The following is a 57,671-nucleotide window of genomic DNA, read 5'->3' on the forward strand; positions in this document are numbered from 1 at the left end:
AGAGTTACGGCGGTTATAGCGGTGGGGAAACGCCCGGTCCCATTCCGAACCCGGAAGCTAAGCTCACCTGCGCCGATGGTACTGCACTCGACAGGGTGTGGGAGAGTAGGACACCGCCGGAACATACTTCCCGAAAAGGGGGCCCCACCGTGGGTCCCCTTTTCGTCGTTCTACGGCCTGTGCCGCATGGCGGCGGGTCCCTCGGCACGTGGTTGAATTCGAGTAGGCGGGAGCAGCCCGCACGGCTACGAGCGCCCTCGGCCGGGCAACGAAGCACGAACAGAGAAAGGGAACACCGTGTCGGAGCAGAACGACGGTCGGAAGCCCTTCCGCCGCAGCAGCGGGTCCGGCCAGGATTCTGGTTCCGGACGGCCCCCACGCGAGCGGTCGGGCGATGACCGATCGGGCGAGGGACGGTCCTATCCGCCCCGGTCCGATCGCGGCGACGAGCGGCGCACCGGCGGCGGTGGTTTCCGGCGCAGCGGCGGCCAGCCCGACGGCGGCCGCGACTCGGGGCGCGACGGCGACAACCGCGGCGGCTTCAAGCGCAGCGGCGGCTCGGACCGCGGCTACGGCGAAGGCCGGCGCGGCAGTTCCGACCGTCCCTACGGCGAGAACCGAGGCGGCTCGGACCGCGGCCGCCAGGGCGGCTCCGACCGTCCTTACGGCGGCAGCCGCGGCGGCTTCGATCGCGGCGAGGGCCGTCGCGGCGACTCGGACCGCTCCTCCGGCGGCAATCGCGGAGGATTCAACCGGGGTGAAGGCCGTCGCGAGGACTCGGACCGTCCGTACGGCGGCAACCGCGGCGGATTCAACCGTGGCGAGGGCCGTCGTGGCGACTCGGACCGTCCCTACGGCGAGGGCCGTGGTGGCTTCGATCGTGGCGAGGGTCGTCGTGGCGACTCGGACCGCTCCTCCGGCGGTAACCGTGGTTTCGATCGCGGCGCGGGCCGTCGTGGGGATTCGGACCGCTCCTTCGGCGAGAAGCGCGGCGGATTCGACCGTCGGGAAGGCTCCGACCGTTCCGGTGGCGAGAACCGTGGCGGTTTCCACCGTGGCGGAGATCGCCGCGGCGGCTCGGACCGCTCGTACGGCGAGAACCGTGGTGGCTTCGATCGAGGCGAAGGCCGTCGCGGTGGCTCGGACCGTCCGGGCTCGGGCGGGTTCTCCCGCGGCGAAAGCGGTGGGCGTGGCGGGTTTTCGCGCGGCGCGGGTCGCGGTGGTTCCGAGCGTTCGTTCGGTGACCGGCGCGAGGGTGGCGGTCGTGGCGGCTTCGGGCAGTCAGGCGACCGGCGTTTCGGACGCGACGACGACCGCGGCGGCTTCCGGCGCGACGACGACCGCGGTGGTTTCCGGCGTGGCAACGATCGCCGGTCCGACGCGGCACGCGATGCCGAGCACGACCGCGGTGACCTGAACGACGACAACGCCACGATCGACCGGACGGGTGGCGAGGGCGACCGTGGTCCGGAGCGCCGGCGCGGCGGAGAAGGCGCGCAGGTGTCGGGTGGACGCGGTGCGGACCGGCGCGACGCCCGTCCGGACGAACCGCCGCTGCCCGAGGACGTGCAGGCCGCCGAACTCGATTCCGCGGTCCGTCGCGATCTGCTCAGCCTGGACAAGAACAACGCCGAGACCGTGGCCCGCCACCTCGTGATGGCGACCCGGCTGCTCGAGGACGACCCGGAGCAGGCACTGGCACACGCCCGCGCCGCCCGGCAGCGCGCGGGGCGCATCGCGGTGGTGCGCGAAACCGCCGGAGTCATCGCCTATCACGCGGGCGAGTGGGCCGAGGCGCTGTCGGAACTGCGGACCGCGCGGCGAATGTCCGGCGGATCCGGGCTGCTCGCCGTGATGGCGGACTGCGAGCGCGGCCTGGGCCGCCCCGAACGCGCGATCGAACTCGGACGCAGCGACGAAGCGCGCCGGCTGACGGGCGACGAGGTCACCGAGCTGCGCATCGTCGTCGCGGGCGCGCGCATGGACCTGGGGCAGTACGACCAGGCCGTCGTGACACTGCAGACCTCCGAACTGGACCCCGCGCGCACCGGCTCCGCCGCCGCCCGCCTGTTCTACGCCTACGCGGAGGCCCTGCTCGCCGCCGACCGCACCGACGAGGCCCTCACCTGGTTCCTCAACGCCGCCTCCGCCGACGTCGACGCCGAAACCGACGCCGAGGAACGCGCCGACGAACTCGCCTCCGGCGGAACGGATTTCGCCGAGGATGACGACGCGTGGGACCGCGAGGCCGAGGAAAGCGCCGACCGGGACCCGGAGGATACGGATGACGACGACCGGCACTCGCGAGACACGGAAAGCGACAACCAGGACTCGGGAGACGCCGAAACCGGAGGCCGGGAGCCGGGAGATCCGGAAAACGGGCAGCGGGATACGGAGAACGGCGACCGGAACCTGTAGGGAACGGAAGGCAACGACCGGAACGCGAGGGGCCGGTGTCGCCGGGTTCGCGCACCGCGTGCAGGGGTGAGGCCGAGATGGGAAGCGGCGACCGGGACACGGAGCGGAGGCCGACGTCCCAAGCGAGCGGGGGGCCGGATCGGGTCTCTCCCTTTGTCGTTCAGCGATTGCCGGAACCGTTCGCAAGTACGCGCGTGGGAAACCCGAGACGATGAACCCGGCGAGTGACAGCGAGTGGGTGTTCGACGCCCGGAGAAGGTGGAGCAAGTGACGCGGTTGCGGGACCCGTTCGGTGCGGTGCTGCTGGACCTCGACGGCACGCTGTATCGCGGGAGCGCGGTGATTCCCGGTGCGCCGGAAGCGCTTTCGCCGGCGCTGTCCCAGGCGCTGATGTACGTCACCAACAACGCCAGCCGGTCGGCGGCCGCCGTCGCCGCTCACCTGGCGGAGCTGGGCTTCGCGGCGACGCCCGACGACGTGGTGACCAGTGCGCAGGCGGCGGCGCGGGTGCTGGCCGGGCGGCTGCGGCCGGGCGAGACCGTCCTGATCGTCGGCACCGATGATCTGGCCGCCGAGATCGAGCGGGTCGGCCTGCGGCCGGTGCGGCGTTTCGACGAGGTGCCGCCCGACGCTGTGGTACAAGGACATTCACCGCAGACCGCCTGGCCCGACCTCGCGGAAGCGGCCTACGCGTTGCGCGCGGGGGCGCTGTGGGTCGCGGCCAACACCGACGCCACCCTGCCGAACGAGCGCGGTCTCGCGCCCGGCAACGGCTCCATGGTCGCCGCCCTGCGCGCCGCCACGGACCGGGAGCCGATCGTCGCCGGGAAACCGTACGCGCCGCTGCTGGAGGACGCGCTGGAGCGGGCCGGCACCCGCGCCGCCCTGGTCGTCGGCGACCGCCTGGATACCGACATCGACGGCGCCCACCGCGTCGGCCTGCCCTCCCTGATGGTGCTCACCGGGGTCAGCACGCTGGCCGACCTGCGCCGCCAGCCGTCCGACCGCCTCCCCACCTATATCTCCGACTCCCTCGACGCCCTCAATCACCCGGTAGCGGAAGCGGACCCGATCGACCCCGAAGCCGACCTCGCCGACCAACTGACGGAACTCCTCCGCCACCACCCCGGCCGCGCGATCCCCCTCACGCCCTGACGTACTCCCACAATCGTCCGGCGAGTGCTCCTGCTCGGCGCCGGGCGATGGCGGCGAGTTCGTGGGCGGCGGTGGGGAGTTTGAGCCACCACTGTTCGCCGAAGCGGTAGTCGGCGGCCGGGGCCAGGCGGGCCGCCAGGTCGGGGCGTTGCGACCGGAGGTAGCGGCGGGCTCGGGCGGCGTGCATGGGGTCCGAGGCGATCTTGACGCGGTCCGCGTGCTCGAGCAACGGAATCGTGAATTCGATGTTCTGCCAAGTGCTTTCGGCCGCGGTCTCGGTGCGGATGCGGGCCGCCGGTACGCCGAGGACGTCGCGGGTGTAGCGCGCCATGACCTCGGCCTCGGGCCAGTCCCGCGCGACCGCACCGCCGGTGAACACCAGCGTGCTCTCGGCACCGGGGTCCATGGATCGCACGGCGATCCGGCAGCGCCAGCGTTGCAGGGGATGCGTACTGCCGTCCCGCTCGGACGGGTACCCCAGGACCACAACGGCTTCCGTCGCCCCCGGCACGGACTTCCCGCCCTGAGCCAGATACTGCCGCGACGCCCGCCAACTCAGAAACTCCGCCACACCCACGGCCGCGGCGAGACACATCGCCGCCACAGTAGGTTGCCACAAGTTCGCTCGGAGCCGATCGCCGCGCACGGCCACATTGTGCCAACCGCACAGCCCCTCCCGAAACCGGGCCACCTCCTCCCCACCCACCCACCACAACCACCCCCACGCCGATTTCCTCCACTCTCCGCAACCGAACGCCCGCACCATGCCCCCGCTCCACCCACCGCCACCATGATGTCCGCGCCACCGTGCTCTATCCACCGCCACCGTGGTGTTCGCGCCACCATGCTTTATCCACCGGCACCGTGGTGTTCGCGCCACCATGCTTTATCCACCGGCACCGTGGTGTTCGTGCCACCATGCTTTATCCACCGCCACCGAGGTGTTCGCGTCGGCGTGTTCTCTACCCCGCTGCCGTGGTGTTCGCGCGGGCGTGCGCTTACCCATCGCCACTGTGGTGTTCGCGCGGGCGTGTTCTCTACCCGCCGCCATAGTGTTCGCGTGGGCGTGTTCGCTAATAAGCACCGTCATGTTCGTGCGGGCGTGTGCTCTCTCCACCGCCGTGGTGTTCGTGCAGGCGTAGTCCTTGTCCATTCGCCACTGTGGTGTTCGTGTTCTCTGCTCGCCACCGTGATGTCCGCGCCGCCGTGCTCTCTCCCCACCGCACCCCGCAGCGTGCGCGCCGTGACCGGGAGCGCGCGCCGACCATCCCGCGCTCGACGCGCGCCTCCGATCGCCGGGCGGAACCTGTGTTCGAATGCGAACTCCGGTAGCGTTGTCGGCACCATGACTACCCCGATGTCTCGTCCGCACGAATCCGGATCGCAGGGGCCCCGGCCGGGGGTTCCGTTGCCCGGGCGGCATCTGGCGGGAACGGATCCCGCCGGGTTCGCCGATCCGGAGCAGGTGCGTGCGGAGGTGGATGCCCTGCTGTCGGAACTTTCTGCGGGAGCGCGCGGTTCGGAGTCGGCGGGGCTCGCGGCCACCCTGCCGACCGGCTCGGCCACCGCCGGCACCGACATCACCCGGCGGGCCCGGATCCTGGAGCAGGCGCACGAGGTGCTGGTCCAGGCGCTGGCGACGGTGGACAAGATCTGAGTTGGCCAGGCGCGCGCGGGTGGACGCCGAACTGGTTCGCCGCGGATTGGCGCGGTCGCGGGAGCACGCGGTCGAGCTGATCGGCGCGGGCCGCGTCCTGATCAACGGCACGGTCGCGTCGAAACCGGCGACGGCCGTCGGACCGGGCATCCCGCTGCTGGTGCGGGAGGAGCCCGACGAGGTGCAGTGGGCGTCGCGGGGCGCGCACAAACTGCTGGGCGCGCTGGCCGCTTTCGAACCGCAGGGCGTGACGGTCGCCGGCAAACGCTGCCTCGACGCCGGGGCCTCGACCGGCGGCTTCACCGATGTGCTGCTCGCCCGCGGCGCCCGCGAGGTGGTGGCGGTCGACGTCGGCTACGGCCAGCTGGTGTGGCGGCTGCAGAGCGACGACCGGGTGCGCATCCACGACCGCACCAACGTGCGGGCATTGACGCCCGACACGATCGGCGGGACCGTCGATCTCGTGGTCGCCGATCTGTCGTTCATCTCGCTCGGCCTGGTGCTGCCGGCCCTGGCGCAGTGCACCGCGCCGGGAGCGGACTTGCTGCCCATGGTGAAACCGCAGTTCGAGGTGGGGAAGCAGCGGGTAGGCTCCGGCGGCGTGGTGCGTGATCCGCAGTTGCGGGCGGAGGCGGTGCGCGAGGTGGCCGCCGCGGCGGCCGGTCTCGGGCTGCGCACGCGGGGCGTGGTGGCCAGCCCGCTGCCAGGGCCCTCGGGCAATGTCGAATATTTCCTGTGGCTGCGCAAGGAGCAGGACGACGCGGCCGCGGACGTCGCGGCGCTGGTGTGGCAGGCGGTCGAGGAGGGTCCACAGTGAAGCGGGAGATCCTGCTCGTCGCGCATCCCGGCCGGCCGGAGCTGACCGAGACCGCGCACCGGGTCGCGAAGATCTTCGAGGACGCCGGAATCGGCCTGCGCCTGCTCGAGGACGAGGCCTACAGCACCCGCCTGGACTGCGACGAGACCGGCCGGCCCGACGGCTATCCGGTCCAGGTCGTCGCGCACGGCCCGCGCGCCGCGGCGGGGTGCGAGATGGTGCTGGCGCTCGGCGGGGACGGCACGTTCCTGCGCGCCGCGGAGATGGCCCGCGCGGCGCGGGTGCCGGTGCTCGGAATCAATCTGGGCCGCATCGGATTTCTCACCGAGGCCGAGGCCGAACATCTCGACGACGCGTTGGCGCAGGTGGTGCACGGCGATTACCGCATCGAGCGGCGGATGACGATAGATGTCAGTGTCCGCGTCGATGATGTAGTCGTGGAACGCGGATGGGCCCTGAACGAGGCCAGTATCGAGAACGCCGCCCGGATGGGCGTGCTGGAGGTGGTGCTGGAGGTCGACGGCCGCCCCGTGTCCCAATTCGGTTGCGACGGCGTGCTGATCGCGACCCCCACCGGTTCCACCGCCTACGCGTTCTCCGCGGGCGGCCCGGTGGTGTGGCCGGAACTGGAGGCGCTGCTGGTCATCCCGAGCAACGCCCACGCCTTGTTCGCGCGCCCGCTGGTGACCAGCCCGGAGTCGCGGATCGCGGTGGAAACCGTTGCCACGGGCCATGATGCGATAGTTTTCCTGGACGGCCGCCGGACCCTCGCGCTGCCCAAGGGCGGGCGGTTCGAGGCGGTCCGCGGGACCGAGCCGGTGCTGTGGGTGCGGCTGGATTCCGCGCCGTTCGCCGATCGGATGGTGCGCAAATTCCAACTGCCCGTGACAGGCTGGCGAGGTCGATCGCCGGAGCCGCCGGGCGTGACGGAGGCCCGCGCGGCCCCGGAGCGCCCCTGCTCAGGCGACATCGAAGACCGCCGAACGGAGAGCACGAGTGCTGACAGAGATCAGGATTGACGGCCTGGGCGTCATCTCCACCGCCACAGCGCAATTCCACGCGGGGTTGACCTGTCTGACCGGTGAGACCGGCGCGGGCAAGACGATGGTGGTGACGAGCCTGCATCTGCTCGGCGGGGCGCGCGCCGACGCGGGCCGGGTGCGGCAGGGCGCCGCCCGCGCGGTGGTGGAGGGCCGGTTCACCGTCGACGAGGTGCACGACGGCGCCCGCGACGAGGTCGAGAAGGTGCTGGAATCGGCTGGGGCGCAACGCGACGACGACGGCAGCATCATCGCGGTGCGCACCGTCGGCAGCGACGGGCGGTCCCGCGCGCACCTGGGCGGGCGCAGCGTGCCGGCGGCGGTGCTGAACGATTTCACCGCCCCGCTGCTGACCGTGCACGGGCAGAACGACCAGCTGCGGTTGCAACGCCCCGAACAGCAACTGCGCGCCCTCGACCAGTTCGCGGGCGCGGCGATCGACGGGCTGCTGCGCAAGTACCAGCTGGCCCGCCGTACCTGGCTGCAGGCGCGCGCGGAACTGCTGGAGCGCACCGCCCGCAGTCGTGAGCTGGCGCTCGAGGCCGACCGGCTGAAGTACTCGCTCGACGAGATCGACGCCATCGCACCGGAACCCGGCGAGGACGAGCGCATCGTCGCCGAGGTGCGGCGGCTGTCGGATCTGGATTCGCTGCGCGAGTCGGCGACCGCGTCGCACGACGCGCTGGCCGGTCCGGGCGACGCGCCGGGCGAGGGCGCGGGTGTGCTGGATCTGCTCGGCGCCGCGCGCGCCCGGCTGGAATCGGCCGAGGACCGCGCGCTGGCCGAGCTCGCGCCGCGGCTGGGCGAGGCGATCTCGGTGGTGGTGGACGTGACCACGGAACTGAGCACCTACCTGTCGGATCTGCCGTCCGATCCCGGCGCCCTGGATTCGCTGCTGAACCGGCAGGCCGAATTGAAGACGCTCACCAGGAAATACGCGCCCGACATCGACGGCGTGATCGCCTGGGCCGACGAGGCGCGCGGCCGCCTGGATTCGCTCGACGTGTCCGACGAGGCGCTGGCCGCGCTGGCCGCCGAGGTCGAGACGGCGGCCGAGCAGGTGCGCGAGACGGCGCGCAAGCTGTCGGCGGCGCGCGCCAAGGCCGCCAAGAAGCTGGCCGCCGCGGTGAGCGCCGAGCTGTCGGGGCTGGCGATGGGCCGCGCCAAGCTCGAGGTGGTGGTGCGCCCGATGCCCGCCTCGGCCCAGGACTCCGCCCCGATCACCGTGGACGGCAAGGAATTACACGCCGGTTCGGCCGGTGTCGACGAGGTGGAGTTCCGGCTGTCGGCGCATTCGGGCGCGCAGTCGCTGCCGCTGAGCAAGAGCGCGTCGGGCGGTGAGCTGTCGCGGGTGATGCTGGCGCTGGAGGTGGTGCTGGCCAGCTCCGAGCACGGCGCCACCATGGTGTTCGACGAGGTCGACGCGGGTGTGGGCGGTCGCGCCGCGGTCGAGATCGGCCGCCGCCTGGCCCGCCTGGCCCGCACCCACCAGGTGATCGTGGTGACCCACCTCCCGCAGGTCGCCGCCTTCGCCGACACCCACCTGGTGGTCGACAAGGTCGACGACGGCAAGGGCGTCAACAGCGGCGTCCACGCCCTCACCAACGACGAGCGAGTAAAGGAACTGGCCCGCATGCTGGCAGGCCTGGACGACACCGAAACCGGCCGGGCCCACGCCGAAGAACTCCTGGAAACCGCCCGCACCGAAAAGGACAGCACCCCCGCCGCCAGCTGAGCGGCCGCGCGTCGAGGTGCACGCCTCGGCGTGCACCTCGGGTCACGCTCTATTTGGTGGCGGCCTTGCGGGCTGCGCTGAGGAACGGGCTGATCAGGCCCTTGAGGAGGAGTTCGGTGAGGGCGGCGGGGACGGGGACCTTGGGCTCGGAGTCCATGCGGTAGGTGACCAGGGTGCCGCCGGGGGCGTCGGCGAAGGTGATGGTGCCGGTGTGGCTGCGGACGGGGGCGCCGGCGATGATCTTGTATGCCATGCGCTCGTTGGGGACCAGCTCGGTGGTCTCCTCGGTGATGCCGACGCCGCCGACACCGACCCGGTAGCGGGCGCCCACGCCGGCGGGCTCGGGCGAGCCGGGCTGCTTGAGCGTGAACTTGACCGGCAGATAGCCGTTGAGGCTGTCGCGCTCGGTGAACATCTTGTACACCACCTCGCGCGGGGCGGGCACGACGGTGTCGAGGGTGGTGCTTGCCATAACTGTCTCCTTCGAAATCCGTTGCGCCACGCGGTTGTAGTCGGTCCGCGCGGCGGCGGCGCGCGAAGCCCCGCGGGGCCCGCAGAGGTGCCGTGCGCCACAGCATATCGGTAACCTACCGGCGCGTAGCTGACGCGTCGCTGGCATCACTGTGACGAATCAACCGGCGGCCGTCGGCGCGCCTCCACCGATGGTTGAGGGTTCGGGCTCATCATCGGCGTCATGAAGATGCCAGCGCTGCTGTCGAGGAGCACCGAAACGCTACCCGGTTTATCCGGGATAGCCCGGGTCGACCGCAACACCCGGCGTCTGCTCAGGCGGGTCGGACCGGGCGACGTCGTGGTGCTCGACGAGATGGACCTGGACCGGGTCACCGCCGACCGGCTCGTCGAGGCGGGCGTGGTGGCCGTGGTGAACGCCTCCCCGTCGATCTCCGGGCGATATCCCAATCTCGGCCCGGAAGTGCTGGTGGCCAACGGAATCCTGCTGCTGGACGCGGTGTCCTCGGACGTCTTCACCAAGATCAAGGACGGCGTCAAGGTCCGTGTCGACGAGGGCGTCGTCTACGCCGACCGGCTCACCAAGAAGGTGCCCGAGGCGCTGGTCGAGGGCATCGAACTCACCGAGTCGGCGATCGCCGAGCGCATGATCGCCGCCCGCAACGGCCTGGCCGACCACCTGGAGGCGTTCGCGGGCAACACGATCGAGTTCGTGCGCACCGAGAGCGCCCTGCTGATCGACGGCCTCGGGGTGCCGGACCTGCAGCTGTCCATGCGCAAGCGGCATGTCGTGGTGGTCGCCGACGGGCCCGACCACCGCGAGGACCTGAAGTCGCTCAAGCCGTTCGTCAAGGAGTACGCGCCGATCCTGGTCGGCGTGGGCCGCGGCGCCGACACCCTGATGCGCTGCGGCTACCGGCCCGACCTGATCGTCGGCGACCCGGAGGAGATCACGGCGACGACGCTGAAATGCGGTGCCGAGGTGATCCTGCCCGCCGACACCGACGGGCACGCCAAGGGACTCGAGCGCATCCAGGATCTCGGCATCGGCGCGACCACCTTCCCGTCCTCGGGATCGGCGACCGACCTGGCGCTGCTGCTCGCCGACCATCACGGCGCGGCGCTGATCGTCACCTGCGGCGCAGCCGCCTCGCTGGACGACTTCTTCGACCGCAGCCGGCGCGAATCGAACCCGGCGACCTTCCTGACCCGGCTCAAGACCGGTTCCAAGCTGATGGACGCCAAGGCCGTGGCCACGCTGTACCGGCACCGCACCTCCGGCTGGGCGGCGGCGCTGTTGGTGCTGGCCGCGCTGGTCGCGTTGATCGTGGCGCTGCTGGTCTCCCGGCATTCGGGCGGCGACGTGCTGGACTGGGCGCGCGACACCTGGCAGCACACCGAAGCCTGGGCGCGGGGCCTACTCGACCGCAAAGTCTGAGGGGGACAGGTGTTCTCGATTCGCCGGTATGCCGTCCCGATCGCGGCGATCCTGCTGGCGCTGGCCGTCGGCGTCCTGCTCGGCGCGCAGTCGCGCGGCGGTCCGCTGCGCACCGACAGCGCCGCGGCGCGCGCCGACGAACTGGCCGCCGCGAACGACGCGCTGAACGCGCAGGTGCGGGCCGCGGACGCGTTCGTGGCGCGCTCGGCGGGCAGACTGCTCGGCGGGACGCTCACCGACCGCACGGTGCTGGTGTTCACCACACCCGACGCCGACGGCGGCGACGTCGAGGCGGTGACCAAGTCGCTGACCACGGCCGGCGCGGTGGTGAGCGGCACGGTCGCGCTGACCGACGCCTTCGTGGACTCCGGGCAGGGCGACCGGCTGCGCACGGCGGTGACCAACATGATCCCGGCCGGCGCGCAGCTGCCGACCGGCGCGGTGGACCAGGGCAGTCTGGCCGGGGACCTGCTCGGCGTGGCGCTGCTCACCGATCCCGCGAACGGGCAGCCGCGCGCCACCGACCAGGAACGCGGACTCATCCTGGACACCTTGCGCGGCGGCGGTTTCCTTACCGCGGACACCGTGCACCCGGCGCAGCTGGCCGTGGTGGTCACCGGTGACGGCGCCCGGGCCGACGAGAACAATCGCGGCTCCATCGCCGCCCGGTTCGCCGGTGGGCTGAAGGGGCGCGGCGCGGGCGTGGTGCTGGCCGGGCGGCCCGGCGCCGCCGCGGGTTCGGGGCCGATCGCGGTGGTGCGCGAGGATGCCCGGCTCGGCGGCGCGGTCAGCACCGTCGACAATGTCGACCGCGAGATCGGCCGCGTGACAACGGCTCTCGCCCTCGGCGAACAGCTCGGCGGGGTCAGCGGCCGTTACGGAACCGGGGACCGGGCGGGTTCGCTGACCGTGACCGCGTCGCCGCGCTGAGGTCCGGCACACATCCGGAGAATCGTGTCGCGGCCCTTCGACGCGCGGAACGCGCGGCCCGTGCCGGGGCAACAGGGGTGGATGTGCCTCGCGCGTCGGATGGGGCGCAAGTGACGAAAGAACTTCAGCCATCTCGCGGCTACCTCGCGTGGCGTCGATCGGCTACCGTTTTTCGTGTTAACGTGAAGTCCCGTGGGTCAATCACGGATTCCGGCGCTTTCTCCGCATCAGACAGCCACCAAGTTCCTCTTCGTGAGCGGTGGTGTCGCCTCCTCCCTCGGCAAGGGACTGACGGCCTCGAGCCTCGGGCAACTGCTCACCGCGCGCGGCCTGCGCGTGACGATGCAGAAGCTCGATCCCTATCTCAACGTCGATCCCGGCACCATGAACCCCTTCCAGCACGGTGAGGTGTTCGTGACCGAGGACGGCGCGGAGACCGACCTCGACGTCGGCCACTACGAGCGCTTCCTCGACCGGGACCTGTCGCGGGACGCCAACGTCACCACCGGACAGGTCTATTCGTCGGTCATCGCCAAGGAACGCCGCGGCGAGTACCTCGGCGACACCGTCCAGGTGATCCCGCACATCACCGACGAGATCAAGAGCCGCATCCTCGCGACCGCCGGCCCCGACCTCTACGGCCAGGTGCCCGACGTGGTGATCACCGAGATCGGCGGCACCGTCGGCGACATCGAGTCGCAGCCGTTCCTGGAGGCGGCTCGGCAGATCCGGCACGAGGTCGGGCGCGAGAACGTCTTCTTCCTGCACGTGACCCTGGTGCCGTACCTGGCGCCCTCCGGCGAGCTCAAGACCAAGCCGACCCAGCACTCCGTGGCCGCCCTGCGCAACATCGGCATCCAGCCCGACGCGCTGATCCTGCGCTGCGACCGCGAGGTGCCGCCGGGCCTGAAGAACAAGATCGCGCTGATGTGCGACGTCGACGTCGACGCCTGCATCTCGACCCCGGACGCGCCGTCGATCTACGACATCCCGCGCGTGCTGCACCGCGAGGGCCTGGACGCCTACGTGGTCCGCAAGCTGGGCATGCCGTTCCGGGACGTGGACTGGACGGTGTGGGGCGATCTGCTCGACCGCGTGCACAACCCGCGCGAGCACGTCACCGTGGCGCTGGTCGGCAAGTACGTCGATCTGCCGGACGCCTACCTGTCGGTGACCGAGGCGCTGCGCGCGGGCGGCTTCGCGGCCAAGGCGAAGGTCAACATCCGCTGGGTGCAGTCCGACGAATGCGAGACCCCGGCCGGCGCCCAGCAGCATCTGCACGACGTCGACGCCGTGCTCATCCCGGGCGGTTTCGGCATCCGCGGCATCGAGGGCAAGGTCGGCGCCATCCACTACGCCCGCACCCGCGGCATCCCGCTGCTCGGGCTGTGCCTGGGCCTGCAGTGCATGGTGATCGAGGCGGCGCGCTCGGTGGGGCTCACGGACGCCAACTCCGCGGAGTTCGAGCCCGAGACCGAGCATCCCGTGATCTCGACCATGGCCGACCAGAAGGACGCCGTGGCGGGGGAGGCCGACCTCGGCGGCACCATGCGGCTGGGCGCGTATCCGGCTGTGCTGCAACCGGGTTCGGTGGTCGCGCAGGCATACGGCACCACCGAGGTGTCCGAGCGGCACCGGCACCGCTTCGAGGTGAACAACGCCTACCGCGACCGGATCGCCCAGAGCGGCTTGCGATTCAGCGGCACCTCGCCCGACGGGCACCTGGTCGAATTCGTCGAGCTGCCCGCCGACCGGCACCCGTATTTCGTTGCCACCCAGGCGCATCCGGAGCTGAAGAGCCGGCCCACCCGGCCGCATCCGCTGTTCGCCGGTCTGGTCAACGCGGCGCTGAAATACAAAGCGGCCGAACGGCTTCCGGTCGACATCGAGGGTGAGATCGCCATCGACGAGGGGGAGCGGGTCGCGCAGTGACCGGCATCCCGGGCAGTCACGATTTCGAGACGGTCGCCAGCACCACGGTGTATTCGGGCGCGATCCTGGCGCTGCGGCTGGACCAGGTGGCGATGCCGGGCGGGCGGGTCGTCGAACGCGAGGTGATCGAGCACCACGGCGCGGTGGCGGTCGCCGCGCTGGACGACGCGGGTGACGTCGTACTGATCAACCAGTACCGGCACCCGCTCGGGCGGCGACTGCTCGAACTGCCCGCCGGGCTGCTCGACCAGCCCGGCGAGGACCCGCTCACGGCCGCGCGGCGCGAACTCGCCGAGGAGACCGGCCTGGCCGCGCGCGAGTGGTCGGTGCTGGTGGACGTCGCGCTCTCACCCGGCTTCACCGACGAGTCGCTGCGCATCTACCTGGCGACCGGGCTGTACGACACCGATCGCCCCGAGCCCGAATTCGAGGAGGCCGACCTCGAGATCGTGCGGTTGCCGCTCGACGACGCCGTGCGGGCCGCGCTCGGCGGCGAGATCGTGAACGCGACCGCCGTGGCGGGCGTGCTGGCGCTGGCCACGGCGCGCAGTCGCGAGATCGCGCTGCGGCCCGCCGACGCCCCGTGGCCGGGGATGCCCACGGCGTTCCTGGAACGTAAGGCCCGGCGGACGCCGGTGGGTGAGGCGAAGTAACCGAACCGGTCGGTGTACCGCCACGGGGCGAAAAAGCATGCGACTCATGCATTCCGAATCCCGCAGATCCGAGTTGCCGCCGGGTTTCTGGTGCCGCGCCGCTCTGGTATGCATGAGGGTATGCGCGAGGCGGAACCGGTGACAGTCGTCCAGACGTCGCGGGTGGCCGCCCGGCCGCGCGAGGCCGCATGAGACGCGGCGAAGTCTGGCGGTACGCGCCGGTGCTGCCCGACGGCACGCCGGCGCCCCGGCGCACCACGGTCGTGGTGGTGTCGGACCCGGCGGTGATCACCTCGCCGTACCGCTGGCTGCACGTCGTGCCGTTCGCCGAGGACGACCCGGGCCACGTGCTCACCATCCACACCTGCCACGGCTGGGCCGACGCCCTCGAATTCCACCGCGTCTACCGGGTGTGGCTCGCCGAGCTGGCCGGCGAGCTGACCGCCGACGAGATGGACGCCCTCGACACCCGACTACGCGCGGCCCTGAGTTTGTAGGCCCGCCACCCGCCCGCGCGGCTGGGGGCTCGTGTTTCGTTCTGCGGATTGTCGGATGGGGCTGCCATGATGTGTGCCGTGAGCCCCGTACGGTCGACCCGCGCCCCCGCGGTCGGCCGCGTGCGGGCGCGGCGATAGGGGCCGCCGGTGCTGGAGCGGCAGATTCAGGCGTATCTCGACCATCTGACGGTCGAGCGGGGCGCGGCGCGCAACACCTTCAGCGCGTATCGGCGCGATCTGGAGCGGTACCGGGAGTTCTTGGCGCAGCGCGGCATCGACGGGTTGGAGCGGGTCACCGAGAGTGATATCGCCGACTTCGTGGTGGCGTTGCGCGCCGGGAGCGAGGGTTATCCGCCGCTGGCCGCCAGCTCGGCCGCCCGGGGCCTGGTCGCGGTGCGCGGACTGCACCGCTTCGCCGCGGCCGAGGGCATCACCGCGGGTGATGTCGCGCACGCGGTCAAACCGCCGACGCCCGCCCGCCGGCTCCCGAAAGCCCTGCCCTACGACCAGATTTCGCGATTACTGGAGGCGGCCGGCGGCACCGGGCCGGCCGACGGCGGCCCGCGCGGGCTGCGCGACCGGGCACTGCTGGAACTGCTGTACTCGACCGGCGCCCGCATCTCCGAGGTGGTCGGGCTCGACGTCGACGACATCGACACCGGCGAGCGCGCGGTGGTCCTGCACGGCAAGGGCGGTAAACAGCGCATGGTCCCGATCGGCCGCCCGGCGCTGGCCGCCCTGGACGCCTACCTGGTCCGCGGCCGCCCCGCACTCGCCGTGCGCGGCAAGGGAAATCCCGCGCTGTTCTGCAATGCGCGCGGCGGTCGGCTGTCCCGGCAGAGCGCCTGGCAGGTGCTGCAGGACGCCGCCGAACGCGCGGGCATCGGCGCCGCGGTCTCCCCGCACACCCTGCGGCACTCGTTCGCGACGCATCTGCTGGACGGCGGCGCGGATGTCCGGGTGGTGCAGGAACTGCTGGGCCACGCGTCGGTGACGACCACCCAGATCTACACCCTGGTGACGGTGAACACCCTGCACGAGGTGTGGGCGACGGCGCATCCGCGCGCCCGGTAACGCGGCCCCGATCGCGTTCCGGGCCTGTGGCATATTGTCTTCGGGTTGGCTGCGCGGTAAATCAGGAGGCGGAATCATTTCGGGCTACAGGCTGCCGGACGGGCGGATTCCCGTCGTACTCTCCGCCGAGAATCCCGACCTGCTGGTACGCGAGGCCGTCGCGGTCCGCGACTATCTCGACGAGCATCCCGAAGCCGGCGCGGACGAGATTTCCGCCGCGCTGCTGCGCACCCGCACGGTGCGGCCGCATCGGGCGCTCGCCATGGTCTCCGATCGCGAGGATCTGCGGCGGGCGCTGTGCGCGGTCGTGTCGGGTGAGGCCGATCCGGCGCTCGTGCGCGGCGACGGACCCGCGACGACGCAGCGCACCGCGTTCGTCTTCCCCGGGCAGGGCAGCCAGCGACCCGGCATGGGCAAGCTGTACTACGACCGCTCGGCGGCCTACCGCGCCCGCGTCGACGAGTGCGCGGTCGTCCTCGGCGAGGAACTGGACGCGCCCGAGCCGCTGCACTACCTGCTGGTCGACGACGAGCAGTACATCGACGACATCGGCGTGCTGCAACCCGCCCTGTACATGCACACCCTCGGCCTCGCCGAGATGTGGCTGGCGGCCGGCGTCACCCCCGCGGTGACGATCGGGCACAGCCAGGGCGAACTGGCCGCGGCGGCGGTGTGCGGCATGGCGACGGTGCGCGACACGCTGGTGGCGACCAAGGTGCGCGCCGACCTCATCGCCGAGCACGCGCCGCGCGGCTACACCATGGCGGTGCTCGGCGTCGACATCGACGAGTGCGAAGCGCTCATCGCCCGCAACATCGGCTGGCTGAAGCTCTCGGTGGTGAACTCGCCCAATATCGTCGCGATCTCCGGGCAGCGCCCGGCGGTCCTGGAGATCATCGAAACGGTGCGTGGCCGTGGGCGTTTCGCCAAGGAGATCCGCGTCGACTACCCGGCGCACACCGACCTCGTCGCGCCCTACCGGCGACTGGCCGCCGAGGGCGTGCGAGAGCACCTGTACGAGTGGACCTTCGACGAGTCCGAGATTCCGTTGTTCGCCGCGACGATCGGCGGCCCGGTGCCGCCCGGCCTGCCGCAGGCGGAGTTCTGGTTCCTGAACCTGCGCAACCGGGTGCGCTTCGACCGGGCGACCATGGCCGCCGCCGACAGCGCCGACCTGTTCGTCGAACTGGCCGACAATCCGCTGCTCGCGCTCGCGGTGCAGGAGAATCTGTACACCGCCCGGACTCGCGCCCAGGCGGACACCGATTTCCGGCTCGTCGCCACCTCCCGCCGCGACGCCGGGGATCTCGGCGAGTTCACCCGCAACCTCGCCAGCGTCGCGGTACGTGACCTGCGCTTCCGCTGGGAGCTGCTGACGGACGGGGCGATGGCCAAGCCCGGTCCGGCCACGCCGCCGCGCTTCCCGCGCCGCGCCCTCTCGGAGATTCGCGACGCCGCCGTGCCCGACTGGATCGTGCCTCCGGCCGACGTCGCGGACTGACGGAGAACCACCGGCGCGGCGGGGACCGCGATTAGTGTTGACGGGGATGCGGTACTCATGTTCACACTCGACATCGGCACCTGCTGCGGGGATGTTCACAGCGCGTGTCCGAGCCTAGGTCTTGCGCTCCGAGGCGGTAGCGTCTATGGAGTCCGAATGCGACCCTGGGTGATGTCGGGTGGGAACTGTCCCGCAGCGCCTGGCGGGGCATTGGGCAGAAAACTGAAGGAGCAGCGGATATGACGACAGCCGACGCGGCCGAACCGCCGATCAGAGCTGCGGCAGAACCGCTTTCACAGACCCCTGGCACGCGCATAGAGCGGGCGGCCCAAACGTTGTGGGAGGCGAACGATATCGTGGCGGACGGCACGGAACTCGGCCCGACCGGACGCCCGCTGCGCGAAATTCCGGAACCCCCGCCCGTGACGAGCGACGGGCCCGCGCTGATCGTCGCCATGTGCAATCAGAAGGGTGGCGTCGGCAAGACCACCTCCACCATCAATCTCGGTGCCGCGCTGGCCGAATACGGTCGCCGCGTGCTGCTGGTCGACCTGGATCCGCAGGGCGCGTTATCGGCCGGGCTCGGCGTCGCCCATCACGACCTCGATCTCACCGTGCACAACCTGCTGGTCGGCGGCCGCGCGGCCGCGAACGACGTGCTGCTGAAGACCAAGGTCGACAACATGGACCTGCTACCCAGCAACATCGACCTGTCGGCCGCGGAGATCCAGCTGGTCAACGAGGTCGGCCGGGAACAGACACTGGGCCGGGCGCTGGCCCCGCTGCGCGACAGCTACGACTACATCCTCATCGACTGCCAGCCGTCGCTGGGCCTGCTCACCGTCAACGCGCTGGCCTGCGCCGATGGCGTCGTCATTCCGATGGAGTGCGAATACTTCTCGCTGCGCGGGCTGGCGCTGCTCACCGACACCGTGGAGAAGGTGCGGGACCGGCTGAACCCCCGGCTGAGCCTGTCCGGCATCGTGGTCACCATGTTCGACGCGCGATTGCTGCACTCGCGGCAGGTGATGTCCCGAGTGGTCGAGGTCTTCGGAGACCTGGTGTACGACACGGTGATCAACCGCACCGTGCGCTTCCCCGACGCCAGCGTGGCCGGCGAGCCGATCACCACGTGGGCGCCGAAATCCGCGGGCGCGGAGGCCTATCGGGCGATGGCACGGGAAGTCATCCACCGGTCGGGCCGGTGACCGGGACGCCGCCACCAGCAGTTCGGGACGCACCCGCCCTCGTGCCGGATCCGCCGGGTCCCGCCGCGCCCGCCGACGACTCCGCCGCACCGGACACCGCGGACAGATCGGCGAAGTTCCATCTGCGGCTGAGTAATTTCGAGGGTCCGTTCGACCTGCTGCTGCAATTGATCAGTCAGCGCCGCCTCGATGTCACCGAGGTGGCGCTGCATCAGGTCACCGACGAATTCATCGCCTACACCAAGGTGCTGACGGCGAGCCTGGACGCCGATCCGACGCTGCGCGCGGACAAGATCCTCGACCAGACCACCGAGTTCCTGGTGGTCGCCGCGACCCTGCTGGATTTGAAGGCGGCGCGGCTGCTGCCCTCGGGCGAGGTGACCGACGAGGACGACCTCGAACTGCTGGAGGCGCGCGACCTGCTGTTCGCGCGGCTGCTGCAGTACCGGGCGTTCAAGCAGGTCGCCGAGCTGCTGGGGGAGCTGGAACAGGCGGCGCTGCGGCGGTATCCGCGGGCGGTGTCGCTCGAGGAGCGGTTCCTCGACCTGCTGCCGGAGGTTACGCTGGGGGTCGACGCCGCCGGTTTCGCCGAGATCGCCGCGACCGCGTTCCGGCCTCGCCCGACGCCGAAGGTGGGCCTGGACCATCTGCACGCCCACGCCATCTCGGTGGCCGAGCAGGCGGCGCTGGTGCTGGACATGCTGAAGAACCGCGGGGCGGGCGAGTGGACCACCTTCCCCGAGCTGTGCGCCGACTGCGAGGTGCCGATCCAGATCGTGGCTCGCTTCCTGGCGCTGCTGGAGCTGTACCGGGGCAAGACGATCGAATTCGACCAGCCCGACCCGCTCGGCCCGCTGGCGATCAGCTGGATCGGCGAACCCCGGGACGAACCTTCCGAGCCGCTGACAATCGACGAGGACTACGGGTGACGATGGAGGACAGCGCGGGCCCCGGCCGGGAGCCGGAGCACACCGAGGCTGAGGCGGCGGCCGCGGCCGACCAGGTGAACAAGGCCGAGGAGGCTTCGAGCTCCACGGACGCCGGGATCGAGTCGGCGGAGCCTTCCGCCCCCAGGCAGTCCGCCGCGGAAATCGTCGCCGAACTCCTGCACGCCGCGGGAGGTGGCGAGAAGGCCAATTCGGAGACGCTTGCCGAGTCCGCGGCGATCCCCGGCGCAGATGAGTTCGGGCGTGCGGTGGCCGGTGTCGACGCGGCCGACGGCGCGGGAGCGGTTGCCGGTGTCGACGCGGCGGGTGCTGCCGTGGCCAGTTCCGGTGCGGACGCGGCGGGTGACGAGGATCTCGCACCGGATTCGGGTGGTATCCGTCACGGCGGGGCTGCCGAGGCCGTGAACGGCGCGGCGAAGCAGGCGCGGAACGGGAGTGCGGTCGGGCTCGCCGAGGCCGATGCCGTCGACGAGCGCGATGTGCCGGAAAGGCTGGACGACGAGGAGTTTCGGGCCGCGCTGGAGGCGATGTTGCTGATCGTCGACGCGCCCGCGCCGGTGGAGTTGCTGGCGTCCGCGGTGGACGACAGCGAGGCGCGGGTGGAGCAGGCGCTGCGTGCGATGTCGGCCGAGCTGACGGCCCGGCGCAGCGGCATCGACCTGCGGTTCGTGGGCGACGGGTGGCGCTACTACACCCGCACCGACTTCGCGCCGTACGTCGAGCGGATGCTGCTCGACGGCGCGCGCTCCAAGTTGACCAGGGCCGCTTTGGAAACTCTGGCGGTGATCGCCTATCGTCAACCGGTTACGCGAGCACGGGTCAGCGCCGTGCGTGGAGTGAACGTCGACGGCGTGATCCGGACCCTGGTGGCACGCGGCCTCATCGCCGAGGCGGGGACCGACCCGGAGACCAACGGCACCCTGTATGTCACGACCGAACTGTTCCTCGAACGGATCGGGCTCGCGTCGCTGACGGAACTGCCGTCGCTGGCGCCCCTGCTGCCGGGCGTCGACCTGATCGATGAGATCAACGAGAGCCTGGAGACCGATCCGCGGTACGCCAAGCTGAAGAAACCCGCCGAGGCCGACATCGATCTCGGCGCCGAGGATTGACAGGACAACGTGAATACACCCGCTCGCCGAGATGGCACACCGGATCGCAGAAAAGGTAGCGCGGAGTCACCGCGCGGTGGTTCCCGAGGACGCGGCGCCCCCGCCCGCGGCGGCCGAGGCCGCGGCGACGACGGCTACTCCGCCCGCGGCGGGTACTCGTCGCGCGAGGGTGACAAAGGTAGCGGCTACTCGAAGCGTGGCAACGACACCCGTGGCGGTTATTCGTCTCGCGGTGGGGACGGCGGCTACTCCGGGCGGGGCGGTTCCGGCGGCCAGGACGATCGCGGCGGTTTCGGGGCTCGTCGTGGCTCCGATCGCGACGACTACTCGCGCGGCACGGGGTCGGGAGGCGGACGCACGCCGGGCCGCGGTGGTTACGGCCAGGGTGGCAGCGGGCAGGGTCGCGGCGGCTATTCGTCCGAGCGCGGTGGCAATTACCAAGGGCGAGGCGGATATTCGTCCGAGCGCGGTGGTGGCTCGCAGGGCTGGGGCGGTTACTCGCGGGATCGTGGCGGCTTCACGCAGGATCGTGGGGGATACTCCGGCGGGCGTGGGGAGTCCTTCCGCGGAGGCCGTGACGAGCGGGGCGCCGGGCGTGGACGTCCCACTCGCGCAAGCGGTTTCGGGGCGGATCGCGGTGGCAGTGGTGGGTCCGGGCGGGGTTATCGCGCGGACCAGGGGGCACAGCCGGGGCGGGGCGAGAGCCGGTCGCTGGCGGGTAAGCCGAGCATCGGCGGCGGGCGGCCGCTGACTCCGAAACCGGCGCCCAGCCGCAAACCGAAGCCGCAGCGCAAGCCGCCGACCGTGCTCAGCTTCGCCAAGCCCGCGCGCCACCAGCACGTCGAGGAACCTCAGAACGGGCCCACGAAACTCCCCTGGGGCGAGGGCGAGCGCCTGCAGAAGGTCCTGGCCAAGGCCGGGGTCGCCTCCCGCCGCGCCGCCGAGGAGCTGATCGAACAGGGCCGCGTCGAGGTCGACGGCGCGGTGGTGCGCGAGCAGGGCCTGCGCATCGATCCCGACACCGCGGTGGTCCGGGTCGACGGCGTGCGCGTCGTCGTGCGCGACGAGCAGGTGTACCTCGCGCTGAACAAGCCGAAGGGCTACCAGTCGACCATGTCCGACGAACTCGGCCGCCCCTGCGTCGGCGATATCGTCGCCGAGCGGGTGATGGCCGGACAGCGGCTGTTCCACGTCGGCCGCCTGGACGCCGAGACCGAGGGCCTGCTGCTGCTCACCAACGACGGCGATCTGGCGCATCGGCTGATGCATCCGTCGTTCGAGGTCAGCAAGACCTATCTGGCGTCGGTGAACGGCGAGGTGCAGCGCGGCGTCGGCAAGCGGCTGCGCGAGGGCGTCGAACTCGACGACGGCCCGGCCAAGGTCGACAAGTTCCAGGTGCTCGAGGTCGGCGAGGGCAAGTCCCTCGTTCGAATCGTGCTGCACGAGGGCCGCAAGCACATCGTGCGCCGGCTGCTGGCCGAGGTCGGCCATCCGGTCGACGCGCTGGTGCGCACCAACATCGGCCCGGTCGCGCTCGGCGACCAGCGGCCCGGCACGCTGCGCGTGCTCGGCCGTGACGAAATCGGGAAGCTCTACGAGGCGGTGGCGTTGTGAACGGTGTGCAAGCAGGAGGAATCGTCGTGGCGGGTACGGAGATTCCCGACGAGTTGTCCCGGGCGACGCTGGTCGTGGCGATGGACGGCCCGTCGGGCACCGGCAAGTCGAGCGTGTCGCGCAAGCTGGCCACCCGGCTGGGCGCGCGCTATCTCGACACCGGCGCCATGTACCGGGTGGCGACCCTGCGCGTGCTGCGCGCCGACGTCGACCTGGACGACCCGGCGGCCATCGCCGTCGCCGTGAAGGACCTGCCGCTGACCATCGGCACCGACCCCGCGCGCGAGGTGATCGAGCTGGACGGCGAGGACGTCTCCGACGAGATCCGCGGCAACGCGGTGACCAAGGCGGTGTCCGCGGTGTCGGCCGTGCCCGAGGTGCGCGAGCAGCTGGTCGCGTTGCAGCGCGAGATCGCCGTCGCCGCAGGGCGTGTCGTGGTGGAGGGCCGCGACATCGGTACGGTCGTGCTGCCCGACGCCGACGCCAAGATCTACCTGACCGCCTCCGCGCAGGCCCGCGCGTTCCGGCGCAATCAGCAGAACATCGCGGAGGGTCGCGGCGACGACTACGAGGCGGTGCTCGCCGACGTGCAGCGGCGCGACAACCTGGACTCCACCCGCGCGGTCTCGCCGCTGCGGCCGGCCGCCGACGCAGTGCTGGTCGACACCAGCGAACTCACCCGCGACGAGGTCATCGACGAGCTGTATCGCGTGGTGGCCGACCATGTTTCGACAGGAGGCGGGCGATGACGCCGGAGACCTTCGCGACCGACGGCGTCTGGGCCGACGAAACCGAGTGGGAGATCGCCGATCTCGACGGCGACGTGGCGGCGCACGAGCACGTCCCGATGCCGACGGTGGCCGTGGTCGGCCGCCCGAATGTCGGCAAATCCACACTGGTGAACCGGATTCTGGGTCGCCGCGAGGCCGTGGTGGAGGACGTGCCCGGGGTGACCCGTGACCGCATCTCCTACGAGGCGTCCTGGGCCGGGCGCAAGTTCCTGGTGCAGGACACCGGCGGCTGGGAGCCCGACGCCAAGGGACTGCAGCAGTCGGTGGCGCGGCAGGCCGAGCAGGCGATGCGGACCGCCGACGCCATCCTGCTGGTGGTCGACGCGACCGTGGGCGCGACGGCGACCGACGAGGCGGCGGTGAAGGTGTTGCGCCGCTCCAAGACTCCGGTCATCCTCGTCGCCAACAAGGTCGACGGCGCGAAGCTGGAGGCGGAGGCGGCCGTGCTCTGGTCGCTGGGGCTGGGTGAGCCGCGGCTGGTGTCCGCGGCGCACGGCCGGGGCACCGGCGACCTGCTCGACGACCTGCTCGCCGTGCTGCCGGAGACGCCGCGCGAGGACGCCGTGGCGCTGGGCGGGCCGCGCCGGGTGGCGCTGGTCGGCAAGCCGAACGTCGGCAAGTCGAGCCTGTTGAACAAGCTGTCGGGCGACGAGCGCTCGGTGGTGCACGACGTGGCCGGCACCACCGTCGACCCGGTCGACACGGTGGTCGAATTGGGCGGCAAGCCTTGGCGTTTCGTCGACACCGCGGGATTGCGCCGCAAGGTCGCCAATGCCAGCGGCACCGAGTTCTACGCCTCGCTGCGCACCAAGGCCGCCATCGAGGCCGCCGAGGTCGCGGTGATGCTGATCGACGCCTCGCAGCCGATCACCGAACAGGACCTGCGGGTGATCAGCATGGTCGCCGACGCCGGTCGCGCGCTGGTGATCGCCTACAACAAGTGGGATCTGGTCGACGAGGACCGCCGCTACCAGCTCGAGCGCGAGGTGGACCGGGAGATGGTCCAGGTGCCGTGGGCGCAGCGGGTCAACATCTCCGCCCAGACCGGGCGCGCGGTCCAGAAGCTCGTTCCCGCAATGGAAACCGCGCTGGAGTCCTGGGACAAGCGCATCCCCACCGGCCGTCTGAACACCTGGCTCAAGGAGGTGATCGCGGCCACCCCGCCGCCGATGCGCGGCGGCCGGTTGCCGCGCGTGCTGTTCGCCACCCAGGCGACCACGCGACCGCCGACCTTCGTGCTGTTCACGACGGGCTTCCTGGAGGCCGGCTACCGCCGTTTCCTGGAGCGGCGGCTGCGTGAGGAATTCGGTTTCGACGGTTCCCCGGTACGCATCTCGGTCCGGGTGCGCGAAAAGCGCGACCGCCGCAAGCGTTAGGGGAGACCCGGTTCAGCGGTCGGCGGCGGCCAGCGCCTTGACCACCTCGGCCGCCACCACCGCGTGACCGGAGATGTTGAAGTGGATGTTGTCGGCCGACATCACGGTGGGGCGGTGGCCGACCGGATGCCACCACAGGTCGACCAGGATGGCGTCGTAGCGCTCGGCGACGCGGCGGATCACCTTGTTGAGCTCGTCCAGCCGGGCGTGGAACGGCCGCAGCGCGGGGATGTGCTCGGGGACGGCGTCGGCGATCGTCATGGTCGCCAGGCGGGCGCCGATCGCCTGCCCTGCGGCGCAGATGCGGTTCAAATTGTCTTCCGCCGCAGCGTAATCGGGATTGTCGGTCCACAGATCGTTGCCGCCGCAGGCGATGTAGAGCAGGTCGGGGCCGAAGGCCAGCGCGGCGTCCAGCTGCTCGTCGAGCACCTGCCGGGTGGTGGCGTTGATGCGGCCGGTGTTGAGGAACTCGACCTCGCCCACCGCCTGCCGCAGCACCTGGAGAACCCGAGGGGCCCAATACATTTCGCGGTAGCCCGGGCTGGGGTCGCCCGCGCCGTGCGCGGTGCTGTCGCCGATGAGCGCGATCCGCCGCCAGGGCGCGGCGCGCAGCATGTCCGCGGCCACCTCGTCGGGCAGGCAGTCCGGGTCGGTGTCCTCGGTGTAGCCCTGCGCCGGGAACGCGCCGAGCGGGCGCTCCGCCGCCGCGGTGCTGGGCCCGCTTGCCTCCGCCATGGGTTCTCCTTGATTGCTGAGCTGAACATGTCGAGTAGTGCGCCGCGTTGACCGAACGAACGTGCGTGCTTTTCACGCTACCGGGCGAGTAGTCTACGGGTCAAGGTACCTGCCGGCCCGGCCGATGAGCGGCGGATAGGGGCAGGGATAGGGGTTTACCTGCCCGATTGCCGAGCGGCAGGCTGGGCGACATCGGCGAACGGTCGTGCGGTGTCGGCTGCGGGTCGGTGCCTTCCGCATTCGGACTCCAGGAGGAGCAGTGAAGGATCTGAAGGAACGCACGGTGCTGCTGACCGGCGCGTCGGGCGGTATCGGGAAGCGGGTGGCGCGCCGGCTGGCGGCGGCCGGGGCCCACGTGGCCTTGGCCGGGCGGCAGGCCGACGTGCTCGGCGCGCTGGCGGAGGAACTGCGCGAGAGCGGGGCCAAGGCCGAGCCGGTGCTCGGCGACCTGGCCGATCCGGCCGGGCTCGACGAACTGGTCGACCGCGCCGAAGGGGCGCTCGGCCCGATCGATGTCCTGATCAACAATGCCGGTGTCGAATTGGCCGCGGCGTTCACGCAGTACAGCGACAGCGAACTCGAGTGGATCGTCGACGTCAATCTGATGGCGCCGATGCGGCTCACCCGGCGGGTGCTGCCCGGCATGGCCGAACGCGGCCGGGGGCACGTGGTGTTCGTCTCGACCGGCGCGGCCAAGGTGGCGCCGGCGTTCCAGGCGCCCTACGCCGCGACGAAGGCCGGGCTGGTCTCGCTCGCGCAGTCGCTGCGCGCGGAGTACCACGGCACCCCGATCGGCTTCTCGGTCGTGCTGCCGGGCTTCGTGAAGGGCGACGGCATGTATCAGGTGTGGGTCGACCAGGGCGTGCAGGCCAGTGCGCTGCTGGGCTCCACGAACGTCGACCGGATCGCGGGCAAGATCGTCGGTGCGGTGCGGCGCAACAAGTCCGAGGTGCTGGACATGGGCATGCCGGTGCGGTCGATGTTCGCCACCACCCAGCTGTCGCCGGGCTTCGCGGATCGGATGGCGCGGCGGATGTCGCCGGTGTTCCGCAAGCAGGCCGCGGTGCGCGACCGGCTGTAGCGGAAAGCCCGGAACCGCAAGCGTTTTCGGTGACGGCCCGGACGGCGATGTCCGGGCCGTCGGCGCGCGAGCGGCCTCGGTGCGAGGCCGCCCGCGCGGGTCAGCGGCAGCGCGAGCCCTGCAGGGCGTCGATATCGATCGCGTCGGCCAGCGCTCGGTGCCCCTGCGGATTCGGGTGCACCAGGGTGGGGGAGACCAGATCGGGGCGCTGCGCCGCGGGGTCGGCCGGGTCGCGCAGCACGGCGTCGAAGTCGATCACGGTGTCGGAGAGCTGTTGGCCGCGGATCCAGTCGTTGACCCGCTGCCGGACCGCGTCGGCGTCGGGGGCCAGGCCGCCGGCGATGAACGAGCGCACCGACGGTGGAATCGTGGCCAGGTGCACCCGAATTCCGGCCGCGTGCAGGCGGCCGATGATTTCGGTGTAGGCGGCCGCCAGCTGTTCGGGGTTCTGGGTCGGCGGGAATGCGAGATCATTGGTGCCCGAGGCGATTATCACATCGCTGATTCCGGCGGTGTCGATGACGTCGTGCTGCAACCTTGCCGACGCGCCCGGCCCGGTTTGCGGAATTGTTTGATTTCGCACCACGCGGTTGCCCCAGATACTCGAATTCAACACCGTGATCGGAATTCCCGCGGCGTCCAGGCGGTGTTGCAGGAAATCGGTGTAACGCAGGTTGCGGTCGACGATCGAAGGGTCCTGCGGCCCTTCGTAATACGTCGCGCCCGCATATCCGGTGCTGATCGAATCGCCGAGTGCCACCACGCTCGACTGCCGCGGCGCGGCCAGCACATCGATGCCGCCGGCGAACAGGACGCTGGTGGTGCGCATGGTGAGGGCCGCGCCGCCGGGGTCGGCGGCGTGGTCGCCCGAGCCGGGCGGGCCGTAGTAGCTGGTGGCCAGGCCGACGATGTTCTCGGTGGCCGGGGCGGACAGGCCGGGCACGTAGACGCTGACGGCCAGCGGCTCGAAGGCGTCGAACCGCAGCGGGATCGGGTCGCTGATCAGCTCCGCGCCGGGTGCCACGGTCGCCGACGGCTGACCGCCGAAGGTGACCGCGCGCAGCGTCTCCGGGTCGATCGCGGCCCCGGCGGTCTGCGCGGCGACGGTGACGGTGCCGAAGGTGACCGGCAGCGGGCTCAGCCGGTTGGTCAGGTGCACGCGCAGCGTGTCGCCGCCCAGATGCGGGGTGACCACGATGCGGTAGGTCTGGTCGAACAGCGACACGGTCGGCGTGAGCGCCATATCCGACACCGGGGTGGCGTCGGAGGCGGCCATCAGCCAGCTGCCCACCCACCGCGGGCTCGCGCAGTCGGACGGCGGCTCGGCGAGGGCGGGGGCGGTTGCGGCAGCGACGCCGAATGCCACCGCGAGCGCGGACATCGCGACGCGGGCATTGCTGGAAACTGCACGGCGGCGCGGATTTCCGAGGGGATTCATGAAGGCGACCTATCTGTGTTCTCCGGCGTTGCCGAACACGAATGACGTTGTGCCGGAGTATAAGCAGACGTTTGTCGCGGTGTCCGCCCCGCTGCGCGGGGATAGGGGCAGGCTAGGGGTTACCGCCGATCGCGGTTCGCCGCAACCATGGAAGTCGTTCGCGGGCCGAGTATTTCGTGCGGTCGCCGCGGCGATCTTATGCCGAAATTCGGGAGACGGGTATGGCGACAGAAGAAAAACTCCGCACCTATCTCAAGCGGGCGGCCATCGATCTGCACAGGACCCGGCAGCGGCTGGCCGAGCTGGAGTCCAGGTCGAGCGAGCCGATCGCGATCGTCGGGATGGCGTGCCGCTATCCCGGCGGGGTGCGGTCGCCGGAGGAGCTGTGGGGCATGGTGTCCGCGGGGCGCGATGTCATCTCGGGTTTCCCCGACGACCGCGGGTGGGATGTGGACGGGCTGTATCACCCGGACCCCGACCACGAGGGCACCTCCTATGCGCGCGAGGGCGGATTCCTCGGCGGCGCCGCCGATTTCGACGCGGCGTTCTTCGGGATCAGCCCGAAGGAGGCGCTGGCGATGGAGCCGCAGCAGCGGCAGCTGCTGGAGGTCTCGTGGGAGGCCCTGGAGCGCGCGGGCATCGATCCGACCACGCTGCGCGGCACGGCGACGGGCGTGTTCGCCGGGATCATCGAGGTGCAGTACGGCCCGAACATCTCCGAAGACCAGAGCGGGCTGGCCGGGCTGTTGCTCACCGGCCGCACCACCAGCGTGGCCTCGGGCCGGGTGGCGTACGTGCTGGGCCTGGAGGGCCCGGCGGTGTCGATCGATACCGCCTGTTCGTCGTCGCTGGTCGCGATGCACGACGCGGCGCGTTCGCTGCGGGCCGGGGAGTGCGCGCTGGCGCTGGCGGGCGGTGTGACGGTGATGCCGACGCCCGAGGCGTTCATCGCGTTCTCCCGCCAGCGGGTGATCTCGCCGGACGGCCGCGCGAAGGCGTTCGCCGCCGCGGCCAACGGCACCGCGTGGTCGGAAGGCGCGGGAATGCTGGTGCTGGAACGGCTTTCGGACGCGCAGCGCAACGGCCACGAGGTGCTGGCGGTGCTGCGCTCCTCCGCGGTGAACTCCGACGGCGCCTCCAACGGGCTGACCGCGCCCAACGGCCCGTCGCAGCGGCGGGTGATCGAGGCGGCGCTGGCCGGCGCCCGGCTGAGCGCGGCCGAGGTGGACGTGGTCGAGGCGCACGGCACCGGCACCTCGCTGGGCGACCCGATCGAGGCGCAGGCGTTGCTGGCCACCTACGGGCAGCACCGCGAGACGCCGCTGTGGCTGGGGTCGATCAAGTCGAACATGGGTCACACCAGCGCCGCCGCGGGCGTCGCCGGGGTGATCAAGATGGTGATGGCGATGCGGCACGCCTCCGTGCCGCCGACGCTGCACGTGGACGAGCCGTCCCCGCACGTGGACTGGACCGCCGGGGAGGTCCGGCTGGCGACCGAGGCCCAGCCCTGGCCGCGCAACGGGCGGCCGCGGCGGGCGGGAGTGTCGGCGTTCGGGATCAGCGGCACCAATGCCCACGTGATCCTGGAGGAGCCCGAAGCGGAACCCGCGGCCGAGGAAGCCGAACAGGCGGCCGAACCCATTGTCCCCCCGGTGATTCCGTGGGTCGTCTCCGGCGGCACCGAGGCGGCGCTGACCGCGCAGGCGCGGCGGCTGGCCGACCACCTCGCCGACCGCCCGGAGCTCGCGGCCGTCGATGTGGCGTACACCCTGGCCACCGGGCGGGCCCGGCTGACGCAGCGCGCGGTGCTGCTGGGCGCGGACCGCGCCGAGCTGACCGACGCGCTGGCGGCGCTGGCCGACGCTCGGCCGTCGCCGAAAGTGCTGCGCGGGCAGGCTGTTCCGGGTGCCAAGACCGCGCTGCTGTTCCCCGGTCAGGGTGCCCAGCGGGTCGGGATGGGCGCCACCCTGTACGCGCGGTTCCCGGTGTACGCGGCCGCGTTCGACGAGGCGTGCGCGCAGTTCGACAAGCAGTTCGATCCGCCGCTGCGCGCCGTGGTGTTCGCCGAGCCGCAGACGCCCGCCGCGGAGCTGCTGAGCCAGACCTCCTACACCCAGGCCGCGCTGTTCTGCGTGGAGGTCGCGGTGTTCCGGCTGCTCGAATCCTTCGGCGTGCGACCGGATCTGCTGATGGGCCATTCCATCGGCGAGGTCACCGCCGCCTATCTCGCCGGGGTCTGGTCGCTGGCCGACGCGGCGAAGCTCGTCGCGGCGCGCGGGCTGCTGATGCAGGCGCTGCCCGAGGGCGGCGCGATGCTGTCGGTGCCGGCGGGGGAGAGCGAGGTGGCGCCGCTGCTGGCCGGATACGCCGACCGGGTCGCGATCGCCGCGGTGAACGGGCCCGCGACCGTGGTGGTCTCCGGCGACGAGGACGTCGTCGACGAGGTGGCCGCCGCGCTGGGCCGCGACGGGTACGAGACGCGGCGACTGCGGGTCAGCCACGCCTTCCACTCGCCGCGCATGGACCCGATCCTGAGCGATTTCGCCGGTGTCTGCGCGGGTCTGACCTATCACCCGCCGACCGTGCCGATCGTCTCGAACGTGACCGGTGAATTGGCGGATCCCGAGCAGCTGTGTGACCCCGCCTACTGGGTGCGGCACGTGCGCGAGCCGGTCCGGTACCTGGCCGGGACACAGGCGGCGCGGCGGTACGGGGCGACGGTGTTCGTGGAGGCCGGTCCCGGCACGACGCTCACGGCGCTGACCCGCGACGGTCTCGCCGACGACGAGCTGGGCGAGGTGACCGCGGTCCCCACGCTGGATCCGAAGCGGGACGAGGCCGAGTCGCTGTACGCCGCGCTCGGTGCGGCCTTCGTGTCGGGCACCGCGGTCGACTGGTCGGCGACGCTGGCCGGGGCGCGGGCGCGACGGGTGGAGCTGCCGACGTACGCGTTCCAGCACAGGCGGTTCTGGCTCGACAAGCCGGTCGGCTCCGCGGATCTGGGCGCGGCGGGGCTGGGTGCGGCCGGGCATCCGCTGCTCGCCGCGGCGGTGCCGCTCGCGGACGGGGGCGGCGTGATGTTCACGGGGCGGCTGTCGGTGGCGGCGCAGCCCTGGCTGGCCGATCACGTCGTCGCCGGGAACATTCTGGTGCCCGGTACCGGCTTCGTCGAAATCGCTTTGCACGCGGGCGATCTGGTGGGCGCGCCGCACGTCGGCGAGCTGGTCCTGCAGGCGCCGCTGACGCTGACCGGTCCCGGCGGGGCGGACCTGCAGGTGATCGTCGGCGCGGAGGAGGGCGGCGACCGGAGCATCGCGGTGTACTCGCGTCCGCACGGCACCGACGAGCCGGTGTGGACCTGTCACGCCACGGGAACCCTGTCGGCCGCCGGAACACCCTCCGACGCCGCGGAATTCGCGACCTGGCCGCCGGCCGGGGCGACCGCGGTCGAGGTGGACGGCGTCTACGACACCCTCGCCGAGGGCGGCTACGGCTACGGCCCGGCCTTCCGCGGCCTGACCGCGATGTGGCGGCGGGGAGAGGAGCTGTTCGCCGAGGTCGAACTGCCCGAGCCGCTGCGTGCCGACGCGGCCGGTTTCGGCATCCACCCCGCTCTGCTCGACGCCGCGCTGCACGCGATGGCGGTCGCCGCGCTCACCGACGGCACCGAAACCGTGAAACTGCCCTTCGCCTGGGAAGGGGTGTCGCTGGCCGCGGTCGGCGCGACCGCGCTGCGAGTGCGCCTGGCCCCCACTGGAACCGATCGGCTGTCGGTCACCGTCGCCGACACCGCGGGCGCGCTCGTGGCCGACGTCTCCGCGCTCTCGGTACGCGCTCTCACCACCGACCAGCTCACCACCACCGCCCCGGCCGCGGCGGACCTGTACGCCCTGAATTGGGTCGCGGTCCAGCAGTCCGGTGCGCCGGGTACCTGGGAAACGGTGGAAGCCGTTGTGCCCCAGGGTAAAACAGTCGAGCTGTACACCCGCGACGGCGAGCAGGTGGTGGTGCTTCGCTGCCTCACCGACGACTCCGCCGATGTGGCGGCGCGTGCGCTGAGCACGGTGGCGGGGGTGCTGGCCGAGGTTCGGGCGCTGTGGGCGGACGAGCGGTTCGCCGCCGCGACGGTCGTGGTGGTGACCAGCGGTGCGATAGCGGCCGAGGGCGGGGAGGACATCACCGACCTAGCGGCCGCGCCGGTGTGGGGACTGCTGCGCAGTGCGCAGGCGGAGAATCCCGAACGGCTCGTGCTGGTCGACGTCGACGAGCTCGCGCGGTACCGCGAGGCCGTGGCGGCGGCGCTGGCGCTGGAGGCCGAACCGCAGGTGGTGGTGCGGCGCGGGACCGCGCACGTGCCGCGGCTGGGGCGCGCCGGCGCCGAGACGGTCGGCGGCGCGGAACTCATCGGCCGCGGCCCGTGGCGGCTGGGCGCACTGGGCAAGGGCACCCTCAACGGCGACAACATCGTGCTGCGCGCCGACGAGAACGCCGGGGCCGCACTGCGTTCCGGTGAGGTGCGGGTCGAGCTGCGCGCCACCGGCATGAACTTCCGCGACGTCCTGATCGTGCTCGGCATGTACCCCGACCCGGACGCGCCGATCGGCGGCGAGGGCGCGGGCGTGGTCGTCGACGTGGCCGCCGACGTCACCGAGTTCGCTCCCGGCGACCGCGTGATGGGCCTGTTCGCGGGCATCGGCGACACGGTGGTCTCGGACCGCTCGATGGTGGTGCCGATGCCGGAGGGCTGGACGTTCGCGCAGGCCGCGGCGGTGCCCGCGGTGTTCGCCACCGCCTACTACGCGCTGGTCGATCTGGCCGCGGTCACCGAGGGTGAGACCCTGCTGGTGCACGCGGCCACCGGCGGCGTCGGCATGGCGGCGGTGCAGCTGGCCCGCTACCTCGGCCTCGAGGTGTACGCGACGGCGAGCCTGCCGAAGTGGGACACGTTGCGCGCCATGGGTTTCGACGACGAGCACATCGCCAATTCGCGCACCCTGGAGTTCGAGCCGGAGTTCCTGGCGGCGACCGGCGGCCGCGGCATGGACGTGGTGCTGGACTCGCTGGCCGGGGAATTCGTGGACGCGTCGCTGCGGCTGCTGCCGCGCGGCGGGCGGTTCGTGGAGATGGGCCAGACCGACGTGCGCGACCCCGGCGAGGTCGCCGCCGCGCACCCCGGGGTGACCTATCGCGGCTTCGTGCTGATGGAGGCCGGTCCCCAGCGCCTGCACGACATCCTGGTGGAACTGCTGAAACTGTTCGAAGCCGGTGCGCTGCAACCGCTTCCGGTGACGCCGTGGGACCTGAGGCGCACGCCCGAGGCGTTCCGCTACCTGAGCCAGGCCCGGCACGTCGGCAAGAACGTGCTGACCGTGCCCGCACCGCTGGATCCCGCGGGCACCGTCCTGATCACCGGCGGCACCGGCGTGCTCGGCGCGGCGGCGGCGCGGCACTTGGTCGCGGCGCACGGCGCCCGGAATCTGTTGCTGCTCAGCCGCAGCGGGCGCAATGCCGCCGGGGCCGACGCGCTCGCCGCCGAACTGGCCGAACTCGGTGCGCGCGTGGACATCACCGCCTGCGACGCCGCCGACGCCGACGCGCTGCGCGCCGTCCTCGGCGCGATCCCGGCCGAGCATCCGCTCACCGCGGTCGTGCACGCGGCGGGCATCGTCGACGACGGGCTGTTCACCGAACTCACCCCCGAGCAACTGGCGACGGTGTTCCGGGCGAAGGCGCAGGCGGCGTGGAACCTGCACGCGGCCACGGCTTCCCGGGAACTGTCGGCGTTCGTGCTGTACTCCTCGGTCGCCGGTGTGCTCGGCGGTCCCGGCCAGGCCAACTACGCCGCGGCCAACGTGTTCCTCGACGCCCTGGCCGCGCACCGGCAGCGACTGGGTCTGCCCGCGTCGTCGCTGGCGTGGGGTGTGTGGGAGCAGGCCAGCGGCATCACCGGGCACCTCGGCGAGCAGGACTTCGCCCGCATGCGCCGCGACGGGTTGCTGCCCATCGGGACCGCGGACGGCCTGGCGATGCTCGACACGGCGCTGGTGCTGGGCCAGTCGCTCACCGTCGCCGCCCGCCTGGACCTGCCGACCGTGCGGGCCGCCGGGGCGCAGGCGCCCGAGGTGCTGCCGCCGGCGCTGCGCGGGCTGCTGCGCGGCACCCGCCGGGCCGCCGAGTCCGAGACGGCCGGTGAGTCGTCGAAACTGGCCACCGCCTTGGCCGGGCGCGCCCGCGCCGATCAGGAAGCGTTGGTGCTCACCACGATTCGCACGCACGCCGCCGCGGTGCTCGGGCACGAGTCCCCGGAGGCGATCGGCGCGGACCAGGCGTTCACCGACCTCGGCTTCGACTCGCTGGGCGCGGTCGAGTTCCGCAACCGCCTGAAGTCGGCGACCGGGCTGAAGCTCACCACCACGGTGGTGTTCGACTATCCGACGCCGCTGGCGCTGGCCCGCCACATCCGCGACGAGATCGTGCCCACCGAGGATCCCGCCGCCGTCATCCGCACCCAGATCGCCGCCCTCACCGACGCCTGCGGCAGCGCCGATCTGGACCCGAACGCGGTCGCCGACATCGCCGGCCGGCTCGACGACCTGCTGCGGCAGCTGCGCGGCGGCGAACTCGACGAGATCCTCGACGACCTCGACACCGCGGGGGACGACGAGCTGTTTGAGTTCATCGACCAGCCGGCGTCGCCGACCAACTGAACGGAGATCACCGATGGCTCTTCGGTTTTCGCTGCTGCTCGCCGTGGCGCTGACCACGGCCGCGGCGCTGGCCCCGGTGGCCGCCGCCGACGGCGACATCCTGCAACCCGACCGGGTCCCGGCCGCGGATCGGCAGTGCGACGCCGGGCAGCGCGCCGCCTCGCTGGCCGCCGACCAGCGCCGGGTGCTCGACCGGCTCGGCGCGCTGCGGGTCCTGACGGGGCCGCAGGACGTGGTCGCGCTGGCCGCCCGCGGCGGCTGGGGCCCGGATTCGCACGGCTGGGTGCAGTACCGCGGCATCGGGGTGGGGCTGCTGGACCTGCCGCGCTCGCTGGACATCATCGCCAAGGGCATCGACGGCGTCACCGCCGGGACGATCGCGCGCGACGCGGTGACCAGCGGCCAGCCGACGGGCCTGTTCTACCGCTCGCTGAACCCGAACCCGGTCTACGACGACCCGTATACGCCGTCGTTCCCCTACGAGCTGGTGGGCTGGTTCTACGGGGCGGTGTACACCCCCGGAATCACGCCGATCGAGAACGGGCTGTGCGTGTATCCGACCGACTGGGGCTTCCACGAGCGCGGCGTGCACGCCTTCCCGAGCTTCGACATGGTGACCCAGCCGCCCGCCGAGGAGTGGGTCGGCCAGGACCCGGGCACCATCCCGGCGGCGGCCCCGAATCCGCCCGGCCTGGTGCACCCGCGCGCCTGGGATCTGCACATCTGGATGGTGCCCGGTAGCGACACCCCGATCACCGGCGCGGTGAACACCGCGCAGGCGGTCGCCGGGCACGACGGCGGCATCCCCGCCTCGTTCCCGTACCCGGACGGCCCGACCGCGGTCGGGCCGGATCTGCCCGAGCACCACGGACATTGACGGCGGAGCGCAGATGGAGACAACCGTACTCATCGTGGGCGCCGGCGGCTGCGGGCTCACGGCGTCGATCTTCCTGTCCGAGTTGGGCATCGACCACCTGCTCGTCGAGCAGCGCCCGGAACCGGCGCGACTTCCCAAGGCGCACTACCTCAATCACCGCACCATGGAGATCTTCCGGCAGTACGGCCTGGCCGCGGAGCTCGAGACCGTCGGCGCACCGCTGGAGAAGTTCGGCGCGGTGTGCTGGCAGACCACCCTGGCCGGCAAGGGCCCGTTCGACGGCCGGGTGATCTACGAGATGGACGCCTTCGGCGGCGGCGAGCTGCGCGAGACCTGGTCGGCGGCGAGCCCGGTGGCCGCGACGAACGTGCCGCAGATCCGCTCGGAACCGTTGCTGCGCAAGGCCGCCGAGCAGCGGGCGCCCGGCCGGATCCGGTACGGGCACGAGCTGGTCGACTGGGTCGAGCACGACGACCGGATCGTGGCCACCATGCGCGACGCCGCGGGCGAGACCAGCACCGTCGCCGCGAGATATCTCATCGCCGGGGACGGCGGGCGCACCGTCGGGCCGCGCGTCGGGGTGCGTTTCGACGGCTGGCCGCGCTTCCACCACGTCACCACGGTGCATTTCACCGCCGACCTGTCGCGCTGGCAGCGCGACGGCGCGCTGCTCACCTACTTCGTCAACCCCAAGCGCCCGGACCTGTCGGGGGCCACGCTCGTCGAAATGGGGCCCACCTGGGGCAGATTCAGTGAGGAGTGGGGCCTGCACTTCACCACCGCGGCCGACGACCCCGCCCGCTCGCAGCGCGACGCCGTACTGGCCCGCATCCGCGACACGCTGGGCATCGCGGATTTGCGGATCCGGCTGCACAAGGTGAGCAACTGGACCGTCGATGCCGTCAACGCCCAGCGTTACCGGCACGGCCGGGTGTTCCTGGCCGGGGACGCCGCGCACAAGCTGCCGCCCGCGGCCGGGCTGGGCCTCAACACCGCCATCCAGGACGCCCACAACCTGACCTGGAAGATCGCCGCGGTCGAGCGCGGGCACGCGGGTCCGGGACTGCTCGACACCTACGAGGCCGAGCGCCGCCCGATCGGCCGCCGCAATCTCGACTGGGCGGTGGGCATCATCGCCAACGCCGAACTGGTGAGCGAGGCCGCGCTGGGACTGGGACCTCATGTGCCGGAATGGATGCGGCCCACCTTCTTCAACACCTACTTCGAGGACTCCGCGCGCGGGCGCACCGCCCGCGCCCGCGCCGCCGAGGTGCTGCGCACCCACCGGATCGACTGCCAGGCACTGGATATCGAGATCGGCGCGGCCTACGAACAGGGCGCGCTGGTGCCCGACGGCACGGTCGCGCCGGTGCCGGACCCCATGGGGGACAAGCACATTCCCACCACCCGGCCCGGCCACCGGCTCCCGCACGCGTGGGTCGAGCAGGACGGCGCCCGGCGATCCAGCCTGGACCTGGTGGCGCCCGGCGAGTTCACGCTCGTCACCGGCGCGGCCGGGCGGCCGTGGGCGGCGGCCGCGCACCGGGTGCGCGAGAGCACGGGGCTGCCGCTGCGCGTAGCGGAACTGACGGCCGCCGACAGCGACTGGGCGCGGGTGCGCGAGATCTACGACGACGGCGCCGTGCTCGTGCGGCCCGACCAGCACGTGGCCTGGCGCAGCACCGGCGCCGGGCCCGAGACCGAACTGATCCGAGCAGTCGACCGAATTACGTTCCGCTGAAACGAAAATGGAGTGATCATGGCCGAAACCACGACCTACGACACGATTGTCATCGGCGGCGGGCCCGCCGGCTGCGCGTACGCGCTCACCATGCTGCGGGCCGGATACCGCGTGCTGCTGCTGGAGAAGGTGCCGTTCCCGCGGTTCCACATCGGTGAATCGTTCCTGCCCTACACCGTCGAGATCCTCGACCAGCTCGGGCTGCTGGACGCGGTCATGGCCAAGCCGTACGCCTTCAAACCCGGCGTGGAGCTGACCGGCATCGCCGGCAACGCCCGCCGCATCGACTTCGGCGAGATCGGCGACGGCCGCCGCACCTGGGCCATCCAGGTGGAGCGGGCCGAATTCGACAAGACCCTGCTCGACGAGACCGCCAAGGCCGGGGTCACCGTGCTCGAGGAGGCCGCGGTCACCGAGGTGGACGTGACCGGCGACGGCCGCGTCACCGGCGTCGTCTACACCTACGGCGGCGAAACCCACCACGCCACAGCGCCGATCGTGGCCGACGCGTCCGGCCGCGCCGGGGTGATCGCGAAGAAGCTCGGCCTGCGGGTGTCCGACAGCCGGCTGAAGATGGCGGCGGTGTTCAAGCACTACGGCGATCTGGACGAGAGCCAGAACCCCGGCGTGGAGGGCGACACCCAGCTCGGCATCCACCAGGACGGGTGGATGTGGGCGATCCCGCTGCGCGCGGACGCGATCAGCATCGGCGCGGTCGCGCCCATGTCGATTCTGCAGTCCGACAAGCCCGAAGCGGTGTTCGACGAGCACCTCGCCCGCGTCCCGCGCATCCAGCAGCGGCTGCGCGGCGCGACCGTGCTGCGGGAACTCAAGGGCGAGCGCAACTTCGAGTACCACGCCGAAAGCCTCACCGGCCCCGGCTATTTCCTCGTCGGCGACGCGGGCAGCTTCACCGACCCGGTGTTCTCCGGCGGGGTGCTGCTGGCGCTGGCGACCGGTCGCCGGGCGGGCGAGCTGGCGGCGGAGCGGTTGGCGGGCAGCGTGTCCGACGCGGAGGTGAAGACCGACTACGAGTCGTTCTTCAAGACCGCCTACGGCACCTACTACCGCCTGATCTGCGCGGTCTACGACAACCGGCAGCCGGTGATGGGGCAGGTCATCCTGGACATGGCCGCCGACCTCGACCCGAAATGGCATGTGCGACTGGTCAGCGGCGACTTCTGGACCCAGGAGAGCCCGCTGGTGAACCGGCTGCGCGCGGAGCCGAACTGGACGCTGTTCCCGTCGTTCGACCTCTACCCCGACTGCCCGATCTATCCGCGTTCCGCGCGGACCGGCTCGGTAATCCCGGCCTAGGCCGTCCGCGTCCGCGACCGCGGCCACCCCGCGGTCGCGGACGTAGCGAAAGGTGTTGACCCATGCCGTCGTTTCTCGAACTCACGCTGCACTTCTTCCTGCAGCTGGCGGTGATCCTCGCCGCCTACCGGCTGGTGTGGCCGGTGTTCAAGCGGCTCGGGCAGATGCAGGTGGTCGCCATCATGGCCGCCGGTTTCCTGCTCGGGCCCTCGGTGTTCGGCGCGCTGTGGCCGAGCGCCCAGAAGTGGCTGTTCCCCGCCACTCTCGGGATCGGCGGGCAGACGATTCCGCATCCCTCGCTCACGGTGATCTACGTGGTCGGGCAGCTGGGGCTGGTGCTCTACATGTTCCTGGTCGGGTCGTCGTTCCAGACCAAGATCCTCACCGAGCACTTCCGGGTCGCGGGCGCCACCGCGACCGCCGGGCTGACGGTGCCGCTGGCGTTCGGCGCGATCACCGGGTACGTGCTGTTCACCCACGGCGACTACTTCACCGGCAAGGTGGTGGCGTGGCAGGCCGCGCTGTTCCTCGCCGCCGCGGTCGGCATCACCGCGTTTCCGGTGCTGGCGTGGATCATTCACGACTCCGGGCTGCACAAGACGCGGGTGGGCACCATGACGCTGGCGTGCGCCGCGTTCGACGACGCCTGGTCGTGGATCCTGCTCGCGGTCGTCGTCGCCAGCGCCAAGGGCAATATGAACAGCGCCGTGCTGGCCTTCGTCGGCGGCGGCGCGTTCGTGCTGGTGATGCTGGTCGCCGGGCGGCGGCTGCTGCGCTCGCTGAACACCTGGGCGGACAAGGAGTTACGCGCCAAGCCCGACGGCGGCCTGCCGCTCGGGCCGTTCACGGTGATGCTGCTGGTGGTGCTGGTGAGCGCCTGGTTCACCGACTGGACCGGCATCTACTCGGTGTTCGGCGCGTTCCTGGCGGGCGTGGTGATGCCGCGCGGCCGGCTGCTGGACATGGTGCGGGAGCGGACCGAGCCGCTGGTGGCGTATCTGCTGCTGCCCGCGTTCTTCGTCTACGCCGGGCTGAATACCCAGCTGAGCCTGCTGCTGCACCCGGCGGCGCTGGTCGCGCTCGCGGTGGTGCTGGTGGTGTCGTTCGCCGGGAAGTTCGGCGCGGTCTCGCTCACCTCGCGCTGGCAGGGACTGAGCTGGCGCGAGGCGGGCGCCATGGGCGCGCTGGCGAACGCGCGCGGCCTGATGGAGCTGGTGCTGATCAACATCGGTCTCACCCAGGGCCTGATCACCCCGACGCTGTTCACGATCCTGGCCATCATGACCATCGTGACCACCTTCGTCGCCAGTCCGCTGTTCCGGATGTTCGAACGCAACGCCTGGAAGAACGGCCTGGTCTTCGGAGCGGGCGGCGAAACCGCCGCGGCGGCACCGAGATCCGCGGTCACCGCGGGTTAGGTGCGGGCCCGGCCGGCTCCTGCTCGCCGGCCGGGCCGTCCCGCTCGGGTAGCGCTGTGAGCCAGCTCACGCTAGGTTGAATCCGCTTGGCACCCAATCGAAGAGGGTTCTCATGTGGAGCATCGCCGTCATATCCGTGATCAGCGCCGCGCTGATCGGTTTCGCCTTCAAGATCTCGTTCCCCGATCGCTGAACGTCCTGATCGCTCAGGCGGCGTCGGGGAGCTCCAAATAGGCCTGCTGGCGCAGCAGTTCGCGCTGCACCGCGCACACGCCGGGGTCGGTGACGCCCGCGTGCAGGGCCGCGCCGACACCCGCGGCGTGGCCGGTGGCGAAGGCGGTGCCCATCACGCGCAGCGAGGCGCCGGCGTAGCGGTCGGCGTCGACGGTGCGCCCGGCGGCGAACAGGTTGTCGGTGTCCTTGCTGCGCAGCACATCCCAGGGGATGTGGTAGTGGGCGTCGTCGCTGATGAACCGCCACTGCGGGCGCACGCCCGGCGCGGGGTGGTACTCGATGGGCCACGCGCCCAGGGCGATCACCTCGTCGTGGCGGGCCGCGCCGAGCACCTCGTCGGTGGTGAGCCGGTAGCGGCCCAGGATGTGGCGGGATTCGCGGGTGCCGATCTCGGGGCCGGTGCCGACGATGTAGGCGTTCGCGCAGCCGGGCAGGGTGCGCAGCACCGCCAGGTAGTCCTGCGCCTGGACGCGCGCGTGCATCTCCGCCCGGGTGAGGTCGCGGGCATCGCGGGCGTCGTAGCCCTCGTCGACCACGTAGGTGACGATGTCGCCGGAAATGGGCAGGCGCGCAACGAGTCCGCGTTCGGCGAGCAGCGGGGCGCCGCGCAGTTTGGCGGCGGCCACGGCGTCGGCAAGGGCGTCGCGGGTGACTTCCGCCGTGGCGGGGATGCCGCCGAAGCGCACACCGAGCGTGCCGTTCTGCACGTGTCCGCCGTTGCCGTAGCGGACCGCGGCCCCGCCGAAGGCCGCCAGGTCCGCCTCGCCGGTGGCGTCGACGAAGGCGGCGGCCCGAAGAGTGTGCAGGCCTTGGTGATCGGCGACGCGCACCGCGTCCACCACGCTGCCGAAACGGTCCGCGCCGACCAGCTGGCTGCCCAGCCGCACCTCCACACCGGCGTCGCGGCACAGCCGGTCCAGCACCAGTTTCACCGACTCGGGGTCGAAAACCACGGCGACGGAGGTGAATCGGGTCGGCTCGCTCACCGCGCCGAGCCGGCGCAGCGCCCGCAGCACCTCCTCGGCGACGCCGAACACGACCTGGCGCGGCGGGTCGGCGCGGGTGTAGAGCCCGCAGTAGGTGAGTACGTTGCGCAGGGTCGCGGCCCCGCCCAGACACGGGCCGCGTTCGAGCAGCAGGGTGCGGGCGCCGGTGCGGGCCGCGCCGACCGCGGCGGCCACCCCCGCCGACCCGCCGCCGGCCACCACGACGTCGTACCGGTCGTCGTTCACCATGGCGACACTCCTTCCGCGACGGTCTGTTCCGATCGAAGCACGGTCACGTTCGGTGCGCACGCCCGGCAGCGGGTCATGCTGGCAGCCCGTCGGAGCGGCGGTCGATGAGCTCGAATATCTCGTCGTCCCCGGCGATCTCGATGAGGTCCACGGTGGTGTCGGGACGGTGCCGGTGCAGGGCGGCGGCGAGTTTGGCGGCGAGCCGTTCGAGGTCGGCGCGGGCGACGTCGGTGTCGGCCAGCCGGTCCAGGCCGCGTTCGAGGTCGGCGACGAGGCTGCCCCCGGCGGCGGTCGGCGGATCGATCCGGTCGCGCAGGTACTCGGCCAGCGCGTCGGGCGTCGGGTAGTCGAAAACCGCTGTGGGAGAGATCGTCACGCCGGTCGAACGGCGCAGGTGGTTGCGCAGTTCCACGGTGGTGAGCGAGTCGAAGCCGAGGTCGGCGAACCGCTGCCGGCCGTCGAACGCGCGGCCGGTGTCGTGTTCGAGTACCGCCGCGACGTGCTGGGCCAGCAGGTCCACCAGCAGGCGGTGCTGTTCCTCGGCGGTGTGCCCGGCCAGGCGGGCGGCGAAATCGGCGGGCTCGGCGGCCGCCGCGGCGGCGGTGCGACGGCGGCGGATCAGGCCGCGCAGCAAGGGCGGCGGATCGGTGATCGCGGCGGGGTCGAGGCGGATCGGGACGGTGGCCGGCAGGCCGGTGCGCAGCGCGGCGTCGAACAGCGCCAGCGCCGGTGCGGTGCCGAGGGTGCGGAATCCGGCGCGCTCCATCCGAGCGAGGTCGCGGTCGCCCAGGTGCGCGCTCACCGCGCTCTGCTGCGCCCACAGTCCCCAGGCCAGGGCGGCGGCCGGGCGGCCGCGGCGGTGGCGGACGGCGGCGAGGGCGTCGAGGAAGGCGTTGGCCGCCGCGTAATTGGCCTGGCCGGGGGTGCCGAGCACGCCCGCCGCCGAGGAGAAGACGACGAACGCGGCGAGCTCCCGGTCGAGGGTGAGTTCGTGCAGGTGCCAGGCGGCGTCGACCTTGGCGGGCAGCACGCGGTCCAGCCGGGCGGGGGTCTGGGCGGCGAACAGCGCGTCGTCGACGGTTCCGGCGGCATGGATCACCATGGTGAGCGGATGCGCGGCAGGCACCGCGCGCAGCAGTTCGGCGACGGCGCCGCGGTCGGTGAGGTCGCACGCCGCGATCCGGACCCGCGCGCCCGCCGCGGTGAGCTCGGCGGCCAGTTCCGCTGCGCCCGGGGCGGATTCGCCGGATCGACTGGCGAGCAGCAGGTGCCGCACGCCGTAGCCGGTGACGAGGTGGCGGGCGACGGCCGCGCCGATCATGCCGGTGCCGCCGGTGACGAGCACGGTGCCCGCCGGGTCCAGGGCCGGCGGGCAGGTCAGCACGACCTTGCCGATGTGGCGGGCCTGCCCGACGTGGCGTAGTGCGGGGACGGCGTCCCGCACGTCCCAGGTGGTGATCGGCGGCGGGGTGAGCACGCGCGCCTCGAACAGGGTCACCAGGTCCGTGAGCATGCGCCGGATGCGGTCGGGGTCGACGTCGGTGATCAGGAACGACCGGTAGGTGACGCCGGGGTGGGCGGCGGCGACCGCGGCCGGGTCGCGGACGTCGGTGACGCCCATTTCGACGAATCGGCCGCCGCGCGGCAGCAGCCGCAGCGAGGCGTCGACGAAATCGCCTGCGAGGGAATCGAGCACGACGTCCACGCCGCGTCCGGCCGTGACGGTGCGGAAGTGGTCCTCGAATGCCAGGGTGCGGGAGTCGGCGATGTGGTCGTCGTCCAGGCCGCGGTCGCGCAGGACGTGCTGTTTGCCCGTGCTCGCGGTCGCGAAAACCGTTGCGCCCCAGTGCCGTGCCAGTTGCAGGGCGGCGGTGCCGACGCCGCCGGTGCCAGCGTGCACGAGCACCGATTCCCCGGCCCGCAGCCCGGCGAGATCGGCGAGCGCGTAGTAGGCGGTGAGGAAGACGACCGGGACGGCGGCCGCCTGCGCGAACGACCAGCCTTCCGGAATGCGTGCCGCGAGGCGGTGATCGGTCGTGACCGTCGTGCCGATGCCGTCGAACAGGCCCATCACGCGGTCGCCGGGCACGAAATCCGTGACCTGCGAACCTACTTCGAGCACCACGCCCGCGCCCTCGCCGCCGAGCACCGCGGCGGGATTCGGGTACATGCCGAGGCCGATCAGGATGTCGCGGAAGTTGACTCCGGCCGCGCGCATCGTCACGCGAATCTCGCGGGGCCCCAGCGGTGTCGGTGCTTGCTCGGCAGGGCGCAAGGCCACCGAGTCCAGGGTGCCGGGCTCGGTGACGACGAGTTGCCAAGCCTCGCCGCGCAACAGGTCAGGGCCCGATTCCGGTGTGCTGCGGGTGAGCCGGGGGACCAGCAGGTCGCCGCCGCGTGCGGCGATTTGCGGTTCCCGGGTGGCGAGCGCCCGCGGGATCAGCGTGTGGAGGTGTTCGTCGACGGAGGAGTCGAGGTCCAGCAGGACGATGCGATCCGGGTACTCGGCTTGGGCGCTGCGGATCAGGCCCCACGCGGCGGCTCCGGCGAGATCGGGCTGTTCGCGGGACGGGTCGGTGGTGACGGCGCCGTGGGTGAGGACGACGATCGGTGTGTCCGGGTCGGTGGTGAGCAGGTCCTGCATGCGGCTCAGGAGGTGGGTGACGTGGTGGCGGACGAGCGCGGGTTGGTCCGCCACGCCGGTGGTCGGCTCCGCGTCGGCGCGGAGGACGATCACCTCGCGGCCGGGTGCTTCCGATGCCGTTGTGCTGTGGCCGTTGGTGTCGGATCCGTTGGCCTGGAACGTCTTCGGGTGATCGCCGATTTGTGTGGCCGAATCGAGTCCGGCTTCCCCGGCGGGCGCGAAGTGGATGTCGTAGCGGCCGGGATCTCCCGCCGGTTCGGCGGCGGAGACCCACTCCACCGAGTACAGGGGATCGCTGAGCGGTGTGCCGGAAACCACCGGGGCCGAACGCAATTCGAGGGAGTCGACCGTGACCACCGGCGCGCCCGCCGGATCGGTGAGCACCACGGTGGCGTTGTCGGCGGCCGTGCCTGACAACCGGACGCGCAGTTCGGTCGCGCCCTGGGCGGACAGCTCCACGCCGCGCCAGGCGAACGGCAGCCGCGTTCCCTCGTGCTCGGACAGGGCGATCAGCCCGTGCAGCGCCGCGTCGAGCAGAGTGGGATGCAGGTGGTAGCCCTCCGCGTCGACCTCCTCGGAAAGCGCCACGCGCGCAACGAGATCCGGGCCGTCGCGCCACACCTCGCGCAGGCCGCGGAACGTGGGACCGTAACGCAGGCCCGCCGCCTCCAACTGCCGGTACAGCTCCTCGACATCGAGTTCCACCGCGCCCGGCGGCGGCCAGGCGGGGGAACGCTCGGTGCCGTCGGAAGCGGGTGCGTCCGGGGCATCGGTCTCGAGTGCGCCCTCGGCGTGCGCGGACCACGCTCCCGCGCCGGTCCTGGCGTATACGGTGAACGCGCGCTTGCCATCCGGCCCGGCCGGTTCGACGCGGACCTGCAACTGCGCGGGCTCGTCGCTGAGTACCAGAGGCGTCGTGACCACCAGGTCCGCGATGCCGCGCCCGCCCACCTCGTCCGCGGCCCGCAATGCCAGCTCCACGAAGACCGTGGCGGGCACCAGGATCCGGTCGCCGACGCGGTGATCCGCCAGCCACGGATGGTCTCGCACGGACAGCGCGCCGGTGAGGACCGTGGCCGTGTCGCCGGGTCCGGCGACGACCGCGCCGAGCAGGGGATGGCCGGCCGGTGACAGCCCGGCCGCGCGGACGTCGGCGGGCGGTGTGTACGGCAACCAGAAGCGCTGGTGCGCAAACGCATACGTCGGCAGGTCGACGATCTCGGCCCCGGGCGTCAACGCGCTCCAGTCCACCGACGCACCGGCGACATAGGCTTCCGCCACCCCGGTGACGACCGCCTCCGCCTCCGGCCGCCCGGGCCGCAACAGCGCGGCCACGGCCCCGCCGTCCACGGCCACCAGCGACGACAGCGCCGCCCCCGGACCTACCTCGGCGAAGACGGCGACCCGTCCCGATTCCCGCAACCACCGCACGCCGTCGGCGAAACGCACCGGTTCGGCGACGTGCCGCACCCAGTACTCCGGGGTGCGCAGCGCGGCGGGATCGGCCGGTCGGCCGGTGAGGTCGGAGACGATCGGGATCGTCGGCGGGTGGTAGGTGAGCGCCGCGCACACCGCGGCGAAATCGTCGAGCATGGGGCGCATGCGCGGGGAGTGGAAGGCGTGGCTCACCCGCAGTCGTCTCGTGGTGAATCCGCGGGCCGCGGCCTGCGCCGCGATCTCGTCCACCGCGGGCTCGTCACCGGAAACCACCACTGCGGCAGGCCCGTTCACGGCCGCGATCGCCACCCGGTCGCCGTGCGGCGCGAGCAGCGCCTGCACGGCGGCCTCCGCCGCGGCGACCGCCAGCATCGCCCCGCCCGGCGGCAGGCCCTGCATCAGCCGGCCGCGCGCGGCGACCAAGGCGGTGGCATCGGCCAGCGACCACACCCCGGCCAGATACGCGGCGCTCACTTCGCCGATCGAATGTCCGAGCAGGAAATCCGGTGTCACACCCCAGGATTCGAGCAGCCGGTACAGCGCGACCTCGACGGTGAACAGTGCCGCCTGCGTGAAATCGGTGCGATCGAGCAGCGCGGCGTCCGGGTTACCCGCTGCGGCCCACATGATCTCGCGCAACGGCCGCTCGAGATGCCGATCCAGTAGCCCCGCGACCTCGTCGAACGTCGCCGCGAACACCGGATACCGGGCATACAGCTCGCGGCCCGCCCCGACCCGCTGCGACCCTTGGCCGGGGAACAAGAACGCGGTCTTGACCCGCGGTGCCGCGGCGCCGCGCACGACACCGGGCCCTGTTGCCCCTTCGGCGAACGCGATCAAGCGCTCCGTGAGTTCGGCGCGGTCGCGCCCGACCACCACCGCCCGATGCGGAAACCGCGAACGCGTTGCCGCCGAGGACAATCCGACATCCGCCGCCGACAACTCCGGCCGCGCCCCGACGTACTCCGCCAGCCGCCCGGCCTGCCCGGTCAGCGCGCCCTCGGAACGCGCCGACAACAACCACACCATCGGATTCGGCCCGACCGCAGAAACCTCGGTGCCAGGACCGGTGGCCTCGCCTGTGGCCTGTGTCGACTGCGGCCGAACCTTCGAGTCCGGCTGTGCTGCGGGCGAATCGGTCGCTGGGATCTGCTCGTCGGCAGGGGCCTGTTCGAGGATCACGTGGGCATTGGTGCCGCTGATGCCGAAGGACGAGACCGCCGCGCGGCGCGGGCGGCCGGTGTCGGGCCACGCCTGGGTTTCGGTGACCAGCCGGACCGGGCCCGCGTCCCATTCCACATGGGGCGAGGGTGCTTCCGCGTGCAGGGTGGGCGGAACGGTGCCGTGGCGCATCGCGAGAATCGACTTGATCACGCCCGCCACTCCGGCCGCGGCCTGGGTGTGGCCGACGTTCGATTTCACCGAACCCAGCCACAGCGGCCGGGTGCGGCCCGGGCCGTAAGTGTCCAGGAGCGCCTGGATTTCGACGGGGTCGCCGAGTTTGGTGCCGGTGCCGTGGCCCTCCACCACGTCGATGTCGTCGGGTCGCAGCCCCGCGGCCGCCAGCGCCTGCCGGATGACGCGCTGCTGGGCGGGACCGCTGGGCGCGGTGAGCCCGTTGGAGGCGCCGTCGGAGTTGACCGCCGAACCGCGCACCACGGCGAGGACGCGGTGCCCGAGCCGCCGCGCGTCCGACAGCCGCTCCAGCACGAGCACGCCGACACCCTCCGACCAGCCGGTGCCGTCGGCGCCCGCCCCGAACGCCTTGCAGCGGCCGTCCGGCGCCAGCCCGCCCTGCCGGGCGAACTCGGCGAACACCTTCGGCGTCGACATCACCGTCACGCCGCCGGCCAGCGCCAGCGTGCATTCCCGTTGCCGCAGTGCGTGTCCGGCCAGATGCATCGCCACCAGCGACGAGGAGCAGGCCGTGTCGATCGTCACCGCCGGGCCCTGCAAACCGAGCGCGAAGGCCACCCGCCCGGACACCACGCTGCCGAGGCTGCCCGTGCGCAGATGCCCCTCGACCCGTTCGGGCACCGTCCCGAGCCGGTCGGCGTAGTCGTGGTACATCACGCCCGCGAACACCGCGGTCGGCGAGCCCCGCAGCGTCGTCGGATCGATGCGGGCGTGCTCCAAGGCCTCCCACGACGCCTCCAGCAGCAGCCGCTGCTGCGGGTCGGTGGCCAGCGCCTCGCGCGGCGAGACGCCGAACATCTCGGGATCGAAATCCAGTGCGTCGTCGAGGAATCCGCCGACCCGGGGGTAGTCGCCGCGTTCGGCGCGGTCGTCGTCGCGCCAGCCGCGATCGGCGGGGAAGGCGGTGATCCCGTCGCGCCCGGCGGCCACGAAATCCCACCACTGGTCCGGGGTCCGCACGCCGCCGGGGAACCGGCAGCTCATGCCGATGACGGCGATCGGTTCGTCGAGGCGGGCGGTGAGCCGGGAATTCTCGCGCCGCAACCGGTCTCGCTCCACCAGGGCGGTGCGCAGGGCCTCGATCAGTTCGGCGTTCGGATCCGTCATGCCGTCCCCTGGTCGTCGTCGAAGAAGTCGTTGCCGTCGGTCCAGAAGTCCGTGGAGCCCGACCCGGCGGCACCACGGCCCGCGTCGCCGCCGTGCGCCATGCGGATCAGGTCGGCGGCGTCCATGTGCAGGATCGACGCCGACTCCGCGCCGGTGTCCTCGCCCGGCGTGGGCTCGGTCTCGTGCAGCCGCCGCACCGGCGCGGGCTCGGTCGCCTCCTCGGTGGTCGCGACCAGTTCGGCGTGCAGGTGCGCGGCGAGCGCGTCCGGCGTGGGGTGGTCGAAGACCAGGGTCGCGGGCAGCCGCAGCCCCGTCGCGGCCGTCAGCCGGGTGCGCAACTCCATGCCGGTGAGCGAGTCGAAGCCCAGTTCGGTGAAGGTGCGATCGGTGGTCGGCAGGTCGACGGTGTGCCCGAGGACCGCGGCGACGAGTTCGTGCACCAGATCGTGCACGAGGTCGCGCCGCTCGGTGGCCGCCAGCGCGGCGAAACGCGCCGGGAACGCCGGTGTGTCGAGCGCCGGGCGGTCGGTGCGCGGGCGCGGTTCGCGGCGCGGCCGGGCCAGCCCGCGCAGGGCCGGTGGTGCGCTCGCGGGATCGAGGCGGCCGCGGTCGAGTGCCGCCAGGACCGGCACGGCGTCGCCACCGCCACCCGCGGCGTCGAACAGGGCCAGGCCTTCGGCATCCGACAGCGGCAGAATTCCGGTGCGGGCCAACCGCGCTCGATCCGCCTCGCCCAGGCCCGCGGACACTCCGGTCGTGCGCGCCCACAGTCCCCAGGCGGGGGCGGTGGCCGGCAGTCCCTGGGCGTGGCGTTGCCAGGCCAGCGCCTCCAGGTAGGCGTTGGCGGCCGCGTAGTTGCCCTGCCCGGGCGCGCCGATCAGCCCCGCCACCGACGAGAACAGCACGAACGCGGACAGTTTCGCGTCGGCGGTGAGTTCGTGCAGATTCCACGCGCCGTCGACCTTCGCCCGCAGCACCCGGTCGAACTGCTCGGGCGTCAGCGAGTCGACGAGCCCGTCGTCGGCGACGCCCGCGGCGTGCACCACGGCCGTCAGCGGATGCTCGGCGGGAATGCGCGACAGTACTTTCGCGAGCGAATCCCGGTCGGCGACATCGCATTCGGCGGTCGTCACGGCGACCTCGCCGCCCAGGCCGAGGCCGCGCGGATCGATCGGCCCGCGCCCGAGCAGCAGCAGGTGCCGCACGCCGTGGCGGGTGGCCAGATGCCGTGCCACCAGGCCGCCGAGCCCGCCGCCCGCACCCGTGATCAACACGGTGCCCTCGGTGGGCCACGGCGTGGCGCTGGGCGGCTCGTACACGGGCACCAGGCGCGGCACCAGCACATCGCCTGCGCGCGTGGCGATCTGGGGTTCGTCGGCGGGCAGCGGCCCGGCCGGGCTGCCGTCGGAGTCGACCAGCACGAACCGGCCCGGATGCTCCGACTGCGCCGACCGCACCAGTCCCCACACCGCCGCCGCGGCCGGATCGGTGATCGCCGCGCCGCCCACCGCCACCGCGCCGCGGGTGCGGAAGCCCAGCGGCCCGCTCTCGGCCTCGCGCAGCCACGACCGGATCCGGTCCAGCGCCGTGTCCAGCGCCGCGCGCACCCCGGCCGGAGTCGGCTCGTACGCGGGCAGTTCGAACCAGTTCAGCTCCGACCACGACAGACTGGCGACCTCGGGAGCCGAACGGATCCAGCCCAGCCGGTAGCGGCCGTCACCGGCGGTCAGCGTGCCGACGTCCACCGGACGCAACACCAGCGCGTCCACCGACAGCACCGGCCGGTCGGCGGCGTCGACGAGATCGAGCGCGGCCTCCGCGCCGCCGGTCAGCCGCGCGCGGACCGTGCCCGCGGCGGGACCGAAGAACCGGATGCCGCGCCAGGAGAACGGCAGCAGGGTCGGCCCGGAGGTGGCGGCCAGCGGATGCAGCGCGGCGTCGAGCAGCGCGGGATGAATCCGGTGGCCGCCCGGATGCACCCCGGCCGGGGCGGTGACGGCGGTGAACTGCTCGGCGTCGCGCACGTACAGTTCCCGCGCGCCGCGGAAGGCCGGTCCGTAGTGGTAACCCGCCGCGGTGAGATCGCGGTACCGCGCGTCCAGGTCGACGGGTTCGGCGTTCTCCGGCGGCCAGCCGTGCATGGCCGGGTGGGCCGAGTCGGCGGGCGCCGGGGCCAGCGTCGCCTCCGCGTGCCGCACCCAGTCACCGGCGGGGGTGCGCGAATGGATGGTGAGCGCGCGGCGGTACCCGGCGTCGGCCGCGGTCATCGCCAGCTGCACGGGGACCGCGCCGCCGTCGGGGACGGTCAGCGGCGCGAGCAGCGTCAGCTCCTCGAGGTAGTCGGCGCCCGCCCGGTCCGCGGCCAGCAGTGCCATGTCCAGGAACGCCGTCGCCGGCAGCAGCGTCGCGCCGTGCACCACGTGGTCGGCCACCCAGCCGGCGCGAGAGACGGTGCCGGAGAACAGGTATCCGCCGTCGGCCAGCGCCAGGCACCGGTCCAGCAGCGGGTGCCCGGTCCGCTCGCGGTCCGCGCCGACGGTGTCCCCGGCGTCGAGCCAGTAGCGGCGGCGCTGGAAGGCGTAGGTCGGCAGCTGCGCCGGCGCGGCGGCGGTCGGGGGATACCAGCGGATCGGGGTGCCCGCCGCGTGCGCGGTGGCGAGCCCGGCCACGACCGCGTCCGGTTCGGGCAGCCGGCTCGGCAGCAGCGGCGCGGCGGTCACGGCCGGTTCGTCGGCGAACGCCTCGCGCGTCAGGGCGGTGAGCGTGCTGCCCGGCCCGGCCTCCACGAACACCCGCACGCCGTGCTCGTCGTGCAGCCGGCGCAGGCCGTCGAAGAAGCGCACCGGGTGGCGGACCTGCTCGACCCAGTACCGCGGGTCGCGCAGGCGTGCCGGATCCGCCAGTGCCCCGGTCACATTGGAGACGATCGGCAGCGTCGGCTCACGGTATTCGACGCTCGCGCACACCCGCGCGAACTCGTCGAGCATCGGCTCCACCAGCGGCGAGTGGAAGGCGTGCGCGACCCGCAACCGGGAGGTGCGCCGCCCCAGCGTCTCCAGGGTGGCCGCGATCTCGCCGACCGCGGTGTCGGCGCCGGAGAGCACCACCGCCGCGGTGCCGTTGACCGCCGCCACCGACACCGCGTGCTCGCGGCCGACCAGCAGCGGCGTCACCTTGTGCTCGGCGGCGGCGACCGCGATCATGCTGCCGTGGCCCGGCAGCCGGTCCATCAGCCGCCCGCGCGCCGCCACCAGGGTCACCGCGTCCGGCAGGCTCCACACCCCGGCCAGGTAGGCGGCGGTGAGTTCGCCGATGGAATGGCCGATGAGGTAATCCGGTGCCAGCCCGAAGGATTCGCCCAGCCGGTAGAGCGCCACCTCGACCGCGAAGAGCGCCGCCTGCGTGAAGCTGGTGCGCCCCAGCAGTTCCGCGCTCGCGCTGCCCGGCTCGGCGAACACCACCTCGGCCAGGTCGGCGTCGAGATGGTCGGCGAAGGTCGCGCACACCTCGTCGAAGGCATTGGCGTACAACGGATGCGCGGCGTGCAGCCGCCGGCCCATGGCGACCCGCTGCGCGCCCTGCCCGGGGAACATCACGGCCGTGCGGGCCGGTGCGGCGGGCGCGACGCCGCGCACGATCGCCGGTGACTGCCCGCCCGCGGCGAGAGTGTCCAGGGCGGTGAGCAATTCGCCGCGGTCGTGGCCGAAGACGACGGCGCGCCGGGCGAACCGGGACCGGGTCGTGACCAGCGCCCGGCCGATCTCGGCGGCCGCGACCTCCGGGTGCGCGCGCACGTGCCGGGCCAGCTCGGCGGCCTGCCCGGCCAGCGCCGCGTCGGTGCGCGCCGACAGCACCCAGATCGTCAACGGCGGCAAGGGTTCCGGCAGTGTTCCGGACCGCACCGGTGCCGCCGTCGTGGGTGCCGCGCCGGAATCCGGGTCCGCGGCGGGCGCGGTCCGCGGCGGCTGCTCGACGACCACGTGCGCGTTGGTGCCGCTGATCCCGAACGACGACACCCCGGCCCGGCGCGGCCGCCCGGTGTCGGGCCAGGGCCGCGGCTCGCGCACCGGCCGCACCGCGCCGGCCGCCCAGTCCACGTGCGGGGTCGGCTCGTCGACGTGCAGGGTGGCGGGGAGGGTGCCGTGCCGCATCGCCATGATCATCTTGATCACCCCGGCCACGCCCGCCGCGCCCTGGGTGTGGCCCAGGTTCGACTTCACCGAGCCGAGCCACAGCGGGTCGCCGTCGCGCTCGCCGAACACCTCGAGCAGCGCCCGCACCTCGATCGGGTCGCCGAGCGTGGTGCCGGTGCCGTGGCCCTCGACCGCGTCGATCTCCTCCGGCGTCGCGCCGGACGCGGCCAGCGCCCGCCGGATCACCCGCACCTGCGCGGCGGCGTTGGGCACGGTCAGCCCGGTGGAGTCGCCGTCGGAGTTCACCGCCGACCCGCGCAGCACGCCCCACACCTGGTGGCCGTGTCGCTGCGCGTCCGAAAGCCGTTCCAGCACCAGGATTCCCACGCCCTCGGCGAAGCCGGTGCCGTCGGCGGCGGCCGCGTAGGCCTTGCAGCGGCCGTCGCGGGCCAGGCCGCGCTGGCGGCTGAACTCCAGGAAGCTGGCCGGTGTCGACATCACCGTGACCCCGCCCGCCAGCGCCAGCGCGCACTCGCCGCCGCGCAGCGCGCCCATCGCCTGATGCACCGCGACCAGCGACGACGAGCACGCGGTGTCCACGGTCACCGCGGGCCCGGTGAATCCGAAGGTGTAGGCGACGCGCCCGGACAGCACGCCGGCGGCGCTGCCCGCGCCCAGCTGCGCCTCCAGTTCGCCGGGCACATTGCGCAACCGGCTCGCGTAGTCGTGGTACATCGCCCCGACGAAGACACCGGTGTCGCTGTGGCGCAACGCCTCCGGGTCCAGGCCCGCTCGCTCGAAGGCCTCCCACGACACCTCCAGCAGCAGCCGCTGCTGCGGGTCGGTGGCCAGCGCCTCGCGCGGCGAGACACCGAAGAAGTCGGCGTCGAAATCGAAAGGGGCGTCGAGGAATCCGCCGCCCTCGGCGGTGATCGTGCCGGGCCGGTCGGGATCGTCGCCCAGCAGCGACTCCGGATGCCAGCCCCGGTCGGCCGGGAACGGCCGCACCGCGTCGCGGCCCGCGGCCACGAACTCCCACAGCTGCTGCGGGGAGCGGATGCCGCCGGGATAGCGGCAGCCGATGCCCACGACCGCGATCGGCTCGCTGCGCGCGGCCTCCAGCCGATGCAGTCGCGCGCGGGTGTCCAGCAGTGCGGTGGTCGCGCGTTTCAGATAGTCGCGCAGGGTGACTTCGTCGGTCATCGGGCACTCCTCCCGGACGGTGGGTGGCCAGGCGTCGGCGCGGAAGCGGCTGCGGCTCAGCGGGTTCCGAGTTCGGCGTCGAGCAGGGCGAACAGTTCGTGATCAGTGGCGCCGGTGACGTCGGCGGCGGGGACCGCGGGCGCGCCGGAGAGATGGTCGAGCGCCGCCCGCAGGCGCTCGCGCAGCTCGGCGCGCACGGCCGGCTCGTGCGGGGCGTCGCGCAGCGTGCGCTCGAATTCGGCGATGCGCTCCAGCACGGGCGGGCGCGCGCCCGCGGTGGCGATCCGGTCGCGCAGGTGCTGCACCAGCGCGCCGACGGTGGCGTGGTCGAACAGCACCGTGCTGGGCAGGTCGAGGCGGAAGGTGGCGCCGAGGTGGCGGGCCAGCTCCACCGCCGCCAGCGAGCCCAGGCCGACGTCGCGCAGCCGGTCCTCGGCGGCCAGCACCGGCGGCGCGCCCCGGATGGTGCGGGCGACACCGGCGGCGACCACGTCGAAGACGATGCGGTACTGCTCGTCGGGCGGCAGCGTCGGCAGGGCGCGCAGCCACTCCGGCGCGACCGCGCCCACCGAAGAGTCGGGAGCAGTTGGGGGAGTGGGGGTCTCGGGCGCGTCACCGTCGGGCGCGGCGAAGACGCTGTGGTCGTCGTCGGCCAGCGCCGCCCGGATGACCACCTTGTCGATCTTGCCCATGGCATTACGCGGGATCCGCGCGGCGTGCACCACCCGCGTCGGCAGCTTGTAGCGCGCCAGCTCGGCCTCGGCGAAGCGCCGCAGGTCGGCCAGCGCGGGGTGCAGGCCGGGACGGCCGGTGACGATCGCGACGACGCTCTCGCCCTCGTGCGGATCGGGCACCCCGACCACGGCCACGTCGGTCACGCCCGGGCAGCGGGCGAGCACCTGCTCGACCTCGGCCGAGTACACGTTGTCGCCGCCGACGATGATCATGTCCTTGCGCCGGTCGACCAGGTACAGGCAGTCGTCGGCGTCGAGGTAGCCGATGTCGCCGGTGCGGAACCAGCCGTCGGCGAACGCGGCGGCCGTGGCGTCAGGATCGTTGCGGTATCCCGCCGACACCGTCGGGGACCGCAGCCACACCTCGCCGGGCTCACCCGCGGCGACGGGAGTGCCGCCGGCCGGGTCGGCGATGCGAATCTCGGTGTAGGGCAGCACGATTCCCGCCGAATCGGGATGGTCGGCGGTGCGGTCGGCGGGCAGGCAGGCGGCGAACAGCGTCTCGGTCAGGCCGTAGGCCGGTTGCAGCGCGATGCCCCGCTCCAGGTAGCGGCCGATCAGCGGGGCGGGCGCGGGCGCGCCGGCGGTGACCGCGGTGCGCAGCGCCGAGAGGTCCGCGCCCGGGAACTCGGCCAGGGCCGCCACCGCGGCGAACATGGCGGGCACCGCGAAGACCGTGGTGACCCGGTAGGTCACCAGGTCCGCCAGCATCCGCGGGGCCTGGAAGTCTCTGCGCAGCACCACCGTTCCGCCGCGCAGCAGGGTGCGCAGCGTGAAGCAGCCCAGCGGGGCGGTGTGGAACAGGGGCGCGACGACGAGGGTGACGTCCAGCGGCGCGGCCGGGGCCACCATGTCCATGTTGACGCCGTTCCACCACAGATTCCCGTGCGAGAGCCGAACGCCCTTGGGGCGGCCCGTCGTTCCGGAGGTGTAGGCCAGCACGGCCGGTCGCTCGGCCGGGCACGGGACCGGTTCGGGAGCTTCGTGCTCGTCGCCCGGCGGCAGCACTTCCCAAGGGGCGCCCGGTGTTTCGGTGACGTCCTGGCCCGGATCGCCGGGGACCAGCAGCCGCCGCCCGCCGCCGCCCGCCGCCTCGGCGATCTCCCGGTGCCCCGGCTCGACCACGAGCGTGTGCGGCGCGCAGTCGGCGAGGATCACCGCTACCTCCGGTGCGGTCAGCCGCGAATTCACCGGCACGAACACCGATCCCAGCCGCGCGGTGGCGAGAAAGGTGGCCAGGAAGGTGACGCTGTTGCCGCCCAGGTACACGACGCGGTCCCCGGCGCCCGCGCCGCCGGCGGCCAGCGCGGCCGCGAGCCGGCGCGCCTGCGCGGCCAGCACGGCGTAGCTGTAGGTGCCGCCCTCGTACACCACCGCGACGCGCCGCCCGGCCTGCCGGGCCAGGGCGTCGATGCGTGCCGCCGGACCGAGGTCCGCCGTTGCCGTCATGGGTCCTCCCGCTGTCGTCGATCGCCGCCGCGTCACGCCGAATCCGGCAGTGCCACAGGCGGAGCCGTGCGGAAACCGGTGCGCCGCGCGAACTCCGCGATGCCCTCCCGGTGCCGCTGCCCGAGGTCGAAGTCGAGCGCCTCGGTGTAGTAGCGCCGCAACGTCGCCGCGTCGAACTCCTCCCAGCGCGCGGCCCGTTCGCACAGCTCGTCCATCTCCGCGAGCGCCAGATTCCGCGCGGCCAGCAGGTCGGCGTGCACGCGGCGCACCGTCTCCGGTTCCCGCGCGGCGAACTCGCGCCGCACGCCGAGCACCGCGAAGACGAACGGCAGCCCGGTCCAGTCCCGCCACATCTGCCCGAGGTCGTGCACCACCAGGCCGCGGGCGGGCGCGTCGAACAGCGCGGTGCGCAGCGCCACGTCGCCGATCAGCACCGCGGCCGGCGCCTGGGCGAACATCGTCGCGGGATCCGGCGGGCTGACGAAGAAGCGCGGCCGCACCCCGACGTAGTCGCTGAGCAGCAGCCGCGCCAGCCGTACCGAGGTCCGGCTGGTCGAACTCAGGGCGACGGGGACGCCGTCGAGGCGGTCCAGCGGCACCCGGCTCACGATCAGGCACGACATCACCGGCCCGTCGCAGCCGATCGCCAGATCCGGCAGCAGCTCCAGATCGTCTGCGTGCGAAAGGTATTCGACGAGGCTGATGGGCCCGAGGTCGAGCGACCCGGCGGCGAGCGCGTCGCTGAGGTCGTCGGGGGTGCCGCGCACCAGATCCAGTTCGATCAGGTTGCCGGTGCGGGCCAGCCCCCACAGGATGGGCAGCCAGTTGAGGAAGTCGATATGGCCGACCCGCGGACGTTGCCGCACGGTCGTGCGGTGCCGGTTGCGGGCACCCGGGCCGGACACTGAGCGCATAGGCCCACTGTCGTCGACCGGCCCAGGAGCGGTAACCCCTACGCGGCCCCTAAGCTCGCCCGTTCGCCGCACGGGTGTGCGGCGGCAAGGGGATGCGCTCGGGGTCGGTGGCATGCTCGCGCAGCAGTCGCAGCATCGCGGTGCGGGCCCGGTCGAACACGGCGGTGTCGTCGAGCAGCGTCGCGTCGGCAACCGCGCTGCGCTCTATGGCGGCCAGCTCGAAGGCCAGCTGTGCCGGGTCGGTGGCGGCGGTGATCTCGCCCAGTTGCTGTGCCTCGACGATGGTCTGGCGGTGGAAATCGTGCCACTGCTGCCACACCGACACGATCGCGTCGCGCACCCGGCCCGGCCGCGAGCCGTACTCGGAGCCGACCGAGAGGAAGAAGCAGGCGCCGTCGGCGGCCGCGTCCCGGCTGGTGTGGTCGAGCCAGGCCTCGCACAGGGTGCGCAGCCGCTCGATGCCCGAGGGTCGGCGCAGCGCCGGGCCGATGACCTCGGCGATGAACGTCGACTTGGCCTCCTCGATGGCGGCCAGCTGCAACTCCTCCTTCGAGCCGAACAGGCCGAACACGCCGCTCTTGCTGGCGCCCAGGGCGGTGGCGAGCCGGCCGATGGTGAGCCGGTCCAGGCCCTCCACCGCGCCGACCTGGACTGCTTCGCGCAGGATGGCACGGCGGGTGTCGTGGCCGCGTGCCTGGCGAGTCTCGGTCATCGACCCGTTTCTCCTTCTTCACAACCCCTGGCTGGTACCCCTCGCACTCCATCTTAGCCGAACGATCGTTCGCCCAGACTGCCCGGTTCGTAGAGATTTTCGACGGAGTTCTGCCGGTACGCCGCGCGTGTGTCAGGCGGGCTGCCCGGATAGGCGTGCCAGACGTCTTGACCGGACCGAACGATCGTGCGTTAATGATCCCGCACGAACGTTCGGTTCAACAGACTGTGAGGTCTTCCCGATGTGCCCTTCCGTGACTCCCCGGCAGGTGGACCATGACTGACGACATCGCCGACAAGGTCTCGAACCAGGTTTCGGCAAACCGGATCCCCGCGGCCGCCGTCCCGGCGATCGAGCCGCGGCGCGTCCTGCTGATCACTTCTGTGGCCACCTTCGTGGCCTTCCTCGACATGTCCGTGGTGAACGTCGCGTTCTCCGACATCTTCGCGAGCTTCCCCGACACCGCGCTGCCCACCCTGTCGTGGGTGGTGTCGGGCTACGCCGTGTTCTTCGCCGCCGTGCTGACCCCGGTGGGCCGCTACGCCGACGTGTTCGGCCGCAAGGCGGTCTTCCTGTGGTCGCTGCTCGCGTTCACCGTCGCCTCGGCCCTGTGCACCGCCGCGCCCACCGTCGAATTCCTCATCGGCGCAAGGTGTTTGCAGGGTCTGGCGGCTGGCGGCATGATCCCCGCCGCGCTCGGGCTGGTGCTCGGCGCGTACCCGCCCGAGCGGCGGGTCGCGGCGGTGGCGGCCTGGGCGGCGGCCTCCTCCGCG

At 72.3% G+C, this 57,671-nt stretch carries 35 protein-coding genes, 1 rRNA gene and 1 pseudogene (1 of these 37 running past the window's edge); 27 read left to right on the top strand and 10 right to left on the bottom strand.

Translation table 11 applies throughout. From position 1 onward, the window contains the following. Positions 1 to 5: 5 nt before the first annotated feature. The 3 genes and pseudogenes from rrf (at position 6) to IU476_RS30765 (ending at position 3,573) form a co-directional block, all read left to right on the top strand. Positions 6 to 122 (top strand): 5S ribosomal RNA (gene rrf / locus IU476_RS30755). 1,006 nt (positions 123 to 1,128) lie between these two features. Next, a pseudogene (locus tag IU476_RS30760) lies at positions 1,129 to 2,196 on the top strand (hypothetical protein); the annotation flags it as partial. A gap of 489 nt (positions 2,197 to 2,685) precedes the next feature. Further along, on the top strand, positions 2,686 to 3,573 hold the full coding sequence (locus tag IU476_RS30765) for an HAD-IIA family hydrolase (RefSeq protein ID WP_195105816.1): 888 nt from the start codon (positions 2,686 to 2,688) through the stop codon (positions 3,571 to 3,573). Here IU476_RS30765 and IU476_RS30770 read toward each other — a convergent pair. Further along, positions 3,563 to 4,168: a YdcF family protein gene (locus tag IU476_RS30770; protein ID WP_195105817.1), complete on the bottom strand. Its 606-nt coding sequence runs from the start codon at positions 4,166 to 4,168 to the stop codon at positions 3,563 to 3,565. The genes IU476_RS30765 and IU476_RS30770 overlap by 11 nt on opposite strands. A gap of 750 nt (positions 4,169 to 4,918) precedes the next feature. Here IU476_RS30770 and IU476_RS30775 point away from each other — a divergent pair. The 4 genes from IU476_RS30775 to recN are packed head-to-tail and all read left to right on the top strand — an operon-like array spanning position 4,919 to position 8,822. Next, the gene (locus IU476_RS30775; RefSeq protein WP_195105818.1) at positions 4,919 to 5,230 is read left to right on the top strand and encodes a hypothetical protein; all 312 of its coding nucleotides are present in this window, start codon (positions 4,919 to 4,921) and stop codon (positions 5,228 to 5,230) included. Position 5,231: 1 nt separating this feature from the next. Continuing rightward, positions 5,232 to 6,047, top strand: coding sequence for a TlyA family RNA methyltransferase (locus tag IU476_RS30780; RefSeq protein WP_195105819.1), 816 nt, complete (start codon positions 5,232 to 5,234; stop codon positions 6,045 to 6,047). Then, positions 6,017 to 7,066 carry an NAD kinase gene (locus IU476_RS30785; protein ID WP_195105820.1) on the top strand — a complete coding sequence of 350 codons (1,050 nt, stop codon included), beginning with the start codon at positions 6,017 to 6,019 and terminating at the stop codon, positions 7,064 to 7,066. Before IU476_RS30780 ends, IU476_RS30785 begins: the two co-directional genes overlap by 31 nt. Next, a complete protein-coding gene (gene recN, locus IU476_RS30790; RefSeq protein WP_195105821.1) occupies positions 7,044 to 8,822 on the top strand; it encodes a DNA repair protein RecN in 1,779 nt (592 codons plus the stop codon). The genes IU476_RS30785 and recN overlap by 23 nt, the downstream gene beginning before the upstream one ends. Positions 8,823 to 8,871: 49 nt before the next feature. Here the strand turns inward: recN and IU476_RS30795 are convergent, their stop codons facing one another. After that, a complete protein-coding gene (locus tag IU476_RS30795) occupies positions 8,872 to 9,294 on the bottom strand; it encodes an SRPBCC family protein (RefSeq protein ID WP_195105822.1) in 423 nt (140 codons plus the stop codon). 222 nt (positions 9,295 to 9,516) lie between these two features. Between IU476_RS30795 and steA the strand changes: the two genes are divergently transcribed. From steA to der, 13 genes are all read left to right on the top strand, one after another. Continuing rightward, positions 9,517 to 10,731, top strand: a complete 1,215-nt coding sequence (gene steA / locus IU476_RS30800) for a putative cytokinetic ring protein SteA (RefSeq protein WP_195105823.1) — start codon at positions 9,517 to 9,519, stop codon at positions 10,729 to 10,731. Between the two features lie 9 nt (positions 10,732 to 10,740). After that, positions 10,741 to 11,661, top strand: coding sequence for a copper transporter (locus tag IU476_RS30805; protein WP_195105824.1), 921 nt, complete (start codon positions 10,741 to 10,743; stop codon positions 11,659 to 11,661). Between the two features lie 192 nt (positions 11,662 to 11,853). Beyond that, positions 11,854 to 13,593: a CTP synthase gene (gene pyrG / locus IU476_RS30810; protein WP_195105825.1), complete on the top strand. Its 1,740-nt coding sequence runs from the start codon at positions 11,854 to 11,856 to the stop codon at positions 13,591 to 13,593. Then, a complete protein-coding gene (locus IU476_RS30815) occupies positions 13,590 to 14,246 on the top strand; it encodes an NUDIX domain-containing protein (protein ID WP_438944089.1) in 657 nt (218 codons plus the stop codon). The genes pyrG and IU476_RS30815 overlap by 4 nt, the downstream gene beginning before the upstream one ends. Positions 14,247 to 14,434: 188 nt before the next feature. Further along, positions 14,435 to 14,743, top strand: a complete 309-nt coding sequence (locus tag IU476_RS30820; RefSeq protein WP_195105826.1) for a hypothetical protein — start codon at positions 14,435 to 14,437, stop codon at positions 14,741 to 14,743. Between the two features lie 147 nt (positions 14,744 to 14,890). Next, positions 14,891 to 15,817, top strand: coding sequence for a site-specific tyrosine recombinase XerD (gene xerD / locus IU476_RS30825; protein WP_195105827.1), 927 nt, complete (start codon positions 14,891 to 14,893; stop codon positions 15,815 to 15,817). 34 nt (positions 15,818 to 15,851) lie between these two features. After that, positions 15,852 to 17,318: an acyltransferase domain-containing protein gene (locus IU476_RS30830; protein ID WP_195105828.1), complete on the top strand. Its 1,467-nt coding sequence runs from the start codon at positions 15,852 to 15,854 to the stop codon at positions 17,316 to 17,318. Between the two features lie 239 nt (positions 17,319 to 17,557). Next, entirely contained in the window at positions 17,558 to 18,526 is a 969-nt protein-coding gene (locus IU476_RS30835; protein ID WP_195105829.1) for a ParA family protein, read from the top strand. Between the two features lie 41 nt (positions 18,527 to 18,567). Then, a complete protein-coding gene (locus IU476_RS30840) occupies positions 18,568 to 19,455 on the top strand; it encodes a segregation and condensation protein A (protein WP_195105830.1) in 888 nt (295 codons plus the stop codon). Between the two features lie 497 nt (positions 19,456 to 19,952). Next, positions 19,953 to 20,585 (top strand): SMC-Scp complex subunit ScpB, encoded by a 633-nt coding sequence (scpB, locus tag IU476_RS30845; RefSeq protein ID WP_324194470.1) that lies wholly within the window; start codon positions 19,953 to 19,955, stop codon positions 20,583 to 20,585. An 804-nt stretch (positions 20,586 to 21,389) separates the two neighbouring features. Next, positions 21,390 to 22,199, top strand: a complete 810-nt coding sequence (locus tag IU476_RS36455; RefSeq protein ID WP_324194457.1) for a pseudouridine synthase — start codon at positions 21,390 to 21,392, stop codon at positions 22,197 to 22,199. Between the two features lie 80 nt (positions 22,200 to 22,279). Beyond that, positions 22,280 to 22,948: a (d)CMP kinase gene (gene cmk, locus IU476_RS30855; protein WP_438944090.1), complete on the top strand. Its 669-nt coding sequence runs from the start codon at positions 22,280 to 22,282 to the stop codon at positions 22,946 to 22,948. Beyond that, positions 22,945 to 24,366 (top strand): ribosome biogenesis GTPase Der, encoded by a 1,422-nt coding sequence (der, locus tag IU476_RS30860; RefSeq protein WP_195105832.1) that lies wholly within the window; start codon positions 22,945 to 22,947, stop codon positions 24,364 to 24,366. Before cmk ends, der begins: the two co-directional genes overlap by 4 nt. A 12-nt stretch (positions 24,367 to 24,378) precedes the next feature. On the opposite strand, the gene IU476_RS30865 is transcribed toward der, so the two are convergent. Beyond that, a complete protein-coding gene (locus IU476_RS30865; protein WP_195105833.1) occupies positions 24,379 to 25,101 on the bottom strand; it encodes an SGNH/GDSL hydrolase family protein in 723 nt (240 codons plus the stop codon). Positions 25,102 to 25,360: 259 nt separating this feature from the next. Here IU476_RS30865 and IU476_RS30870 point away from each other — a divergent pair, with 259 nt between their 5' ends. Further along, complete coding sequence (locus tag IU476_RS30870) at positions 25,361 to 26,182, top strand: SDR family NAD(P)-dependent oxidoreductase (RefSeq protein WP_195105834.1); 822 nt, start codon at positions 25,361 to 25,363, stop codon at positions 26,180 to 26,182. 100 nt (positions 26,183 to 26,282) lie between these two features. On the opposite strand, the gene IU476_RS30875 is transcribed toward IU476_RS30870, so the two are convergent. Continuing rightward, positions 26,283 to 27,620, bottom strand: coding sequence for a GDSL-type esterase/lipase family protein (locus tag IU476_RS30875; RefSeq protein WP_195105835.1), 1,338 nt, complete (start codon positions 27,618 to 27,620; stop codon positions 26,283 to 26,285). 221 nt (positions 27,621 to 27,841) lie between these two features. On the opposite strand from IU476_RS30875, the gene IU476_RS30880 reads away from it, so the two are divergent. From IU476_RS30880 to IU476_RS30900, 5 genes are all read left to right on the top strand, one after another. Further along, the gene (locus IU476_RS30880) at positions 27,842 to 34,327 is read left to right on the top strand and encodes a type I polyketide synthase (protein WP_195105836.1); all 6,486 of its coding nucleotides are present in this window, start codon (positions 27,842 to 27,844) and stop codon (positions 34,325 to 34,327) included. A 13-nt stretch (positions 34,328 to 34,340) separates the two neighbouring features. Continuing rightward, positions 34,341 to 35,204: a hypothetical protein gene (locus IU476_RS30885; protein ID WP_195105837.1), complete on the top strand. Its 864-nt coding sequence runs from the start codon at positions 34,341 to 34,343 to the stop codon at positions 35,202 to 35,204. A gap of 13 nt (positions 35,205 to 35,217) precedes the next feature. Then, positions 35,218 to 36,945 (top strand): FAD-dependent monooxygenase, encoded by a 1,728-nt coding sequence (locus IU476_RS30890; protein ID WP_195105838.1) that lies wholly within the window; start codon positions 35,218 to 35,220, stop codon positions 36,943 to 36,945. Positions 36,946 to 36,963: 18 nt separating this feature from the next. Then, positions 36,964 to 38,262, top strand: coding sequence for an NAD(P)/FAD-dependent oxidoreductase (locus IU476_RS30895; protein ID WP_195105839.1), 1,299 nt, complete (start codon positions 36,964 to 36,966; stop codon positions 38,260 to 38,262). A 62-nt stretch (positions 38,263 to 38,324) separates the two neighbouring features. Continuing rightward, positions 38,325 to 39,680: a cation:proton antiporter gene (locus tag IU476_RS30900; RefSeq protein WP_195105840.1), complete on the top strand. Its 1,356-nt coding sequence runs from the start codon at positions 38,325 to 38,327 to the stop codon at positions 39,678 to 39,680. A gap of 206 nt (positions 39,681 to 39,886) precedes the next feature. Here the strand turns inward: IU476_RS30900 and IU476_RS30905 are convergent, their stop codons facing one another. The 6 genes from IU476_RS30905 to IU476_RS30930 all read right to left on the bottom strand — a co-directional run bounded on the left by IU476_RS30905 (position 39,887) and on the right by IU476_RS30930 (position 56,898). Beyond that, positions 39,887 to 41,149, bottom strand: coding sequence for an FAD-dependent oxidoreductase (locus IU476_RS30905; RefSeq protein WP_195105841.1), 1,263 nt, complete (start codon positions 41,147 to 41,149; stop codon positions 39,887 to 39,889). 73 nt (positions 41,150 to 41,222) lie between these two features. Beyond that, on the bottom strand, positions 41,223 to 47,753 hold the full coding sequence (locus IU476_RS30910) for a type I polyketide synthase (RefSeq protein WP_195105842.1): 6,531 nt from the start codon (positions 47,751 to 47,753) through the stop codon (positions 41,223 to 41,225). Further along, the gene (locus IU476_RS30915; protein ID WP_195105843.1) at positions 47,750 to 53,089 is read right to left on the bottom strand and encodes a type I polyketide synthase; all 5,340 of its coding nucleotides are present in this window, start codon (positions 53,087 to 53,089) and stop codon (positions 47,750 to 47,752) included. Before IU476_RS30915 ends, IU476_RS30910 begins: the two co-directional genes overlap by 4 nt. A gap of 56 nt (positions 53,090 to 53,145) precedes the next feature. Further along, entirely contained in the window at positions 53,146 to 55,272 is a 2,127-nt protein-coding gene (locus tag IU476_RS30920) for an AMP-binding protein (RefSeq protein WP_195105844.1), read from the bottom strand. Between the two features lie 32 nt (positions 55,273 to 55,304). After that, positions 55,305 to 56,186 (bottom strand): menaquinone biosynthetic enzyme MqnA/MqnD family protein, encoded by an 882-nt coding sequence (locus IU476_RS30925; protein ID WP_195105845.1) that lies wholly within the window; start codon positions 56,184 to 56,186, stop codon positions 55,305 to 55,307. Between the two features lie 49 nt (positions 56,187 to 56,235). Then, positions 56,236 to 56,898, bottom strand: a complete 663-nt coding sequence (locus IU476_RS30930; protein ID WP_195105846.1) for a TetR/AcrR family transcriptional regulator — start codon at positions 56,896 to 56,898, stop codon at positions 56,236 to 56,238. 275 nt (positions 56,899 to 57,173) lie between these two features. Here IU476_RS30930 and IU476_RS30935 point away from each other — a divergent pair, with 275 nt between their 5' ends. Further along, positions 57,174 to 57,671 carry the 5' end (the start) of a DHA2 family efflux MFS transporter permease subunit gene (locus tag IU476_RS30935; RefSeq protein ID WP_195105847.1) on the top strand. Its footprint extends 987 nt past the window's final position, so the window shows 498 of its 1,485 coding nt (coding positions 1-498); it begins with the start codon at positions 57,174 to 57,176; its stop codon lies beyond the right edge, outside the window.

Origin of the sequence: Nocardia blacklockiae (assembly GCF_015477355.1) — a bacterium.
GTDB lineage: Bacteria > Actinomycetota > Actinomycetes > Mycobacteriales > Mycobacteriaceae > Nocardia > Nocardia blacklockiae.

Bases quoted from the DNA above. Each gene is read 5' to 3' on its own strand.
- IU476_RS30770 (WP_195105817.1), bottom strand. From the start codon at position 4,168: ATGTGTCTCGCCGCGGCCGTGGGTGTGGCGGAGTTTCTGAGTTGGCGG.
- IU476_RS30775 (WP_195105818.1), top strand. From the start codon at position 4,919: ATGACTACCCCGATGTCTCGTCCGCACGAATCCGGATCGCAGGGGCCC.
- IU476_RS30795 (WP_195105822.1), bottom strand. From the start codon at position 9,294: ATGGCAAGCACCACCCTCGACACCGTCGTGCCCGCCCCGCGCGAGGTG.
- steA (WP_195105823.1), top strand. From the start codon at position 9,517: ATGAAGATGCCAGCGCTGCTGTCGAGGAGCACCGAAACGCTACCCGGT.
- IU476_RS30820 (WP_195105826.1), top strand. From the start codon at position 14,435: ATGAGACGCGGCGAAGTCTGGCGGTACGCGCCGGTGCTGCCCGACGGC.
- IU476_RS30835 (WP_195105829.1), top strand. From the start codon at position 17,558: ATGACGACAGCCGACGCGGCCGAACCGCCGATCAGAGCTGCGGCAGAA.
- cmk (WP_438944090.1), top strand. From the start codon at position 22,280: ATGGACGGCCCGTCGGGCACCGGCAAGTCGAGCGTGTCGCGCAAGCTG.
- der (WP_195105832.1), top strand. From the start codon at position 22,945: ATGACGCCGGAGACCTTCGCGACCGACGGCGTCTGGGCCGACGAAACC.
- IU476_RS30865 (WP_195105833.1), bottom strand. From the start codon at position 25,101: ATGGCGGAGGCAAGCGGGCCCAGCACCGCGGCGGCGGAGCGCCCGCTC.
- IU476_RS30875 (WP_195105835.1), bottom strand. From the start codon at position 27,620: ATGAATCCCCTCGGAAATCCGCGCCGCCGTGCAGTTTCCAGCAATGCC.
- IU476_RS30880 (WP_195105836.1), top strand. From the start codon at position 27,842: ATGGCGACAGAAGAAAAACTCCGCACCTATCTCAAGCGGGCGGCCATC.
- IU476_RS30885 (WP_195105837.1), top strand. From the start codon at position 34,341: ATGGCTCTTCGGTTTTCGCTGCTGCTCGCCGTGGCGCTGACCACGGCC.
- IU476_RS30890 (WP_195105838.1), top strand. From the start codon at position 35,218: ATGGAGACAACCGTACTCATCGTGGGCGCCGGCGGCTGCGGGCTCACG.
- IU476_RS30895 (WP_195105839.1), top strand. From the start codon at position 36,964: ATGGCCGAAACCACGACCTACGACACGATTGTCATCGGCGGCGGGCCC.
- IU476_RS30900 (WP_195105840.1), top strand. From the start codon at position 38,325: ATGCCGTCGTTTCTCGAACTCACGCTGCACTTCTTCCTGCAGCTGGCG.
- IU476_RS30905 (WP_195105841.1), bottom strand. From the start codon at position 41,149: ATGGTGAACGACGACCGGTACGACGTCGTGGTGGCCGGCGGCGGGTCG.
- IU476_RS30910 (WP_195105842.1), bottom strand. From the start codon at position 47,753: ATGACGGATCCGAACGCCGAACTGATCGAGGCCCTGCGCACCGCCCTG.
- IU476_RS30915 (WP_195105843.1), bottom strand. From the start codon at position 53,089: ATGACCGACGAAGTCACCCTGCGCGACTATCTGAAACGCGCGACCACC.
- IU476_RS30920 (WP_195105844.1), bottom strand. From the start codon at position 55,272: ATGACGGCAACGGCGGACCTCGGTCCGGCGGCACGCATCGACGCCCTG.
- IU476_RS30925 (WP_195105845.1), bottom strand. From the start codon at position 56,186: ATGCGCTCAGTGTCCGGCCCGGGTGCCCGCAACCGGCACCGCACGACC.
- IU476_RS30930 (WP_195105846.1), bottom strand. From the start codon at position 56,898: ATGACCGAGACTCGCCAGGCACGCGGCCACGACACCCGCCGTGCCATC.